Origin of the sequence: Streptomyces sp. AC512_CC834, assembly GCF_019049325.1 — a bacterium.
Lineage (GTDB): Bacteria > Actinomycetota > Actinomycetes > Streptomycetales > Streptomycetaceae > Streptomyces.
On record NZ_JAGMUO010000061.1, the window covers coordinates 1 to 57,671 of the forward strand.

At 70.4% G+C, this 57,671-nt stretch carries 51 protein-coding genes and 5 pseudogenes (1 of these 56 running past the window's edge); 40 read left to right on the forward strand and 16 right to left on the reverse strand.

Annotated features, from left to right (window positions below; genetic code table 11):
- Positions 1-84: 84 nt before the first annotated feature.
- The 4 genes and pseudogenes from KUM40_RS21625 to KUM40_RS42695 all read left to right on the forward strand — a co-directional run.
- Entirely contained in the window at positions 85-396 is a 312-nt protein-coding gene (locus KUM40_RS21625) for a hypothetical protein (protein ID WP_217167683.1), read from the forward strand.
- 140 nt (positions 397-536) lie between these two features.
- On the forward strand, positions 537-1,130 hold the full coding sequence (locus tag KUM40_RS21630; RefSeq protein ID WP_217167684.1) for an alpha/beta fold hydrolase: 594 nt from the start codon (positions 537-539) through the stop codon (positions 1,128-1,130).
- 699 nt (positions 1,131-1,829) lie between these two features.
- On the forward strand, positions 1,830-2,408 hold the full coding sequence (locus tag KUM40_RS21635; RefSeq protein WP_217167685.1) for a nuclear transport factor 2 family protein: 579 nt from the start codon (positions 1,830-1,832) through the stop codon (positions 2,406-2,408).
- A gap of 228 nt (positions 2,409-2,636) precedes the next feature.
- Positions 2,637-2,786, forward strand: a pseudogene (locus tag KUM40_RS42695) (2-oxo acid dehydrogenase subunit E2); the annotation flags it as partial.
- A gap of 64 nt (positions 2,787-2,850) precedes the next feature.
- On the opposite strand, the gene KUM40_RS21640 reads toward KUM40_RS42695, so the two are convergent.
- On the reverse strand, positions 2,851-4,437 hold the full coding sequence (locus KUM40_RS21640) for a S8 family peptidase (RefSeq protein ID WP_217167686.1): 1,587 nt from the start codon (positions 4,435-4,437) through the stop codon (positions 2,851-2,853).
- 429 nt (positions 4,438-4,866) lie between these two features.
- Complete coding sequence (locus KUM40_RS21645) at positions 4,867-5,097, reverse strand: hypothetical protein (protein WP_217167687.1); 231 nt, start codon at positions 5,095-5,097, stop codon at positions 4,867-4,869.
- A gap of 74 nt (positions 5,098-5,171) precedes the next feature.
- Between KUM40_RS21645 and KUM40_RS21650 the strand changes: the two genes are divergently transcribed.
- Positions 5,172-6,635: a helix-turn-helix transcriptional regulator gene (locus KUM40_RS21650; RefSeq protein WP_217167688.1), complete on the forward strand. Its 1,464-nt coding sequence runs from the start codon at positions 5,172-5,174 to the stop codon at positions 6,633-6,635.
- A 939-nt stretch (positions 6,636-7,574) separates the two neighbouring features.
- Complete coding sequence (locus KUM40_RS21655; RefSeq protein ID WP_308401200.1) at positions 7,575-11,099, forward strand: M28 family peptidase; 3,525 nt, start codon at positions 7,575-7,577, stop codon at positions 11,097-11,099.
- Between the two features lie 79 nt (positions 11,100-11,178).
- Here the strand turns inward: KUM40_RS21655 and KUM40_RS21660 are convergent, their stop codons facing one another.
- Complete coding sequence (locus tag KUM40_RS21660) at positions 11,179-12,939, reverse strand: sensor histidine kinase (protein WP_374227405.1); 1,761 nt, start codon at positions 12,937-12,939, stop codon at positions 11,179-11,181.
- Positions 12,920-13,645, reverse strand: coding sequence for a response regulator transcription factor (locus KUM40_RS21665; protein ID WP_217167691.1), 726 nt, complete (start codon positions 13,643-13,645; stop codon positions 12,920-12,922). Before KUM40_RS21665 ends, KUM40_RS21660 begins: the two co-directional genes overlap by 20 nt.
- Before the next feature lie 169 nt (positions 13,646-13,814).
- Between KUM40_RS21665 and KUM40_RS21670 the strand changes: the two genes are divergently transcribed.
- The 7 genes from KUM40_RS21670 to KUM40_RS21700 all read left to right on the forward strand — a co-directional run bounded on the left by KUM40_RS21670 (position 13,815) and on the right by KUM40_RS21700 (position 20,399).
- Positions 13,815-15,224 (forward strand): peptidoglycan-binding protein, encoded by a 1,410-nt coding sequence (locus tag KUM40_RS21670; protein ID WP_308401201.1) that lies wholly within the window; start codon positions 13,815-13,817, stop codon positions 15,222-15,224.
- Positions 15,221-15,961, forward strand: coding sequence for an ABC transporter ATP-binding protein (locus KUM40_RS21675; RefSeq protein ID WP_217167692.1), 741 nt, complete (start codon positions 15,221-15,223; stop codon positions 15,959-15,961). Before KUM40_RS21670 ends, KUM40_RS21675 begins: the two co-directional genes overlap by 4 nt.
- The gene (locus KUM40_RS21680) at positions 15,958-17,301 is read left to right on the forward strand and encodes an ABC transporter permease (protein WP_308401202.1); all 1,344 of its coding nucleotides are present in this window, start codon (positions 15,958-15,960) and stop codon (positions 17,299-17,301) included. The genes KUM40_RS21675 and KUM40_RS21680 overlap by 4 nt, the downstream gene beginning before the upstream one ends.
- Positions 17,302-17,318: 17 nt before the next feature.
- Complete coding sequence (locus KUM40_RS21685; protein ID WP_217167693.1) at positions 17,319-17,948, forward strand: hypothetical protein; 630 nt, start codon at positions 17,319-17,321, stop codon at positions 17,946-17,948.
- Between the two features lie 241 nt (positions 17,949-18,189).
- Positions 18,190-18,525 carry a hypothetical protein gene (locus tag KUM40_RS21690; RefSeq protein WP_217167694.1) on the forward strand — a complete coding sequence of 112 codons (336 nt, stop codon included), beginning with the start codon at positions 18,190-18,192 and terminating at the stop codon, positions 18,523-18,525.
- A gap of 166 nt (positions 18,526-18,691) precedes the next feature.
- Complete coding sequence (locus KUM40_RS21695; RefSeq protein ID WP_217167695.1) at positions 18,692-19,795, forward strand: catalase family peroxidase; 1,104 nt, start codon at positions 18,692-18,694, stop codon at positions 19,793-19,795.
- Complete coding sequence (locus tag KUM40_RS21700) at positions 19,788-20,399, forward strand: cytochrome b (RefSeq protein WP_217167696.1); 612 nt, start codon at positions 19,788-19,790, stop codon at positions 20,397-20,399. The genes KUM40_RS21695 and KUM40_RS21700 overlap by 8 nt, the downstream gene beginning before the upstream one ends.
- A 94-nt stretch (positions 20,400-20,493) precedes the next feature.
- On the opposite strand, the gene KUM40_RS21705 is transcribed toward KUM40_RS21700, so the two are convergent.
- The 3 genes and pseudogenes from KUM40_RS21705 to KUM40_RS21715 all read right to left on the reverse strand — a co-directional run bounded on the left by KUM40_RS21705 (position 20,494) and on the right by KUM40_RS21715 (position 24,528).
- Positions 20,494-21,618, reverse strand: coding sequence for a YncE family protein (locus KUM40_RS21705; RefSeq protein WP_217167697.1), 1,125 nt, complete (start codon positions 21,616-21,618; stop codon positions 20,494-20,496).
- Between the two features lie 403 nt (positions 21,619-22,021).
- A pseudogene (locus KUM40_RS21710) lies at positions 22,022-23,353 on the reverse strand (ISL3 family transposase); the annotation flags it as partial.
- A 296-nt stretch (positions 23,354-23,649) separates the two neighbouring features.
- On the reverse strand, positions 23,650-24,528 hold the full coding sequence (locus KUM40_RS21715; protein ID WP_217167698.1) for an MBL fold metallo-hydrolase: 879 nt from the start codon (positions 24,526-24,528) through the stop codon (positions 23,650-23,652).
- 254 nt (positions 24,529-24,782) lie between these two features.
- Between KUM40_RS21715 and KUM40_RS21720 the strand changes: the two genes are divergently transcribed.
- The 5 genes from KUM40_RS21720 to KUM40_RS21740 all read left to right on the forward strand — a co-directional run bounded on the left by KUM40_RS21720 (position 24,783) and on the right by KUM40_RS21740 (position 29,548).
- The gene (locus KUM40_RS21720; protein WP_217167699.1) at positions 24,783-25,520 is read left to right on the forward strand and encodes a hypothetical protein; all 738 of its coding nucleotides are present in this window, start codon (positions 24,783-24,785) and stop codon (positions 25,518-25,520) included.
- 58 nt (positions 25,521-25,578) lie between these two features.
- Positions 25,579-26,013 (forward strand): HIT family protein, encoded by a 435-nt coding sequence (locus KUM40_RS21725; protein WP_217167700.1) that lies wholly within the window; start codon positions 25,579-25,581, stop codon positions 26,011-26,013.
- A gap of 21 nt (positions 26,014-26,034) precedes the next feature.
- A complete protein-coding gene (locus tag KUM40_RS21730) occupies positions 26,035-27,690 on the forward strand; it encodes a GMC family oxidoreductase (protein WP_217167701.1) in 1,656 nt (551 codons plus the stop codon).
- 180 nt (positions 27,691-27,870) lie between these two features.
- Complete coding sequence (locus tag KUM40_RS21735) at positions 27,871-28,761, forward strand: helix-turn-helix transcriptional regulator (protein WP_217167702.1); 891 nt, start codon at positions 27,871-27,873, stop codon at positions 28,759-28,761.
- Between the two features lie 70 nt (positions 28,762-28,831).
- The gene (locus KUM40_RS21740; protein WP_217167703.1) at positions 28,832-29,548 is read left to right on the forward strand and encodes an alpha/beta fold hydrolase; all 717 of its coding nucleotides are present in this window, start codon (positions 28,832-28,834) and stop codon (positions 29,546-29,548) included.
- 46 nt (positions 29,549-29,594) lie between these two features.
- Here KUM40_RS21740 and KUM40_RS21745 read toward each other — a convergent pair whose 3' ends face one another.
- Complete coding sequence (locus tag KUM40_RS21745; RefSeq protein WP_217167704.1) at positions 29,595-30,056, reverse strand: Lrp/AsnC family transcriptional regulator; 462 nt, start codon at positions 30,054-30,056, stop codon at positions 29,595-29,597.
- A gap of 207 nt (positions 30,057-30,263) precedes the next feature.
- On the reverse strand, positions 30,264-30,737 hold the full coding sequence (locus KUM40_RS21750) for a Dps family protein (protein ID WP_217167705.1): 474 nt from the start codon (positions 30,735-30,737) through the stop codon (positions 30,264-30,266).
- 369 nt (positions 30,738-31,106) lie between these two features.
- Between KUM40_RS21750 and KUM40_RS21755 the strand changes: the two genes are divergently transcribed.
- Positions 31,107-32,561, forward strand: a complete 1,455-nt coding sequence (locus tag KUM40_RS21755; protein ID WP_217167706.1) for a pyridoxal-dependent decarboxylase — start codon at positions 31,107-31,109, stop codon at positions 32,559-32,561.
- Between the two features lie 158 nt (positions 32,562-32,719).
- On the opposite strand, the pseudogene KUM40_RS41520 reads toward KUM40_RS21755, so the two are convergent.
- Positions 32,720-33,721: pseudogene (locus tag KUM40_RS41520) on the reverse strand (hypothetical protein).
- A gap of 152 nt (positions 33,722-33,873) precedes the next feature.
- Positions 33,874-34,740: a GNAT family N-acetyltransferase gene (locus KUM40_RS21770; protein WP_217167708.1), complete on the reverse strand. Its 867-nt coding sequence runs from the start codon at positions 34,738-34,740 to the stop codon at positions 33,874-33,876.
- A 23-nt stretch (positions 34,741-34,763) separates the two neighbouring features.
- Between KUM40_RS21770 and KUM40_RS42700 the strand changes: the two are divergent.
- Positions 34,764-34,969: pseudogene (locus tag KUM40_RS42700) on the forward strand (IS5/IS1182 family transposase); the annotation flags it as partial.
- 44 nt (positions 34,970-35,013) lie between these two features.
- Here KUM40_RS42700 and KUM40_RS21780 read toward each other — a convergent pair.
- The 3 genes from KUM40_RS21780 to KUM40_RS42705 form a co-directional block, all read right to left on the reverse strand.
- Positions 35,014-35,463 (reverse strand): hypothetical protein, encoded by a 450-nt coding sequence (locus KUM40_RS21780; RefSeq protein WP_217167709.1) that lies wholly within the window; start codon positions 35,461-35,463, stop codon positions 35,014-35,016.
- A 67-nt stretch (positions 35,464-35,530) separates the two neighbouring features.
- Positions 35,531-35,812, reverse strand: a complete 282-nt coding sequence (locus KUM40_RS21785; RefSeq protein WP_374227406.1) for a hypothetical protein — start codon at positions 35,810-35,812, stop codon at positions 35,531-35,533.
- A 27-nt stretch (positions 35,813-35,839) separates the two neighbouring features.
- The gene (locus KUM40_RS42705; RefSeq protein ID WP_374227407.1) at positions 35,840-35,932 is read right to left on the reverse strand and encodes a TetR family transcriptional regulator; all 93 of its coding nucleotides are present in this window, start codon (positions 35,930-35,932) and stop codon (positions 35,840-35,842) included.
- Positions 35,933-36,211: 279 nt separating this feature from the next.
- On the opposite strand from KUM40_RS42705, the gene KUM40_RS21790 reads away from it, so the two are divergent.
- The 6 genes from KUM40_RS21790 (at position 36,212) to KUM40_RS21810 (ending at position 40,737) form a co-directional block, all read left to right on the forward strand.
- Positions 36,212-36,469, forward strand: coding sequence for a hypothetical protein (locus tag KUM40_RS21790; RefSeq protein ID WP_254395470.1), 258 nt, complete (start codon positions 36,212-36,214; stop codon positions 36,467-36,469).
- Positions 36,466-36,837: a fic family toxin-antitoxin system, toxin component gene (locus KUM40_RS21795; protein ID WP_217167710.1), complete on the forward strand. Its 372-nt coding sequence runs from the start codon at positions 36,466-36,468 to the stop codon at positions 36,835-36,837. Before KUM40_RS21790 ends, KUM40_RS21795 begins: the two co-directional genes overlap by 4 nt.
- A gap of 119 nt (positions 36,838-36,956) precedes the next feature.
- Entirely contained in the window at positions 36,957-37,694 is a 738-nt protein-coding gene (locus KUM40_RS21800; protein ID WP_217167711.1) for a tetratricopeptide repeat protein, read from the forward strand.
- 321 nt (positions 37,695-38,015) lie between these two features.
- Complete coding sequence (locus KUM40_RS41530) at positions 38,016-38,153, forward strand: hypothetical protein (protein ID WP_254395471.1); 138 nt, start codon at positions 38,016-38,018, stop codon at positions 38,151-38,153.
- Between the two features lie 173 nt (positions 38,154-38,326).
- Positions 38,327-39,499, forward strand: a complete 1,173-nt coding sequence (locus tag KUM40_RS21805; protein WP_308401203.1) for a serine hydrolase domain-containing protein — start codon at positions 38,327-38,329, stop codon at positions 39,497-39,499.
- 47 nt (positions 39,500-39,546) lie between these two features.
- The gene (locus tag KUM40_RS21810; RefSeq protein ID WP_217167713.1) at positions 39,547-40,737 is read left to right on the forward strand and encodes a serine hydrolase; all 1,191 of its coding nucleotides are present in this window, start codon (positions 39,547-39,549) and stop codon (positions 40,735-40,737) included.
- Positions 40,738-40,837: 100 nt separating this feature from the next.
- Here KUM40_RS21810 and KUM40_RS21815 read toward each other — a convergent pair whose 3' ends face one another.
- Positions 40,838-41,446 carry a DJ-1/PfpI family protein gene (locus KUM40_RS21815; protein ID WP_217167714.1) on the reverse strand — a complete coding sequence of 203 codons (609 nt, stop codon included), beginning with the start codon at positions 41,444-41,446 and terminating at the stop codon, positions 40,838-40,840.
- Positions 41,447-41,664: 218 nt separating this feature from the next.
- On the opposite strand from KUM40_RS21815, the gene KUM40_RS21820 reads away from it, so the two are divergent.
- The 9 genes and pseudogenes from KUM40_RS21820 to KUM40_RS42710 form a co-directional block, all read left to right on the forward strand.
- A complete protein-coding gene (locus KUM40_RS21820) occupies positions 41,665-42,699 on the forward strand; it encodes an ABC transporter substrate-binding protein (protein ID WP_217167715.1) in 1,035 nt (344 codons plus the stop codon).
- Between the two features lie 56 nt (positions 42,700-42,755).
- Positions 42,756-43,721 carry an iron ABC transporter permease gene (locus KUM40_RS21825; protein ID WP_217167716.1) on the forward strand — a complete coding sequence of 322 codons (966 nt, stop codon included), beginning with the start codon at positions 42,756-42,758 and terminating at the stop codon, positions 43,719-43,721.
- A 3-nt stretch (positions 43,722-43,724) separates the two neighbouring features.
- The gene (locus KUM40_RS21830; protein ID WP_217167717.1) at positions 43,725-44,507 is read left to right on the forward strand and encodes an ABC transporter ATP-binding protein; all 783 of its coding nucleotides are present in this window, start codon (positions 43,725-43,727) and stop codon (positions 44,505-44,507) included.
- A 130-nt stretch (positions 44,508-44,637) separates the two neighbouring features.
- Entirely contained in the window at positions 44,638-44,853 is a 216-nt protein-coding gene (locus tag KUM40_RS21835; protein ID WP_217167718.1) for a heavy-metal-associated domain-containing protein, read from the forward strand.
- Positions 44,854-44,961: 108 nt separating this feature from the next.
- Entirely contained in the window at positions 44,962-45,291 is a 330-nt protein-coding gene (locus KUM40_RS21840) for a hypothetical protein (RefSeq protein ID WP_217167719.1), read from the forward strand.
- Between the two features lie 4 nt (positions 45,292-45,295).
- On the forward strand, positions 45,296-45,481 hold the full coding sequence (locus KUM40_RS21845) for a hypothetical protein (protein WP_217167720.1): 186 nt from the start codon (positions 45,296-45,298) through the stop codon (positions 45,479-45,481).
- A 148-nt stretch (positions 45,482-45,629) separates the two neighbouring features.
- Complete coding sequence (locus KUM40_RS21850; protein ID WP_217167721.1) at positions 45,630-46,394, forward strand: hypothetical protein; 765 nt, start codon at positions 45,630-45,632, stop codon at positions 46,392-46,394.
- A 153-nt stretch (positions 46,395-46,547) separates the two neighbouring features.
- On the forward strand, positions 46,548-47,144 hold the full coding sequence (locus tag KUM40_RS21855) for a sigma-70 family RNA polymerase sigma factor (protein ID WP_217167722.1): 597 nt from the start codon (positions 46,548-46,550) through the stop codon (positions 47,142-47,144).
- 476 nt (positions 47,145-47,620) lie between these two features.
- Positions 47,621-47,914 (forward strand): annotated as a pseudogene (locus KUM40_RS42710) (hypothetical protein); the annotation flags it as partial.
- A 146-nt stretch (positions 47,915-48,060) separates the two neighbouring features.
- On the opposite strand, the gene KUM40_RS21865 reads toward KUM40_RS42710, so the two are convergent.
- Positions 48,061-49,275: an ROK family transcriptional regulator gene (locus KUM40_RS21865; RefSeq protein WP_217167723.1), complete on the reverse strand. Its 1,215-nt coding sequence runs from the start codon at positions 49,273-49,275 to the stop codon at positions 48,061-48,063.
- A 342-nt stretch (positions 49,276-49,617) separates the two neighbouring features.
- Between KUM40_RS21865 and KUM40_RS21870 the strand changes: the two genes are divergently transcribed.
- From KUM40_RS21870 to KUM40_RS21890, 5 genes are all read left to right on the forward strand, one after another.
- Positions 49,618-50,859 (forward strand): extracellular solute-binding protein, encoded by a 1,242-nt coding sequence (locus KUM40_RS21870; protein WP_308401204.1) that lies wholly within the window; start codon positions 49,618-49,620, stop codon positions 50,857-50,859.
- Positions 50,856-51,767, forward strand: coding sequence for a carbohydrate ABC transporter permease (locus tag KUM40_RS21875; RefSeq protein ID WP_217167725.1), 912 nt, complete (start codon positions 50,856-50,858; stop codon positions 51,765-51,767). The genes KUM40_RS21870 and KUM40_RS21875 overlap by 4 nt, the downstream gene beginning before the upstream one ends.
- On the forward strand, positions 51,767-52,651 hold the full coding sequence (locus tag KUM40_RS21880) for a carbohydrate ABC transporter permease (protein WP_217167726.1): 885 nt from the start codon (positions 51,767-51,769) through the stop codon (positions 52,649-52,651). The genes KUM40_RS21875 and KUM40_RS21880 overlap by 1 nt, the downstream gene beginning before the upstream one ends.
- Positions 52,652-52,768: 117 nt before the next feature.
- Complete coding sequence (locus KUM40_RS21885) at positions 52,769-55,756, forward strand: glycoside hydrolase family 38 C-terminal domain-containing protein (protein WP_217167744.1); 2,988 nt, start codon at positions 52,769-52,771, stop codon at positions 55,754-55,756.
- 84 nt (positions 55,757-55,840) lie between these two features.
- A protein-coding gene (locus KUM40_RS21890; protein ID WP_217167727.1) for a glycoside hydrolase family 2 protein crosses the window boundary here: on the forward strand, positions 55,841-57,671 show its 5' portion. Its footprint extends 44 nt past the window's final position; the window shows 1,831 of its 1,875 coding nt (coding positions 1-1,831); its start codon is at positions 55,841-55,843; the stop codon falls past the right edge of the window.

The window sequence follows — 57,671 nt, forward strand, 5'->3', positions numbered from 1 at the left end:
GACGCGCCACGCCGGACCGGCCACCATCCGCCTCCTCAACCTCCCGGGGGCTCCAGCCACAGCAACATGATCAACTTAAGCTAAGTGGCATTGCCTCAGGGGTCGGGGTCGTACTCCGTCGCCAAGGCCGCGGAGTGGAACATGACCAATGGCGTGCGCGTCGAACTCGCCGAACAGAAGACCCTTGTCCAAGGCGTACATCTGGGAGCCGCGGACACCGACATGATGGCGGGGATCGACGGACCCAAGATCGACCCGGCCGACGTCGCGCGAGCCAGCCTCGACGGTGTTCAGGCCGGTGCCATCGAGGTGCTGGTCGACGACCCCAGCCGCTTCGTCAAGGCCGCTCTCTCCGCCGATCCCGCGCAGCTGTACGGCGACCCTTCCGGGAACTGACCCGCGACCGGTTGTCCGCTCTCGGCGCCGACAGCCGGGTGGTGGCACCCACAAGGGGCGACAACCGACGACACCGAAAACCGGAAATCCGGAACCCAGTCGCCGGACCTGGCCTCTACTCGTCATCGGAAGGACAGATCATGGCCCGTGCATCAGTGCGTGGAATGGGAATCGAGTACATCTCTCATGGGTCGAGTGAAGGAGAGGTGGTACTGCTCGTCATGGGCGTCGGCGGGCAACTTACTCTCTGGCCGCAGGGATTGATTGATCAACTCACGGGAAAGGGGTTTCGTGTCATCGCGTACGACGCCCGTGATGTCGGACTGTCCGACAAGATGGACGAGGCCGGACTGCCGGACATACCAGCAATCACCGAAGCCGCCAAACGCGGTGGAGTCGCGCCCGTCGCTTATCATCTCGAAGACATGGCGGAGGACGCGGTCGGTCTACTGGACGCGTTGGACATACAGAAGGCCCACATCGTCGGCGGATCCATGGGGGGAATGATTGCTCAGCTCATCGCGTCCGACCACCCCGAGCACGTCCTGTCCCTGACTTCCATCATGTCGACCACCGCCAATCCCGGGCTTCCCGAGACGTCGCCAGAGCTCACACGGCAGATGACGAAGGTCCCGCCCACCCTCACGAAGACCTGCAGGGGTGGCTGGACCATTCTGTTGCCAATGCCAGGCTCACACAATCGCCCGCCTACCCGGCGGACGAACAACAGTTGAGGGAGCGGTTCAAAAGCGAATTCGAACGTTGTTACTATCCGGTCGGATTCGATCGCCACTATGCGGCGATACTGGCGGCGCCCGATCGTCGCCCCAAACTCGGGAGGATCACCGCACCGGCGTTGGTCATACACGGTGCGGACGACCCACTGGTTCCCCTGGCTTGCGGTCATGATACAGCGAGCAATATTCCCGGTGCTGAGTTTTTGATCATCCCAGGGATGGGACACGATTTCCCGCCTCAACTGTTCGGCGTCATCGCAGATGCGGTCGAAGGGGTGACCCGTCGGGCGCGGAGGTGAAAGGCGCGGCTGATCCCCGGGAGTGGACGCTGGGTTGCACGCGACGAGCGACAGCGCACGTGGCGTGATCAGTGACGAGACGAGGCTTCTGGTCGTTGCGGTGGTGTTCTCCACGCACCACGCTTCGTCCGAGGAGCCTCGCCTGGTCCCGTATCGAGCCACGCTCGATGTTCCTCGTATCACGGCCAGGGGCGGAGTCCGGGCCTGGATCGACGAGGGCGCCAGGGAGCGGGCGGAAAGGTCCGTGACAGCGGCAGGATCGCCGGTGAAGAAAATCTAACACTGCCAAATCTTCTCTTCGTTGAATAGCGTGATCAGCAGCAGGAGGGGAACGACCGCATCCGCGCGAGCACGCGCTCCTCCGGTTTCGCTTGCATCTTCGAAGGGGAGGCCCGTCATGCCCACATCGCACATCCGGCGCAGCACGGCTGCGGTACTTGCCGTGGCCGCGGTCGCCACCACGGCCCTGGTCGGCCAGGCGGTGGCGAGCGAGGACCGGCCCGCCACGGACCCCACCGCGGCCACGGCGCCGGTGCCGGCGGCCGCGGCCGACGCGGCGGCCCGGTCCGGGCGCGTTCCCCGTATCGCGGCGGCGTGGCACTCCGCGTGGACGGGTGACGACCCGAACGCCCTGGCCGATCTGTTCACGAAGAACGGCACCCTTGTCGACCTGTCGGTGCCCTACACCTCGGAGGGGCGCGAGGAGATCGCGGAGTTCAAGGCGATCACCGAGCGGCTCATCCCCGACGCGGACCTCGAGATCACGGACGCGTTCCGCAGCGGCGACCGCGTACTGATCCGGACCGACTACTCCGGAACTCTCCCGGGGGCGACCACGTCGTTCAAGGTGCAGATGGCCACGGTCCTCGAACTCCGGCACGGAAAGATCGCCGTCAACACCGACTACTACGACCGGGCCACGATGCTTCGCCAGTCCGGGCTGCCCGCCGACTGGCGGCCGCCGGCCCAGCCCTGACCCGGCAACCGCCCGCCCCTGCTCGTCAGCGCACCCGCCGAAGGGCTCGGTGTTCCCGACGGGCCCTCTTTCGGCGTCGCCGTCGGCGACCGGATTCACCAGCGACTCCTGAGCAGGAGAGTCGGCGGGGACACCGTCGCAATCCGGCCGTTGGTGCTGAGCGCCGTTCTGGCCGCGGCCTTGACCCTGATCACCGCGTGTCTTCGGCGGCGGTGCCGACGGTGAGGCCTGGCCCGGCGGAGATTCCGACGACCTCACGGCCTACGGAATCACCGGGAACACGGCGGCACCGTGACCGTCATCAACGTCGGGGTCCTCGGCGTCGACACCGGTACCCCGACCCTCACTCCGGGCGAGTCCGCCCTCGCGGCGGGCGGGCCGGATCACCGCCCGGAGCCGTCCGCGAGGGCGAGGCGTGCTGTTGACATGCGTCGGGCGGGCGTCAGAACTGGAGTGCCCAGGCGTCGATCCGCCCGCTGTCCCACCGCGCGTTGTCGCTCACTCGCAGGTTCCATGTGCCGTTCGCGTTCTCCGAGGAGGCGTCCACGGAGTACGTCGTGCTGATGCCGTTCGCACTGCCGCCGGTGCCGTACGGCTTCAGCGTGTACGCCGTGCCGTCCGGTGCGACCAGTTGGACCCGGAGGTCGCCGATGTAGGTGTGGTCGATGTCCACCTCGACCGACAGGGACGAGGGCGCGTTGCCGGGGACGCCGGAGACGGTCACCGGGGACTCGATGGTGGAGTTGTCGCCGACGGCGTAGTCAGCGGTGTTCTCGAAGCGGTCGCCGGTCGGCGGAGGTGTGTCGTCGCCCTCGGCGACGTGCAGCAGGCGGTTGGGCGAGCCGTTGCCCGGGTTCGAGACGACACCGCTGATGGCGGCGGACCTCAGCGCGGAGCCGACCTGGGCCGGGGTGGCGTCGGGGTGGTCGGCCAGGTAGAGGGCGGCGGCTCCGGCGACGTGCGGGCTCGCCATGGAGGTACCGGAGATGGTGTTGCTGGCCGAGTCGCTGCTGTTCCAGGCCGAGGTGATGGACGAGCCCGGCGCGAACAGGTCGAGGACCGAACCGTAGTTGGAGTAGGAGGCGCGGCGGTCACTCGACGTGGTGGCGCCGACCGTGAGCGCCTCCGCCACCCGGGCCGGGGAGTTGTTGGAGGCGTTCTCGGAATCGTTGCCGGCCGCGACGGCGAAGGTGACGCCGGAGGCGATGGCGCCCCGGACGGCCTCGTCCAGGACGCTGTCGGCGCCGCCGCCGAGAGACATGTTGGCGACGGCCGGCTTGACGGCGTTGCGGGCGACCCAGTCGATGCCGGCCACGACCTGGGCGGTGGTGCCGGAGCCGGAGTTGTTGAGCACCCGGACTCCGACGATCTTCGCCTGCTTGGCGACGCCGTAGGAACTGCCCGCGACGGTGCCGGAGACGTGGGTGCCGTGGCCGTGGCCGTCCTGGGCGGTGTTGTCGTCGTCGACGGCGTCGTAGCCGTAGGAGGCGCGGCCGCCGAAGTCGTTGTGGGTGATGCGGACGCCGGTGTCGATGACGTACGCCGTCACGCCCTGTCCGGCGCTGTTCGGGTAGGTGTACGAGTCGTCCAGCGGGAGGTTCTGCTGGTCGAGGCGGTCCAGGCCCCAGGAGGGCGGGTTGGGCTGGGTGCCGGTGACGTGGAAGGTGCGGTTCTGGACGACGGAGGCGACGACCGGGTCGGCGGCGAGACGTTTCGCCTCGGTCTCGGAGGCGTCGACCGCGTAGCCGTTGAGGGCCTTGGTGTAGGTGCGCTCGATGTCCGCGCCGTACTTCTCGGCCACGGCACGTCCCTCGGCGGAACCGGACCTGGCCTCGTCGGCCTTCAGGGTCACGATGTAGCTGCCGGCGACCGCGTTCGCCGCGTCCTCGTACTGGACGCGGCCCTGCGGGGCGGCACCTGCGGGTAACGCCGATACGAGGCTCGCGGCGAGGGCCGCTGTTGCCGCGGCGCTGACGACTGCCAGTCTTCGCCGGGTGATGCGATGGGGGCGGTGGCAGGGCACAGGCATGTGAAAGTCCCTCCTCAGTCGGTGGTGTGGTGGGGCGGGCACGCCGAGCAGGCCGGTCCCGGACCGCAACCCCGGTCTCTTCGGGCATGGCCATGTCATCTCGGACCGTGTTCGTGTCCGCCCGTCGAAAGATTGAGGGTTCCAGAGGAATCGCACAAGAGCCCTGCGTGAAACTCGGCGGATTCCGGGTCCCGGGCTCAAGGCCGGACGGCGTCGTGTGAGGACGCGCCTGCCGCCGTCACGGCTTCGGCGCAGGCGCCGGCGACCAGGGCAATGACAGCGGCGACGGCCGATGCGACGGCCCGGTCCGAGCACATTGCCCGCACCGCCGCGGCGTGGCACTCCGTGTGGACGGCTCGGTGATCGCCTTGAACCCCGCGATCTCCTCGCGCCCTTCCGGGGTGGCTCGTACCCACGCGGATCCCGAGATCACGGACGCCCTCCGCAGCCGTGACCGCAGCCGGTGTCGGCGGCGATCTCGCCGTGCCGGACTTCGAGGACGGCGGCCATCTGCGCCTGGAGCGGTTCGGACGCCCCCGGGGGAGCACGACGGCCGGGCCACGAGGCTTCACCGGTCCGGGCTGCCCGCCGGCCGGAGGCCGCCGACGCGGCCCTGACGCGGCAACTGCGGTCGTCCCGCCCGTTCTCGTCGGCGGACACCTCCACACTCTCGGCACACACCCGTACCATCACTGCGCAACCGCGTAACGCTGAGCGGCGTGACAGGAGTGGCGATGTCGGTCCAGGACGCGAGTGCCGGGAAGACCGAAGCGGTGGGAGGGAAGCGTGCCGCGGGAGACGGGGTTCCGGCGCCGTGGGCGGAGTTCGGGGCGCAGTTGCGGTACTGCCGTCGTCGTGCGGGACTGACGCAGCGTCAGCTCGGTCATCTGGTCGGCTATCACCACAGCCTGATCAGCAAGTGGGAGAGCGGCACCCGGGAACCGACCGCCCGGGCGGTGGCCGGCTTGGAGCGCACGCTGGGTGCCGAGAGCGCGCTGTCCCCGCTGGCCGGATCCGCCGGCGAGGCGGTACCCCCGCCGTTCGCCCCGTCGGGCGCCGGGTTCTCCGGGCCGCTGCCGGGCGGCGGCGGGCGGCGCCTGCTCGTACCGGACGGGGCGGCGGACCACTGGCCGGAGCGGCTCGCGCCGGGTGGATGCCCACTGCACGCCGACGACCACGCGTGCGCCGTACCGCCGTTCGGCGATCTGGCACTGTTGCCGGAGCGGCTGCGGGCGGCCCGCGAGGCGGCGGTGCCGGCCGCGGCGGTGCCGGACCTGGTCCACCTGGTCCTCGCCCTGCTGGACCGGTGCGAGCACAGCGTGCTGCGCTCGACGTCGACCACCGTGCTCGGCGCGGTCGAGCATGTGCTGCGCGCGTTGGCCGCCTGGGCGGAATCGGTCAACGCCGCGGGGTGCCCGCCGCCGGTGATGGCCCGGACCGCGGCGCGCTACGCCCAGCTCGCAGGCCGGCTGCGGATGCAGCGGGGGCAAGGTGCGCTGGCGATGGCATGGGTGTCCCACGGACTTCGGTGGGCCGAGGCGGCCGGGGACACGACCACGCGCGTGACACTGACGACCGACCTGTGCACACTGGCGCGGCTGGACGGCGACGGCCCCTCCGCGCTCGGCTACGCGCGGGCCCTGGCAGGTCTCGGTGCCCGCGGCGGATGGATCGCGACCCTCGCGCACATGTACCTGGCGCGCGGTTACGCGGCGACCGGCGACGGCGCGGAATGCAGGCGCAGGGCCTCTCTCAGCCGCAGCGGACTGGACAGCCTGGGCGGGCGTGATCTGGCTCAGGCGCCCTGGCTGGCGGAGGGACAGGGGCAACTGCGGGTCGAGTCGGCCGTCGCGGGCGGACTGCGGGACCTGGCGGTGCTGACGGGCGACCGCGCCACGGCACGCGGCGCGGCCCGTGCCGCCGTGCTCGCGTTGGAGCAGGTGCCGGCCGGGATGCTCCCCACCCGGCTGCTGCTGACCCTGCGCCTGGCCGACTGCCACGTGGGAGCGGGTGAACTGGACGCGGCACTGGAACTGGCCGGTCCCGTGGTGGAGCAGGCGGTGGCGGCGCGACGGCGGACCGTCTCGCAGGAGCTGGCGGGGCTGCACGACCACCTGGCCACAACCTGGGGCGGCCTGCGCGAGGTGCGCGACTTCCAGGAGCGGTTGCGGGCGGCGCGGGCGGACGCCGGGGCCTGAACACTGGTCCGAACCTTCGGCGGCCACCGGCCGCGAACGGGCTCCAGCGGCCTCACGGCCCGGTGACGGCCGTACCGGGCCTGTCCGCGCAGGCACCAGTCGGGTACGCCCGGCCAGGAGCCCGTATTCGTCCGCGGGGGTGATGTGGCACGCGGCGGGCAGGACGTCGCAGTCCAGGCCCGGCGTGGCGCTCCACGCGCGCGGATCGGCGGGTGCGTGGGGGTCGGCCGTCGAGACGGCCACGCGCGGCCACTCGGCCGACACGGCGGTGAGGAGCCCACAGTCGATCCGCCCGGCCTCGAACTCCTGGTTGCCGTTGGTCTCGGTGAACGCCCGGTCACCGAGCGGGGACGTCGGCAGCACCCGGCTGACGCGCAGTTCCGCGGGCAGAGCCTGTGCGGCGCGCGCAGGCACAGGGCACAGCTCAGGGAGTGACACGCCGGACGCGCTCCCGGTCGCCGAGCTGGGCCGGCTCCGCGTGCGGGAGTTCGGTCCACTCGCCCACCGACGGCCGCTCGGGCGCGGGAATCTGCGGACAGAGCATCTGCTCGGCCGTGCACCATGACGAAACGTCGTCGGGGCGACGGCAGGCCGGGCGTCTCAGCCGTCCGTCTCCTTGGCAGGCCCTGATCCCCTGGTTCTCGGTGAACCGGTACGGACACCGTACGAACCCGTCGAGCGAGGAAGCCCTCGACGTCCCAACCGGTCCCAGGCGTACCCCCCGTTCACCTGCTTCACCGTCCCCCGACCGCATACCGGTCTGTGTTTGCCGCCGTTTGACAACGGTCCGTCCCGCGGGCGAACTCTGTTGACCCTCGGCACGACCGGTGTGAGTGTTCTGGCCGCCCAGGCATGAGCATGACGAATTCGCCGAACTCGCGTTCCGACGCTCCCGCCCGGGTGTTCGACCCGGAACCCCCACCTTTCCGAGGAGCACTCGTGAAACGAAGACTCGCCGTGGCGGGCCTCTCCCTGGCCATGGCCCTGGGGACAGTGGCACTGCCCGCCGCCACCACCGCCCAGGCGGCCGGAACGGCCACCGCGAACGCCGGCGCCGCGGAACCGAAACCCGTGGACCGGGCCGTCGCCGCCGCCGACAGGGTCACCGCCAGCGGATTCGACTCGCTCGCCAAGGGACCCGACGAGCGTTACGACCGCCGCATGGTCACCCCCTGGGTCAAGGGGCTGTACTCGATCGCCTACGAGCGCACCTACCGAGGCCTGCCCGTGGTCGGCGGCGACGCCGTCGTCCTGGCCGACGGCAACGGCGACGTACGCGCCGTGCGCTCCGCCACCGACGTCCGGATATCCGTAGACACCACGCCACGGATCAAGGCCGACGCGGCCGAGCGCACCAGCCGCGCCCGGCTGAAGAAGGCCGACGGGACCGAGCCGCCGCGACTGGTCGTGAAGGCCGGCGACGACACGGCACGCCTCACCTGGGAGACCGTGGTCACCGGCACCACCGGGGACGGCACACCCAGCCGGCTGCACGTCTTCGTCGACGCCCGCACCGGCAAGGTCGTCGACTCCTACGACGACGTACGCGCCGGCCACGCCGACAGCCAGTGGAACGGGCCCAGCCCGCTGTCCATCGACACCAGCCGGTCCGGCGGCACCTACCGGCTCAGCGACCCGACGCGGCCCGGACTGAGCTGCGCCGACTACAGCACCGGCCGCGTCTTCACCGGCCCCGACGACAACTGGGGCAACGGCGACGCGAGCAGCAGGGAGACCGGCTGCGCCGACGTGATGTACGCGGCGCAGAAGGAGTCCGACATGCTCCGCGACTGGCTCGGTCGCGACGGGCACGACGGCAACGGCGGCAGCTGGCCGGCCAAGGTCGGACTGAACGCCGTCAACGCCTACTGGAACGGCTCCAGCGTCGCCATCGGCCACAACCAGCAGAACGAGTGGATCGGCTCGATGGACGTCGTCGGCCACGAGTACGGGCACGGCATCGACCAGTTCACCCCGGGCGGCTCGCGCCACGAGAACGGCCTGGGCGAGGCCACCGGCGACATCTTCGGCGCCCTCACCGAGGCGTACGCCAACCAGCCGGCACCGTACGACACCCCCGGCGACTACGAGGTCGGCGAGACCATCGACCTGGTCGGCAACGGACCGATCCGCTACATGTACGAACCGTCCAAGCTCGACGACCCCAACTGCTACTCGGCCTCCATCCCGGACACCGAGGTGCACGCGGCCGCGGGACCGATGAACCACTGGTTCTACCTGCTCTCCGAGGGAAGCAACCCCGGTAACGGCAAGCCGGACAGCCCGACCTGCAACAACAGCAGCGTCACCGGCGTCGGTGTCCAGAACGCGGGCAAGATCTTCTACGGCGGCATGCTGCTGAAGACCAGCGGCATGACCCACAAGCGCTACCGCACCGCGACGCTGACCGCCGCCAAGAACCTCGACCCCACCTGCGACCTCTTCAACAAGACGAAGGCCGCCTGGAACGCGGTCAGGGTCCCCGCGCAGTCCGCGGACCCGACCTGCACCGGCAGCCCGGCCTCCGACTTCTCCATGGCCCTCAGCCCCGCCTCGGGCAGCGTCGAGCCGGGCCAGTCGGTCACGGCGACCGTCTCCACGACCGTCACCAGCGGCAGCGCCCAGTCCGTCGAACTCTCGTCGACCGGTGTGCCGGCCGGTGTCCAGGTCTCCTTCACCCCGTCGTCGGTCACCGCCGGCAACAGCGCGACCATGAAGGTGACCGCCGCCGACTCCGTCGCGCAGGGCACGTACACCCTCACCGTCAAGGGTGACGGCAGCGCGGCCGACCACACCGCGCAGTACACCCTGACCATCGGCGGGGGAGGAAACCCCGGCGGTGAGGCCCCCGACATCGACGTCGCCAAGGTGAAGGCGCACCTGGAGCAGTTCCAGTCGATCGCGGACCGCAACGGCGGCAACCGCCGCTCGACCGGCTCCGGTTACGACCAGTCGGTCGCCTACGTGAAGGGCAAGCTCCAGGCAGCGGGCTTCGACGTGGTCGAGCAGCCCTGCACCTCCGGCTGCACCAGCGGCGCCGGCCCCAACCTGGTCGCCGAGTGGCCCAAGGGCGACGCCGGCAACGTCTACATGTTCGGCGCCCACCTCGACGGCGTGTCCGCCGGTCCCGGCATGAACGACAACGGTTCCGGTTCGGCGGCGCTGCTGGAGACGGCGCTGGAACTGGCGCGGCAGAACCCGACCATGCTGAACCGGGTTCGTTTCGCCTGGTGGACGGACGAGGAGCAGGGCCTCAACGGTTCCGACTTCTACGCGCGCTCACTCAGCTCCACGGAGCGCTCGAAGATCAAGGCGTACTACAACTTCGACATGGTCGCCTCTCCCAACGGCGGCTACTTCATCAACCACATCGACACCGCCGCCGCCGCGCCGATGAAGGAGTACTGGGACTCCCTGAACCTGGCGCCGGAGGAGAACACCGAGGGCGCGGGCCGCAGCGACGACTACTCGTTCGAGCGCTATGGCATCGCCACCTCCGGCTACGCGATGGGCGCGAGCTACCGCAAGACGTCCGCGCAGGCCGCCAAGTGGGGCGGTACGGCGGGCCGGGCCTACGACCCCTGCTACCACTCCTCCTGCGACACCATCGACAACATCAACCTGACCGGCCTCAACCGCGCCTCCGACGGCATCGCCTACACCCTGTGGGAGCAGGCGGTCGGCGGCGAGGCACCGGCGGACGACTTCTCCATGGGCGTCTCGCCCACCTCGGGCAGCGTCGCGCCGGGCGGCGACATCAAGACCACCGTGTCCACCGCCACCACCGACGGCTCCTCGCAGACCGTACGGCTGTCGGTGCCGAACGCGCCCGCCGGTGTCTCGGCGGAGTTCGCTCCGTCGTCCGTCACCTCGGGCGAGCGCGCCACCATGAGGGTCACCGCCGCGGCCTCGACGGACCCCGGCACCTACACCCTCACCGTCACCGGCACCGGTACGTCGGCCACGCACACCACGACGTACACGCTGACCGTGACCGGCGACGGCGACGACTGCGACACCGGCCAGAAGATCGTCAACGGCGGCTTCGAGGACGGCACGTCGCCGTGGACCGGTGACACCCGGACCATCGGCGCCTTTGACGGTCAGTCCGCGCACAGCGGCACCCGGTACAGCTGGCTGGGCGGCTGGGGCAAGACCAGCAACGAGACGATCAGCCAGAAGGTGACCGTCCCCGAGGGCTGTGACACGGTCGAGCTGGGCTACTACCTGCACATCGACACGGACGAGAGGACGAACACCCGGTACGACACCCTGCGGGTGCAGGTCGACGGCACCACCGTCAGCACCAAGTCCAACGCCGACGCCGCCGGCGGCTATGTCCGGCAGTCGCTCGACCTGAGCGCCTACGCCGGCAGGCAGGTCACGGTGACCTTCGAGTCCACCGAGGACGCGTACCTGCAGACGAGCTTCGTCATCGACGACGCGACGCTGCAGGGCAGCTGACCACTGCCCGACGAGCGCGGGGCCCGGACCGGGAAGCAAGGGGGCGGTCCGGGCCCCGTCCGCGTGCCCGGGCGCGAGGTCACGGCTGCGGCAGCCGTACGGTGAACACCGAACCGCGCCCGGGGGTGCTCGCCACCGAGACCGACCCGCCGTGCGCCTCCGTCAGCTTGCGGACGATGGCCAGGCCGAGCCCGCTTCCGCCGGTCTGCCTGCTGCGGGACTTGTCCGCCCGCCAGAAGCGGTCGAAGACGTGGTCCAGGTCCGCCGGATCGATCCCGGACCCGGAGTCGGCGACCTCCACGACGAGGTCACCGCCCTCCCTGCGGGAGCGCGCGACGACCCGACCACCGCTCGGTGTGTGCCTGATCGCGTTGGACACCAGGTTGCCGACCACCTGTCGCAGCCGCACCCGGTCGGCGTACGCCTCGAGTTCCCCGGCCGCCTCGATCCGCAGCGCCGTGCCGGCCGGGCCGGCGGCGCCCCGGTGGGCCGACATCACCTGCTCGAGCAGGTCTCGTACGTACAGCGGTTCACGGTGCAGTACGAGACTCCGGGCGTCCGCGGCCGCGAGGTCGCGCAGATCGTCGATGACGTGCTGCAACAGCACCGCCTCCTCCAGCAGGAGCGCGACCAGGTCCTGGTCCACCGGGGTGAGGCCGTCCTGCCCGGCCTCCAGCCAGCCGCGCATGTTGGTCAGCGGCGTGCGCAGCTCGTGCGCCACGTCGCCGACCAGGGACTTGCGTTGCCGTTCGAGCAGCTCCCTGCGGTCGGCGAGATCGTTGAACGCCGCGGACAGCCGGCCGATCTCGTCCCGCGTCGTCACCGGGACGCGCACACTCACGTCGGCGGGGTGCTCGGCCGCCCCGATCAGTGCGCGCAGCGGACGCACCATCCTGCGGCCCACCAGGGTGGTCACGGCGGCGGCGACGGCGAGCACGAGGGCGGCGGCCCCGGCGATGCGCGTCGTGTTCGCCGGGGAGAGGTGGAAGCCCGAGGTGTCCTGGCTGTTGTGGTCGCCGACGAACAGCAGCACGGGAGGGGAGACGTAGGAGACGAGTTGCTCGCGCCGGGCCTCGGTGACGCACTCCTGGGCCGCGTGGGCGGAGTTCTCCGGTCCCTTTCCGAGGAAGGCCCAGGTGAAGTCCGCCCAGACCCTGAGGCCGTCACGGCCCTGCTGTTTCATGCACCGCGTGGCCAGCTCGTTCACCTGGTCCAGTGGCACCCGCTCCGATCGCAGAGGCATCCTCAGGCCGAGTGCGTCGCAGACGAGGCTTCCCTTCGGATCGAAGGCGGGCCGTATCGTGGTGCGTCCGCTCGGCAGGGTGGCGACCTCGGCGGTGACGTCCATGCCACGCAGGCACCGGGCGACCTGGTCCGCGCTGTGCCGGAGCTTCTCCCGGTCCTTGGCCGACAGCAGGAACGGGCCCACGGCGCGCGGATCGATCGGGCCGGCGTCGGACAGCACCGGGTCCAGCCGCAGCGGATCGACCAGCGCCGTCGGCCGGTACGGCAGCCGGACACCCTGCTCGGAGCCGGCGACCCGGGTGCGCGCCGGCGTGGTCACCGTGATCGGCCGGCCGGTCCGCGCCGCGAGGTCGCCGACCAGGTCCTGCACGCCGCCCCAGTCGGTGTGCGTCGCGGCGTAGCCGATCAGGGCGTCGTAGACACGGGTGTCGTCCTTCAGCGACTGCCCCTGCTGGATGCGGATCGCCCGTGTCGTGCCGGCCACGGCGAGCCAGGCCGTGGCGGCCACGGCACAGACGGCGACCAGCAGCGAGGCGGTCAGCAGGCGGGCGAACAGGCCGCCGCGCGGCCACACCCTAACGCGGCGCAAGCCCACCCTCCCCGCGGACACGGCCCGGTGTCAGCTTGTAGCCGATCCCGTAGACGGTGATCAGGAACTCCGGGCGGCGCGGGTCCGGTTCCAGCTTCTTGCGCAGATGCATCACGTACATGTCGATGGTCCGTTCCGACACCGAGGTGTCCCAGCCCCCGGTCCGGTCGAGGAGCTGCCGGCGGGTGAACACCCGGCCCGGCTCGGCGGCCAGGGTCGTCAGCACCGTCAACTCGCCGCGGGTGCAGGCGACCTGGCGGCCCGACGGGCCCACCACCTCGTGGTGGAGCGGATCCACCGTGAGGGGACCCACCCGCAGGACGCCGTCGTCAGGCTCCGGTGCCGAGCGTTTCACCCGGCGCAGCAGCGTACGGATCCGGGCCATCAGCTCGCGTGGGCTGTAGGGCTTGGTCATGTAGTCGTCGGCGCCGAGGTCGAGACCGAGCAGCAGGTCGTCCTCACCGGTCCGCGCCGTCAGCATCAGGACCGGCACGTCCGACTCCGGGCGCAGGATCCGGCACACGTCGTGGCCGTCGACCCTCGGCATCATCACGTCCAGCACCAGCAGGTCGGGCCGCAGCCGGCGCGCGGCGTCGATCGCCGCCCGTCCGTCGTGCACGACCGTCGCGTCGTGCCCCTCCGACCGCAGGTACATGCGCAGTACCTGTGCCTGTCGTTCGTCGTCCTCGGCGACCAGGATGTGTGCGCTCATGGCGGTGACTATAGGACGGCGCCCGGCGGGGCCGGGACGCTGACAATCTCGCTACAACTCGCTGAAACCAGCTTGATGCCGGTGTGAGACCTTCTGCTCCCATGACGCGAGTGACAGTGCACGCCGCCGGGGACGCGGGCGCCTCCCACCGGGCCGGGGAGCCCGGCCGGTGACCGGCGGGCAAACGGAGCCGGTACCGGTCGTGGAGCCCCTGCCGGACGTGGACGCGTCGGCCGTGGAGTCCGCGCGGAGCGGGGCGCACGCCGCCCCGCGCAGGCGCCGGAGGCGCATCCGCACCGCCGTGGCCCTGACCGTGCTGACGCTGACGGGCGCGGGTGTCGCCGTCGCGGCGCCCTGGAAGTCCGGGTCAGGTGCGGCCCAGGCCGAGCCGGAGCCGAAGACCGGCACGGCCAAGGTCGTGCGCACCGACCTGACCGACACCCGGATCCTTGACGGCACCCTCGGGTACGGCACCCCGCGCACGCTCAACGGTGTCGGGAACGGCACGGTGACCTGGCTCGCGTCGTCCGGCACCACGGTCTCCCGGGGCGAGACGCTGTACCGCGTCGACGACCGGCCCGTGCCCGCCCTTTACGGCAACGTCCCGATGTACCGGCGACTCGAGACCCCGAACACCGTGGGACGCGACGTCCGCGTGATCGCCGACAACCTGCGGGCCCTGGGCTACGACATCGGCCGTCAGCCCGGACCGGGGGAGACCGTCACCGGCCCGGTTCCCCCGACCGGCACCGAGCGATCGCGCGGCACCGGACCGTCGGGCACGGAGCAGGACACGGGATCGGGAGAGGGTACGCCCGGGAAGGGAGCGCGGCCCTCGTCCGGACCGTCCGCATCCGGTGCCCCGCAGCCCGGTACGGGGTCCGGCGAGGACACGGGCACCGGCACGCCCTCCGAACAGAGGCCCGTCACCGGCCCCATCAAGATCCGCTCCGAGGACGGCGTACTCACCCGCTCACTGATCGACGCGGTCAAACGCTGGCAGACCTCCCTCGGCGTCCCGGCCACCGGTGTCATCCAGCCCGGTGACGTGGCGGTGCTCGCGGACGCCGTCCGGGTCCAGGGCGCCGAGGTCCAGACCGGTGACCCGGCGGACGGGCCCCTGCTGCGGATCACTCCCACCACCAAAGCGGTCACGGTCGACGTCAACGCCTCCGAGGTCGGCTCCGTGAAACGAGGAGACGCCGTGACGGTACGGCTGCCCGGCGGTGAGAGCGCCGCCGCCGAGGTGGCCGCCATCGGCAGCGAGGCGAAGACGCCGTCGTCCGGGCAGGGGCTGCCCGGGGAGCTGCGCGTGACCGTGACGGTCGCGTTCAAGGACCCCGGCCAGGTGAGCGGCCTCAACTCGGCTCCCGTCCAGGTCGAGTTCGGCTCAGAGTCACGCAGCAACGTGCTCGCCGTTCCCCTCACCGCACTGCTCGCACTGCGGGAGGGCGGCTACGGGCTGCAACTCGCCGGCGGCCGGCTGGTCGCCGTGGAGACGGGGCTGATCGCCAAGGGGATGGTGGAGGTCAGCGGTGACCGGATCACCGAGGGCGCCCGGGTGGTGACCGCGTCATGACGGCGGTGCTGTCGGTCCGGGACGCGGTGGTCGAGTACCCCGGCGGGGTGAAGGCGCTCGCCGGGGTGTCCCTGGAGATCCAGGCCGGCGAGTTCCTGGCCGTCGTCGGGCCGTCCGGCTCGGGCAAGTCCACCCTGCTGAACGTCATGGGCACCCTCGACCAGCCGAGCAGCGGCGCCGTCGTCATCGCAGGACACGACGTCACCACCCTGCCCGACCGGCAACTGTCCGCGCTGCGCGGCCGCTGGCTCGGCTTCGTCTTCCAGCAGTTCCACCTGACCGACGGCCTCTCCGCCACCGAGAGCGTGGCCACCGGCCTGCTCTACGCCGGAGTACCGCGCAAACGCCGAGGGCCCATGGCGCGCGCCGCCCTGGAACGCGTCGGCCTGGGCCACCGTGTCGATCACCGGCCGCATCAGCTCTCCGGCGGCGAACGCCAGCGCGTCGCCATCGCCCGCGCCCTGGTCCACGAACCCGCACTGGTCCTCGCCGACGAGCCGACCGGGGCGCTGGACACCGCCAACGGCGTCGCGGTGCTCGAACTGCTCACCCGGCTCAACGAGGAGGGAACCACCATCGCGCTCATCACCCACGACCGGGACATCGCCGCGAGTCTGCCCCGGCAGGTGGAGATCCAGGACGGGCGCATCGTCGCCGACAGAAGCGAGGCCCGGCCGGGCAGCCGGTCCGGTGCCCTCACCTCCGACACGCGCGGCGCCCTCGGGAGCGCGGGGTGACGGCCGGCCGACGGCGCCGCTCCGCGGCCGGGCGGCAGGAGTCCGCGGCCGGGGGACGCACCGCCGCACCACACGCGGCCACCGCCCCGAAGAACCGGCCCGAGACCCCCTGGACCCGCCCGGTCAGGCTCTCCCCGGCCGACCTGCTCCGCCTCGGTCTGGTCGGCGTGCTGTCCCGGCGGATGCGGGCGGTGCTGTCCGCCGTCGGCATCTCCATCGGCATCGCCACGATGATCGTGGTCACCGGCATCCCGGCCTCCAGCCAGAAGGCCCTCGACGCGGAACTGACCGCACTGGGCACCGACCGGCTGCAGGCGGTCGCGGACCGGGACGCGGCGCAGGACGGCACCCCGGTCTCCTTCCCCGAAACGTCGGCCGCGATGGTGGACCGTATCGGTGCCGTCAAGGCCGTCAAGGCCGTCAAGGCCGTCAAGGCCGTCACCGCCGTGGCCAACACTCACACGTCCGTGCGGCGTTCGGACAAGCTCGGCCCGCTCGACGGGTCCGGCCTGACAGTACTGGCCGCCCGGCCCGACCTCCTCGACGTCGTCAACGCCACGGTCGGCTCGGGCCAGTACCTCACCGAGGTCACCGAACGGTTCCCCACCGTCGTCCTCGGCTCGGACTCCGCGACCCGCCTGGGCTTCTCCGAGGTGCGTCCCGGCGAGCCGCCGCTCGTCCTCCTCGGCGACCAGTGGTTCGGCGTGACCGGGATCCTGCACCCCGTGCCGCTGGCTCCGGACATCGACCGGGCCGTCCTGGTCGGCTGGGACGCCGCACGCCGGCACCTCGGCTTCGACGGCCGTCCCACGCAGTTGTTCATCCAGGCGGACGAGGAGCACATCGCGGACGTACGCGCGGTGCTCCCCGCCACCGTCAACCCCGAGTCCCCGAGCGTCGTCCTGGTCAGCCGCCCCTCCGACGTCCTGGCGGCCAAGCGCTCCGCCGAGGCCACCTTCTCCGGGCTGTTCGTCGGCCTGGCCGGCCTTGCGCTGCTGGTCGGCGGCATCGGTGTCGCCAACACGATGGTGATCTCCGTGCTCGAACGCCGCCGCGAGATCGGACTGCGCCGGGCCCTGGGCGCCAACCGGGGGCAGATCCGGGGACAGTTCCTGACCGAGTCGGTCGTGCTCTCCGGCCTGGGCGGACTGACCGGGGTCGTCGTCGGTGTCCTCGCGACCCTCGGCTACGCGGCCTTCCGGGACTGGCCGGCCGTGATTCCGCCGGAGGCGGTGACCGGCGGGTTCGCCGGCGCGGCGCTCATCGGCGTCGTGGCCGGCGTGTACCCGGCAGTCCGCGCCTCCCGGCTGTCGCCCACCGTGGCGCTGGCCACCACCTGAACAAGGAGTCGACCATCATGCGTGTTGCCGAGCAGACCGTCCCCGGGCTCTACCGGGCGGGTCTCGCCCGCCGTCTCGCCGTGGCTGCCGCGCTGGCCTCGCTGACGTGGCTCACCGCCTGTGGCGGGGGAAGCGGCGACTCGCAGTCGTCCGGCGAAGCCGGTGACGACAACGGCGTCGCGAGCGTGACCGGCAAAGACGAGAATCCGAAGAAGGAGGCGGCGAAGGTCGAACGCCCCCTCATCCGCCCCGACACGTCGGCGGAGGAAGAGGAGAGGCTCTTTCAGATCTACACCGGCTGCCTGGAGCAGCACGGTTACAAGAAGCTCGAGGGCTACAGCGGCCGAGTGGGTGACCCCGACAAGCCGGACCCGGCGACGCTCTCGAGGAATGAGGCGAAGTTCGCACCGGCGCGGAAGGCGTGTGCCGCCAAGGAACCGGAGGAACTCTGGCAGCGGGCCTACCGGGAGGATCCCGAGTACCAGGACAAGTTCGGCACGTGGCTGAAGTGCATGCGGTCCCACGGCCTCGAGGTCGCGCCCTCACCCGACGATCCCGGCACCTTCGCGTTCGAGGACGGCCTTCCGCCGGCCAACGAGGCGAAGTGGGTCGACAAGTGCGAGGCCGAAGCGTTCACCGGCAAGTAGTCATGTCCGGTTGGCCCACGGGAAACAAGGAGTTGACCACCATGCGTGATGGTAAGGGGGCAGCCCTCGGGTCGGCGAAGCCGGTGACGACAAGGGCGTCGGGAGCGTGACCGGCAAAGACGAGAAGCCGAGGAAGGAGGCGGCGAAGGTCGAACGTCCCCTCATCCGCCCCGACACGTCGGAGGAGGAGGAGTGGAGGCTGGGGCAGGTCTACCTCGACTGACTGGCACAGGGCCTCAAGATGGTCAAGAACCACGGAGGCGAGTACGACGACACCTACAAGGGGATCGACGGCCGGCTCGAGAAGGACCAGGCGAAGATCTCGGCCGCGCGGAAGACCTGCGCCGCCAAGGAGCCGGAGACGCTTCCCCAGCGGGCCGCCGGGGAGGACCTCGAGTACCAGGACAAGTACCAGGACAAGTACGACAAGTGGCTGGAGTGCATGCGGTCCCACGGCATCAAGGTCGAGGCCGCCCCGGACGATCCCGGCAGCTTCGGCTTCACTGAGGGCCTTCCTGCGGCGGACAAGGAGAAGTGGGTCAAGAAGTGCGAGTCCGAGGCCTTCGTCGCCAAGTAGGCACGACGCGCGGACCGGACGACCCTCAGTCATCCCGTCGCAGACCTCGTCCTCCAGGAAGACCGGCGAATCCTTCAACACCGCGGCACCTTGCCGCGTATCCCCCAACAACGCCATTGTTCGGCGCCCCACGCGCCGCAGGACGGATAGCTGAAGGAGAGGTCTCTTGGAGAATGAGGGTTTGCAGCCACCCGCGGCACCCGCTCGTGAGCTGCGCCGCAGGACCGCGCTGCTCGGTATCGGGGCGGTGGCCGGGATCGGCGCGGTGGACGTCGGAGCGTTCGCGTACGTGAGTGGGCGGGTGACGCCGGACAGGCTGACACCGGGCCGGCTGGCGGACGGGTTCGAGACGGTGTTCGGCAAGCATCCGGGGTTCAGACGCAACCACGCCAAGGGAGTCAGTGTCGCCGGGGAGTTCGTCGCGGGCGGTGCGGGAGCCGCGGTGTCGGAGGCCGTGGTGTTCGAGGAGGGCAGGCGGACTCCGGTGACGGGCAGGTTCTCGCTGTCCGGGGGAGTGCCGGACGTCGCCGACGCCACCAAGACCGTACGGGGCATGGCGCTGCGGTTCGACCTCCCCGACGGCGAGCAGTGGCGCACCGCGATGGTCAACCTGCCGGTGTTCCAGGACCGCACCCCACAGGGCTTCTACGACCGGATGCTCGCTTTCAGGGCGGTGCCGGACACCGGCGAACCGGATCCGGAGAAGAAGGCCGCGTTCCTGGCCGAGCACCCCGAGACGGTGCGCGCGATGAAACTGGCCAAGAAGCACCCGCCCACCTCGGGCTTCGCGGACAGTACGTTCAACAGTCTCAACGCCTTCCACTTCACCAACAGTTCGGGCAGCAGCGTCCCGGTCCGCTGGTCGATGGTCGCCCTCCAGCCGGTGCGCGCGGCGGCCAAGGGGCCGATCGGCAGGAACGAGCTGTTCGAGACCCTGATCGGGGCGCTCACCGACGGGCCGCTGCGATGGCGGCTGATGCTCACCATCGGCAGCCCGGAGGACCCCGTCGACGACGCCACCACCCCCTGGCCCGACAGCCGGCGCAAACTGGACGCGGGCGTCCTGACCCTCACGGCGGTCCACACCGGGGCGTCGGGCAACGCGCGGGACATCAACTTCGACCCCACGGTGCTGCCACGCGGCATCAAGGCGTCCAGTGATCCACTGCTGAGCGCCCGCTCGTCCGTGTACGCGCAGTCCTTCGCGCGGCGCACCGGGGAGCCGGACAGGACGGGTACGGTCAAGGTGGCTGGGAAGCGCGATGACTGATGCCGCGGCAGGGGCTCCCGCGGTCCCCGAGGTTCCCGTCCCGCAGGATCCGGCCGCGGCCGGCGCACCGGAGCGGTTCACGCTCTTCTCCCGCTGGCTGCACTGGGTGATGGCCGTCCTCGTCGTGGCCATGCTCTTCATCGGCGCGGGCATGGTGGCCTCCCTGGCCGACTACCGCTTCCTGGTGTCGGTGCACAAACCCCTGGGCATGGCCGTTCTCCTCCTCGCGGTGATCCGGCTGGTGAACAGGTTCACCCATCGTGCGCCCCCGCACCCCCGGTCGATGGGCCGGGGCGAACGCAGGGCGGCCCTGGCGTCCGAGTGCCTGATGTACGGCCTGATGGTGTCCCAGCCGCTGGTCGGCTGGGCCATGGTGTCGGCGTCCGACACACCGTTCGTCGTGGCCGGCGTGCACATACCTCCCATCGCGCCGGCGGACCCGTCGCTCTACTCCGGCCTGCACGAGACCCACCTGGTGCTCGGCTACGCGCTGTTCATCCTCTTCACCCTGCACATGCTGGCCGTTCTGGTCCACGCCCTGGTGCTGCGGGACGGGCTTCTCGGCCGGATGGCCCTGTGGAGGACCTCCCGCAAAAGCGGGTGAGAGCGGGTCGCACCGTGTGGGATCACGACTGCGGGGCGACGGCCCGCCGGCCGAGCCGGCGGGCCGTCGCGCGGGACCGGTGATCCCGACGGGGTCAGCTCTCGCCGAGGAGGTCGATCACCTCACGGCTCTGCACGTCGATCTTTGCGATGGTCAGGTCCTTGTTGAGCACCCAGGCGGTCTGCGAGTCGGCGCTGAAGCTGATCGCCTGGCGGGGACCCTTCAGGTCGCCCTTCGGGCCGCTCTTCACGGTGCCGATCACGGAGTTGTCCTCCGTCTTCACGGCGGTCAGCGTGTTGTCCGCCATGTTCCCGGAGAGCAGGACCGACCCGTTGGGGGAGAGCGCGGCACCGTAGGGCTTGTCGCCCACGTGGACGCTGGTCCTCTCGCCGGAGACCAGGTTGATGACGGAGATCTCGTCGGACTCGCTGTTGGCCGCGTACAGCCGGTCGCCGGCGCGGTTGACGGACACCGCGCGCAGGCCCTTGAAGTCGCCGATCGTTTCCGGATCGGCGTCCTTGTTCTTGAGGTCGACGATCGAGACCTCGCCCTCGCCGTAGTTGGTGACGTACAGCTTGTCACCCGCGTACGAGAGCTTGGTGCCCTGCCGCGGCTCGTGGAAGCCGGTGAGGACGTCCGTCGGCCTGTTGTTCTCGAGGTCGACGATCGTGACGGTGTCCGCCGCCGCGTTGTTGGCGTACAGCCACTTGCCGTCCCTGCTCTGCGCGGTGCCGAACACACCGGCGCCGAGCGGCAGACGCTCCTTGACGTGGAAGCCGAACATGGAGATGCGGTCCACGACACCGCGCGCGCTGTCGGACACGGTGAAGCTCTTGCTGTCCGGCGCGAACAGGATGTTGCGCGGGCTGACGTAGCCCTTGATCTCGGCGACCTTGCGACCGCTCGGCACGTGGATCACGACGAGGTGGTCCGAGTAGGAGTTCGTCGCCACGGCGAACTGCTCGTTGGGGCTGACCGCCAGGGTGTTGTTGGTGGCGTCGACGGTGGGGTCTTGGTCCTTGGGATCGTCGGGGTTCTCGGTCTCGATCTTGCTGGTGTAGGCGCCGAAGTCCACCACGGTGGTGGTGAACCCCTTCGACGACGACTTCTTCTCCGGCGCGTCCGCGCTGGCCGTGGTCACCGCCGCGCCGGACAGGGCGAGCGCGGCGAGCGCGGTGGTGGCGATCATCGTCCGGCGCGTGGTCCTGAGGCGTTTCACCTGGGCTGTCTCCTTGATCTGGGTGTCCCCCGTCGCGCATGACCGGTCCCGGGCGCTTTTGGCGCCGGAGTCGTCAAAGGACAGGTTCGCGTGCTCTGTCGGCTCTGCAACTGTTGTCATGAAGTGATACGCGGTGGTGTCCCGTGGTGTTGAAGGAGAAGTGGATCAATTCGGGTCCGCCACCTCTACGCGTCCCGGTACGGCTCGTCGCCGGCGCAGTCCTCGAAGTCCATGTGGTGCCAGGCGTCTTCGCCGGTGAAGTCGGTGCGGCTCAGCCCAGTCACTCGACGGTTCAGACAGTCGGCCGACTTCGCAGCGGCACGACGACCTCTCGGCCGGTGGCCTTCCCACCGAGCCGGAAGAACTTCACCTGGCCCTCATTGTGCGTGTGCTCGAGCCAACCATCCGCTTCCAGCTCGCGACGAGCGCGCGAGAAGTGCGGGGCAGGTACGTCTATCCGTTCGGCGAGCTCAGCCGCGAGTTCGGCGAAGTCCCTGATGCAGGCGGCCAGTTGAGTCATCTCATGGCAGGCGGCGGTGAGCCGGGCCAGAAGATCGCGATACTCGGCCTTGAGGTTGTCGGGCCGGGTGAGCAGCATCCGAGCGAGGCGGCGCGGGGAGATGTGGCTGCGGTCGGGATCCGCACGGCCCTGGTTGATGTACTTGTGCAGGAGGTTCAGGCAGCCGGTGAACCCGAGGGCCTTGATCTCTTCGAAGAGGTGCCGGACGGGGACGCCGGGTTCCTCGGCCCGGCGTTTGCGCAGGTGCTCGCGGTAAGGCTCGACGAGGCTGGCGCGGTACTTGGGGACGCGGAGCATGTGCTCGGGCCGGTCGGCTCGCGCGTAGCGTTTGACGGTGTTCAGGGCCAGTTCCAGGCGGCGGGCGCATTCGAGCAGGCCCACGCCCTGATCGGGCAGGCCGTGGGCCTGGTGCCAGCGTTCCAGGGTCGTCTGCGCGCGGGGTCCCTCGTAGATGGGCGCGTCCAGCACGGCGGCCCAGCAGGTGCTGTGCGCCTTGACCTCGCTCAAGACGGCTTCGCACAAGTTGTGCCACAGATGCCACCGATCACCGGCCTGCGTCGCACGGGGCAGGGCACGGCGGATGGCCTCGGCGTAGGTCGCGGAGCCGTCGCGGCACACGACGTCGATGCCCGGATGCTCACGTAGCCACGCCTCCAGGGTGACTGCCGTGCGGTCGGGCAGCACGTCGATCCGCTCATGCGTCTCGCATCGATGATCACGGTGGCGTAGCGGTGCCGCCGGCGCAGAGCGAAGTCGTCGACGCCGATCACACGGGGCGTCCGCCCTACGGGCAGCGGGATGCGCAACAGGGCACGCAGAGCCGTGTGACGCGAGACGCCCCGCCGCGGGCATCGCCGGCAAACGTGCCCCCGCCCGGCCCGCCAACTCCTTGACCACGGCCTTGACTTGCCTGGTCAGGCGGGTGGTGCGTCGCTGGTATCGGTCCAGGACTCCGGGCACCTGCTCGCGGAACGTATGTCGGCAGCCGCGAGTGGGGCACACCAGACGCCGCACCCGCACACGGACCACCACCCGTCGGCTGTCGACCGGTACGTCAGCCACAGTCCGCCAGTGGTAGCCGGGCACGCGCCCCGACGACGCCCCGCACACCGGGCAGACCGCCGTGTCCTGCGGCGTTCGTGCCCGCACCACGATCCGCTCGCCCTCGTCGGCGACATCCGCGACGACCAGCGGGGACAGGCCCGAAAACACCATCTGGACAAGCTCGTTGACATCTTTCACGTGACTATCAACGAACCTCACGACTCTCCGTCACCACCGAATGTGAGACAGAGCCGAACGTTTTACAGTCCCCCTCATGGACCACGGCGGCCAGACACGCGACGGCGAACTCCGACTCGAGCGCCTCCTCGAATCCATCCCCTGGGCCCACCGCTCCTGAACACCCGCCGACCATGCCCACCAGGTACCGCGGTGCCGGCGGCCCCGTGCCTCCGGCACCCGCGCACCGCGCCGCCGCGCGGAGCCGTCGTCCGGGTCGAGACGTGCGACTAGGCCAACGGTTCCCAGGCGAAGGCGTCCCCGGCACGCCGCACCCGGCCGAAGGGGACGTCGGCGAAGTGGATGCCGAATCCGACGATGCCCTCGTCGGCGAGCCGGCCGAGCACCTCGCGCCGGAGTCCGGCCGACACGTCGGGCGCCGGTTCGCCCACGATCGCCCAGTCCGGGTGCGCGACCTGCGCCGGGGAGTGCAGGACGTCGGCGAACGCGAGCAGGCGGTCGTCGCCGGAGGTCACCTCGTATCCCATTTGCCCGGCCGTGTGACCGGGCAGCGCTACGGCGCGCACTCCAGGGAACACCTCGTCCCCGTCCGAGACGGCACGCACCCGCGGAGCGAGTGCGTCCGCGACCTGCTCCGTCACTCCGAACGTCGTGTGGCGGTCCTCCCACTCCCGGTGCGAGACGAGGTACGCCGCGTGCCCGAAGGCGGGGTGGGAGCCGCCCGGCTCCGGGTGCGCGGCCCAGCCCAGGTGCTCGACGTGGAGGTGGGTGATCGCAACCGCCTCGATCTCGTGCGGACTGCGTCCGAGCGTGGCGAGGCTCTCCAGGAGCGAACCGCCGTACATCGACGCCATGCCGTGTTCCATCATGGAAACCGGCTCGGTGAACGGCCCGTAGCCGGCGTCGACCAGCATGGCTCGCTCACCATGTTCGATCAGCAGACCGCCGGCGCTGATCGTCAACCAGCCGGACGGGTCCAAGTACTGGCCGTTCCGTGCCCATGTCTCGTCCGACGTCGCCGGGAAGAGGCTGCGCGGAACCATCTTGACCGCTCCGTCCGGCACGTAACTCACGCTCAGCTCGCCCACCCGCAGCGAACGGATGCGTGCCGGCCGACGCAGCCGATCCTCGGTGTCCAGGTTCCTCACCACTGCTCCTCTTCTCAATCGGCTACCCTCCATAAGACTACTAGTCCCGCTGCTAGGGGTGTTATGCCCTCTGTGTGAACTCGCCCGCATCGAGCTGCCTGTCAAATGTCGTGCACTGCCTGACTTTTGCTGAATCTCCCACGTCTCGGATCGGCGTGTGGCATGGAGAGTGGCCGCTGTCTATGAGACTAATAGTTGAACGAGGTGGTGACTTTCCGTGCACGGATGGGGTACCTGCCACCTATGCTTCGGTCATGAAGGACAACAGCGACACGCCCCGGACGGGGGCCGACGGCGACGCAGCCACGGAGGACGAGGCGCCGCACGAGCCGCACCAGGCCGACGGGGAGCTGACCGCCACCGCGTACGCGGTCCTTGGAATCCTGTTCGTCAACGGTGAGATGCTCTCGGCGGGCGAGATCAAGCAACGGACGGCCTTCGCCCTGCGGTTCTTCTACTCGGCGCCGGCCGTCAGCCACATCCGCCGCGAACTGCGGCGGCTCCTTGCTCTGGGCCTGGTCCAGGACAGTGAGGTGTCACTGGGCGGATCGCGCCATGCTCAGGTGTTCCACATCACCCCGGCGGGCGAGAGCGCGCTCGGGCAATGGGTCGTCGAAGGGGACGACGACACCGTGACGGTCAAGGACCCCGTACTGCTCCGTGTCTTCCTCGGCCGCGGGGCGCCGCTGCCGAAGCTCCTCGCCCTCGTCGACGCCCGCCTGCGACGGGTGGACGAGGACATCCGCGATGTGGTCTGGGGGCACCGCCGCGCCGCGGAGATGGGGCTAATCCCGCACGAGGGCCGCAGGCACACCATGGCGGTGTCGCAGTACACCTTGCGAGCCCTGTACTTTGAGCAGGGCAACCTCCGCCAACTCCGCGACACCCTCGCGGGCTTCGACGACGAGGCCTTCCAGCGGGACGCCAGGTGGCCGCGTGAGGAACTTCCCTTCCGTCCCTCGGACTTCATCCGTGACCCGGGGCGGCAATAGGACTGGCCCGCATCCTCTGCGGAGGAGCCGTCCGCCGTATGTGAAAGGAACTTCAACCGTGCCCACTGTGTTCTCCCGCATCATCGCCGGTGAGCTGCCCGGACGCTTTGTCTGGCAGGATCCCGAGGTCACCGCGTTCCTCACCGTCGCCCCCTTGCGGCCCGGCCACACCCTCGTCGTCCCCCGGCGCGAGATCGACCGGTGGACGGATGCCGACGGCCCGCTTCTGGCGCGGTGCATGGAGGTCGCCCAGGCCGTCGGGCAAGGAGTGCAGCGGGCCTGGGACGCCCCGCGGGCCGGCCTCGTCGTCGCGGGCTTCGAGGTGCCGCACCTGCACATCCATGTCGCTCCGGTCTGGGACATGTCCGACTTCGATTTCACCAAGGCCAAGCCGGAGGAGGACCAGTCCGCACTGGACGACGCCGCGGAGAAGCTGCGTGCCGTCCTGCTCGAACTCGGTTATGAACAGGCCCGGGACACCGACCGCGGCTGATACTCCAAGGAGACGCTGAACATGAGCAGCCACCCCGGACGTGCCGACGCCGCGGCGACCCCGACCCCGACCCCGGCCCCAACCTCGACCACGGCCGCGACCACACACCGGCTCGCCCTCGCCGACCACCTGGACGACGGTGCCACGTGCGACTACATCGTGTGCGGCGCCGGTTCGTCGGGTTCCGTTCTCGCGGGCAGGCTCGCGGCCGATCCGGCCGTCACGGTACTGCTCGTCGAGAGCGGCGGCAGTGACGACGACGAGCGTGTCCGCAATCCCGACCTGTGGCCGGCCAACCTCGGCACCGAGCGCACCTGGGACCATGTCACGGAGCCGAACCACCATCTGAACGGACGCCGGCTCGCCTATGCCACCGGCCGCGGACTGGGCGGGGGAGGCGCCGTCAACGCGGGTGTGTGGGCCCGCGGCCACCGCACCGACTGGGACTCCTACGCCGAGGCCACGGGCGATCCCACGTGGGGCTACGCGCACGTACTGGAGCACTACCGCGGCATCGAGGACTGGCAGGGCGCGCCCGACCCCGAGCGCCGGGGCACCGGCGGGCCGATGCGGATACGGCCGTCGCAGGACGTGCATCCGCTCTTCACCGCCTTCCTCGACGGCGCAGAGGCCACCGGCATCCCCCGGTTCGGCAGTGCCAACGGCGCCTTGATGGAGGCGAACTCCGGTGGCGCCGTGCGGGACGAGAACATCCACGACGGCGTGCGCCAGACCCCCTTCCGCCGCTACGTCGCAGACCGTGTGGGGCAGCCGAACCTGACGGTACTGCCGCACACGACGGTCTCCCGCGTCCTGGTCTCCGCAGGCCGGGCCCACGGCGTCGAGATCGTGCGCGACGGCAGGCCGCTGCGCGTCAACGCGTCGCAGGAGGTGGTGCTGTCCCTGGGCGCGCTGAGCACCCCGGCCGTGCTGATGCGGTCCGGGATCGGGGACGAACGCGAACTGCGGGACCTGGGCATCGCGGTGGTCCAGCACCTGCCCGGTGTCGGCCGCAACCTCGACGACCACATACGCCTGCCCTGCATGTGGGAGGCGACGGACGTACCACTGCCGGTGCCCACGCGAAGCCAGGCCGTCTGCTTCTGGGAGGACGAAACACGGCCGGGCGCACCGGAGTTCGTCATGTACCTCTCGCCTGCGCCGTCCGTCTCCGCCGAGAGCGCGGCCCAGTACCCGCCGCCGGAGCGGTGTTTCACCCTGATGCCTGCCATGCGCCCTCGCGCCGGCAGCCGCGGCCGGGTCCGCCTGGCGAGCACGGACCCGATGGCCGGACCGCGCATCGAGACGAACTTCCTCGCCGACCCCGACGACGTGCGCTCGGCCCTGTCCGCCGTGGCCATGGCCCGGGAGATCGGCAATTCCGCGGCGCTGCGCCCGTTCGTCGAGCGGGAGGTCTCCCCGGCGTCGTCGGTGACGGACACGGTGGAGGAGTTCGTGCGCGACGCCGTGGAAACCTTCTGGCACCAGTGCGGTACGTCCCGGATGGGACGGGACGAGGGAGCCGTCGTGGACGGGAGGCTCAAGGTGTACGGCATCGAGGGCCTGCGCGTCGCCGATGCCTCGGTGCTGCCCCATGTGACGGTCGCCAACACCGTGGCCCCTTCCATGGTGGTCGGTGAGCGGGCGGCCGAGATCCTCGCGGCCGAGCGGGGCTGATGAGGGGCCGGTCCGCAGGACGGGCCGATCGGGCGGCGTCGTCGCGGGCAGCGGCGCCGGCCCCGTCCTGCCCGCCGTACTGGAGGGTTGTCCGTGAGATCCACCCGTGACGACCATCGGGGGACCGACTGGGCCACCCTCCCGCCGTGGAGTCCTCAACGGCCGTGCGAATCTGGGCAGATGGACCGTGAGTACCCCGCCAGTGCGTCGCTGGCGGAGTTCCTCCGCTCCGCCCGGTCGCGCCTCACCCCGCAGAAGGCGGGGCTCGACGACGTCGGCCCGGGCCGACGCCGTGTGTCCGGACTACGCCGGGAGGAACTCGCCGGGCTGGCAGGTGTGAGCGTGGACTACTGCACCCGCCTCGAACAGGGCCGCAGCCGCAGCGCCTCAGCAGAGGTCCTCGACGCGCTCGCCACCGCCCTGCAGCTGGACGACGCCGAGCGCGGCCACCTGCATACCCTCGCCGGGCCACAGCCGGTCCGGCCCCGCCGTCCCCGCCCCCAGCGAGTGCACCGTGCCACCCGGGACCTGCTGGACACCCTCCAGCAGGCCGGCCGCCCGGGCTTCGTCCTGGGACGACGCCTTGACGTGCTGGCCCACAACGAGCTCGCAGGACGCCTGATCACGGACTTTCAGGCGCTCCCCACGGCCGAACGGAACCAGGCCCGCTTCGTCTTCCTCGACCCGCACGCGCGCGAACTGTACCGGGACTGGTCTCGCGTCGCCGCCGACACCGCCGCCATGCTCCGCCTCGACGCGGGCCGCCACCCGGACGATCCCGCCCTGAGCAGCCTGGTCGGTGAGTTGTCCATACGCAGCAGGGACTTCAGCCGGTTCTGGGCGGACGCCGAGGTCCACCGGCGTGCGACCGGCACCAGGGCCTACCACCACCCCCTCATGGGCGAGGTCACCGTCACCTGCCAGGCCCTCAATCCCGTGGACGACCCGGACCAGACCCTCTTCGTCTACGGCACCGAGCACGGGAGCCCGTCCGAGACCTCCCTGCGCCTGCTGGCCCAATGGACCGACACCGGCGGCGTCGCGACGCAAGCCCCCGGAGCCCACGACTGACACGTGAGGTGCGGCTCCAAGCCATACCCGGCGTTCGCATTCGCCACACCGTCAAGGAAGAGGAAACTTCATGTCCCTGTACGTGCTCGTTCACGGTGCTTGGCACGGCGGTGCCTGCTGGGACCGGACAGTCCCGCTGCTGGAGTCCGCCGGGCACCAGGTGCACGCCCCGTCCTTGACCGGTCTCGGGGACCGTGCGCACCTGCTCGGCCCCGAAGTGGGGCTCGACACACATGTCGAAGACGTCGTCGGGCTCATCCTCGCCGAAGACCTCACCGAGGTGATCCTGGTGGGGCACAGCTACGCGGGGATGATCGTGTCGGCGGTAACCGATCGTGTCCCCGAGCGAATCTCCCATGCGGTCTACGTCGAAGCGTTGGTGCCTGCGGACGGCGAGAGCGCGGCCGACGTGCTCCCGGTCTACCAGGTCGAGTTCATGATCCAGCTCGCGGAGAGGTCCGGCGACGGCTGGCGTATCCCCCCGCTGCCCGAACTACCGCCTCCTGCGGGCTTGTTCGGGGTCACCGACCCGGACGACGTGGCATGGTTGCGCGGCACTCTGTCCGACCAGCCGATGCGAACCCTTCAGCAGCCGGTCCGCCTGGTGAACCCGGCGGCCGACAGGGTTCCTCGCACACACATCCACTGTGCCGGAGGGGAGCGGCGTGCCGTTCCCCCGCTCCAGCCCAACGGAGAACCCGCGGTGGTGTGGGAGCTGGACACGGGCCACGACTGCATGATCACCGACCCGGAGGGCCTTACCGCACTGATACTCAGGATTCCGTGACGGACGGGCGGTGACTGGGCGGACGCGCACCCGACGGGACCACTGGTCACCGTGACCGGATGGGAATCTCGGGGGTGCTCTTGATCGTCTTCATGGTGAACTGCGAGTGGGTGCGTGCCACCCCGGGCAGGTCGGTGAGGTGCGCCATGTAGAAGCGCTCGTAGGCATCGAGGTCGGGCACGGCGATCCACAGCAGGTAGTCGGGCTGGCCGAACATCCGCAGGCAGTTCGCAACTTCGTCGAGTTCGCCGACCGCGGCCTCGAACGCCTCGATGGTGGCTCTGTCCTGCACGGCCATCTCGACGTGCAGCAGCACCTGGAACCCGCGGCCGACGGCGGCCGGCTCGACCGTCGCGCGGTAGCCGGTGATCACACCACTGTTCTCCAGTTGCCTCACCCGGCGCAGACACGGTGAGGGAGACAGGCCTACGAGATCGGCCAGCTCGGTGTTGGCGAGACGCCCGTTCTCCATCAAGTGCGCGAGAATTGCGCGATCGGTCTTGTCCATGGCACAGAATACCAACGGGGGAATGGCGATTTTCCCGCTCGCGTCATTGATTCGGGAGTACGTCACGGAAAACGCAAAACCCCACGACGTGGCATGGCAACCGGCCGGACCTGGACCCGCCAGTGACCCCGGCTGCGAGGCGGTCTTCGCCCGACAGCAGGAGCGCAGGGTGATGGCCGCCTCGCGTGAACGCCCGCCCGCTGCTGGTCAGACCCGGTTCTCGGCCTGGAACATCCAGCTCTGGTGCTCCAGATCCGCCGTGAGTCCGATGAGGAGGTCCTCGGTGACGACATCCACCGGGCCGACCTCGATGATGCGCTTACGCAGCCTCTCGGTCACCGCGGAGAGTGCGTGCACCAAGGACGCGACGGCATCACTGTCCTTGGTCCAGCCTGACGGAAAGGAGGGCACGCCGCTGGTTGCCGCTATGGTCGCGGCCCGTCCGTTCGGGCTGACGCCCAAGGCGGCCGCGCGTTCGGCCACCGTGTCCGCGTGGTTCCGAGCGATGGTGGCGGCCTCGTCGAGCTGGACGTGAACCGAGCGGAAGCGCGGGCCGCACAGGTTCCAGTGGGCCTGCTGGGCCACCAGGGACAGGTCGAGAAGGTCGGCCAGAGTCGCCTGCAGCGCCGCACCCGCGGTCTCGCGGTCGCGCTCCGGCAGAGAGTTGTTGATGACTGGCATGGGAGAGCCGTCCTTTCGTGGGTGGTGCCGGTGTCCTGTTCGTGGACATCGGCGAATGCCGTTCACAGAAACGTGCCGAGGCTCGTCTCGGTGGGGCGTCGTGAGCCCGAGGCCAGGAACGGCGGGAGCCCCCCCGTGGGTTCAGCTCGTCCGGTACGTGATTGCGGATCAGACATGCGAGAGACGCGGCGGCCCGGGGCTCCGGCCAAGAGGTCAGCGGATGCGCGAAAGTTGCTCGATCTGTCCTATCCATGGCACAGAGTGCCAATGCAACAGGCTTGACAGGGCACATTTACCATCCTGTGCGGCGGCTTCACGGCTACCTTGGCCAGAGACGGCCAGGACACCACGAAGCCCACGGAGACGCTGATGCCCGAAAAGCCGCTGCTCGGACTGACCCGGGACGAGCGCGAGGCCGCCGGCCGGCTGCTGAACGCCTTCTTCCACGACTACGAGGAGTCCGTCGCCCGGCGCCCGCTCGTTCCCGAGGTGGACCGGGAGGTTCTCTCCGGCCTGCTGGAAACGCCGTTCCCCGACCAGGGCATCGGCGTCGAAGGGGTCTTCCACGAGATCAAGGAGAAGATCCTCCCCAACTCGACCACCGTGGCCCACCCGAGGTTCCTCGCCTACGTGCAGGGCCCGCCCAACGGAATCGCCCCCTACGCCGAGGCAATCGCCGCGACCATCAACCAGAACTGCAACTTCTGGCAGCTCTCGCCGGCCGCGAGCGTGGTGGAGCGCTCCGTCATCAGGTGGCTGGGCGGGCTCTTCGGGTACGGCGACGAGGCGGGCGGGATCCTCACCGGCGGCGGCTCGATCGCCACCCTCAACGCCCTCACCACCGCCCTGCACGTCCGGCGTCCGCACTTTCGCGAGCAGGGCCTGCAGACGACCGGACCCCGGCTGGTCGTGTACACCTCCGTGGAAGCGCACTGCTCCGTCGACAAGGCGGCGGCGATCCTGGGCATCGGCCTGGACAACGTCCGGCACATCCCCACCGACGACCAGTACCGCATGCGTGTCGACCTGCTGGAGGAGACCGTCCGCGCCGACCGGGCGGCCGGGCTGGAGCCGTTCTGCGTCGTCGCCACCCCGGGAACGGTCACCAGCGGCTCCATCGACCCGATCGACGCCGTCGCGGACGTGTGCGCACGCGAGGACCTGTGGCTGCACCTCGACGGGGCCTACGGTGCGCTGTTCGTCCTGTCCGAACGCAAGCGCGCGGCATTCGAGGCGTGCCACCGCGCGGACTCCATCGCCCTCGACCCGCACAAGCTGCTGTTCGCCCCCCTGGAGGCGGGCTGCCTGCTGGTCCGCGACCGCGCCCAACTGGCGCGGGCCTACGCGTTCTCCGCCTCGTACATCGCCGCGGACGAAGACCCCCTGATGGTCGACTACATGGACTACGGCCCCCAGCTGTCCCGCAGCTTCAAGGCACTCAAGATATGGAGCGCCCTGCAGACCTTCGGTGTGGACACCTTCCGGGCCGTGACCGACCACGTGCTCGACCTCGCCCAATACCTCGCCGACCTCGTCGAAGCCGCTCCGGACCTGGAACTCATGGCGTCCCCGTCACTGACCGCCGTCTGCCTGCGGATCAAGGGGGCCACCGAGGCCGACCACACGGCCGTACTCGCCGAGCTGATCGAGGACGGCACCGCCCTCCTCGGCCCCGCGAGGCTCGCCGGCCGCCACGGCATCCGGGCCTGCGTCACCAACTACCGCACCACCCGCGACGACATCGAACTGATCGTCACCCGCCTGTCCGACATCGCCCGCGCCGGTCACGGAAAGGACATCGGCACCCCGGAGATGGCCCGGTGAACGACACACGCCGGTCCACGTAAGCCACCCGGCAACCACACTGTCCGCCCCTGCCCCGGCCCACGGGCTGCGGAGGCATGGAGGAGGGTGCACCCCGCATGACCTCTGTGGCATGTCGACACGGAATGGCCTCCGACCGGGGCTACGCGATACGAGGATCAGGCCGACGCGGAGCGGCGTGCCGTCCGTGCCAGAGCACGCCGCGCGCGGGCGCCTGCTGGAGCCTGCTGCCGAGCCGGCCCGTGCCGAGCTCGCCTCCGCGCTCGGCAGCGCGCCGAGCGCGGAGGCCGAGGAGAAGGCCCGAGTTCTGTTGGAGCGCCTGGGCGGCACCCGCCCCGGGCCGCCCCGTACGCCTTGGGTGTCCCGCCCTCGCCGAGGACTCCGTACTCCAGGGTGAACCAGTACACGTCGCTGATCATCTGGAGGACGTCCTTGCTCTCGACGCGCATCGCCGCATCGCCGATCAGCCAGTAGACGTCGGCGAAGGCCGGCGAGGCCAGGGGGATCCCGTGGCCGAAGACGTCATGGATGATGGCCGGTTCGGGGGTGAACATCGGTACGGCCGGGTGGCGGACGAACTGCACGGCGTGGAAGTAGCCGTCGGCCATCGACCCCAGGAACCTCTTGTTGGCGACCACACCGCCCGCGAGGGTGAAGTCGAAGCCCGTCAACCTCCGCAAGTGCAGCCCGACCTCGGCATGCTGCGGGATGTGGTCCGCCGGAACGGGTGCCTGTTCACGGGCGTCGAGGGCGGCACAGCAGGCATGCTCACGTTGGGCGTCCCAGAGCCGCCGGTGGACGGTCCGTCAGGTCCGCTGCTCGGCCTCGGTGTAGTTCACTCGTGGTGAGGGGTCACCGACCCGGTGTCCGCGGGCCAGCGAGGCGATGGCCCGACGCCGCAGCAGGTAGCCGGGGTCACTGAGGCCAGGGTGCTTGGCGGCCGCGTCGAGGCGGCCGTCGGTCGCGATCGGCGTACGCACGTGAATCTCTCTCACGAACCCGATTGTTTCGGTCGGCGCGCGGCCGGAGCGCCCGGACACACCTGCCCTGGCGGTGCATCGTCCACGGCCCGCTCGGATCGCCCAACCGTCCCGTTCACCCGCCCCGGTCGAAGCATCCTGCCGCGGCCCGCTCACCGCCCGGCCCGCCGCGCCCACCACCTCCCGGCGTCGGCGGCCTACGCGGCCATCGACCTTAACACCTGACCACCCACCACAGCCCGAGCAGGGGGGATGACCCGTGGGCCGAGCCGCAGCGTCGGCCGTGTCGTGCGTTAGCGCCGATCACGCCCTCGCCCGGCCTGTGGTGCGCTTCAGGAGAACTCGTACCCGGCGAAGTCGGCGACGTGGACATACCCAATGCGCTGGTAGAGGGAGTTGCTGGTGGGGTTGTCCGGGTCCGTGAACAGGACGACGTCCGTCGCGCCCGCGGCCAGCGCGGCTCTGCTCGCCTCGACCGTCACGGCGCCCGCGTAGCCGCGGCCCCGGAGGCGGGCCGGGGTGTAGACGGGGTCGATCCGGACCATGCCGCCGACGACCGAGGTCGCGGCTGCCATCGAGACGGGTATGCCGTCCGGGGTCTCCCAGAAGGTGAAGTGCCGGTCGCCGAAGCGTGAGTCGTCCCAGGAGCCGGCGTCGATCAGGTCGATGGAGGACTGCTCCCCGACGTCAACGCAGAACTCACGGCACCAGCGCACGACGCGTTCGCGGTCTGTCCCGTCCACGAGACGCCCCCGGCCCTCCGGGTGCGGCTGCGGCGGGGTGAGTGTGCCGAGACGGTAGAGACGCGTCCGCCAGAAGAGTGCCGGCGCCGCGCCCGTGTGCCGCTGCCAGGAGTCGGCGAATGCGGTGGCGGTGTCGTGGTCCGCGATGACGTTGGCGGGCGAGTGGCCGAGGGCCGTCAGATGGGCGGCGAGGGCGTCGGTCTGCTCGACGGAAAGGGGAGTGAGGCCCAGCCGGCCGCGCGAAGTGAGATAGAAGACCGCGCGGACCTCGCCTCCGGCCTCCAGTCGCCCGAAGACGGCGGTGACCGGGCCGTATGCGTCCGGCCTGCGTATCCGCAGCTTTTCGATGTCCGTCAGCGGCGTGTTGTGCAGGGCGGGGCGCGAGCGCAGGAAGCCCCCGGCTCGGGCGAGGAAGTCGTCAACGTCTTGGGTGAGGTGCCAGTCATCCGGGAGCATGCTTCATGATCCCGGATCTCGGCGTCGATTCCACGACCTGCCGCGCTCATCAGCACGCGGCTGGTGCCTCCACCTGTGCCCCCAGGATCCCGGGTCGGCGCAGAAGCCCGGTACGTCATCGTTCCGATGAGGCCCTGGGACGCTCGCGAGGCGGGGACTCACAAGCAAGATCCACCTTGCTGAGGAAGGCAGGTGCAGCCCGCTCGGCTTTGTCATCACGCCCGGCCGGTGAGGGGACGCCCTGACGTCCCAGGATGAGCTGTCGAACTGGGTCTACCAGGGTGGGCGGGTGTCGCGGCGTGCTTCTGGCGTCTGCTCGGGCAGAGCCGTGTTCTGGTCGGTGCGCAGCAGCATGCCCGGGTCGGGTTCGAAGTCCTCATTCGACGGTGCCGGCTGGTGGAAACGCTCGGTGCGCGCAATGGTGACTTCCACCAGTCGGCCCTCCTGGAACATCCACAGCCCGAAGCAGTCGTCGTCCTGGTCGCGAAGTAGAACCTGGACTGTATGCGGATGCGGCCACGGCAGCGATTCCAGGTGCCTGAGCAGGCCCTTGCGGGCGCGCATCCTCTCCAACTCCAGGGCCCACCCGAACTCATAGCCCCAGTGCCCCGCTATCGGGACGAAGCGACCTCGCCACGTACGGTCAGGGTCGTCCCGGGTCAGTGGCTCCATCACCTCGTCCGACCAGCGAGCGAGCACGATGACCTCGGCGTCTCTACTCATGCCGGAGTATCGCCGCATCCGCCTGAGCCACTGCAACCCAATTCCTCAACCGGCGTAGCAGGGCCTGTCAGATCGTGGTCGGCGGCGCGTTTTTCAGGAGGATCTCTGCTGCCGTCCGCGCGTACCGGCCGTAGTTCGACTCGCCCAGCACCATGGCGCGGCTGGCGGCGCCGTCCGCGAGGGTCACGAGTTGCTCGGCGCGGACGGCGGGCTCGCGGCAGCCCGGTTCCGCTACCAGGTCGGTCACCAGCCGCACCATCAGCAGTTTCTGTTCGTGGGCGTAGGAGTGGACCGCGTTCCGGGGGTCGGGGAACTCGGCGGCGGCGTCGATGAACGGGCATCCGCGCACGGGATCCGTGCCGGTCGGGGGCGGGTTTCACCGCCGACCTTGCGGGAGCGCCGCGATCTGCTCCATGCCGGTCGCGTTGATCCCCTGGGCCGCGAACAGTTCGGCCGCGGCGGCCAGGATGTGCTCCCGCCCTCCGCGCCCCGGCCCAGGCGACGACCAGCCCCTCCGGTCACGGACCTATCGCCGAGATCGCCTGGGTGGTGGGGACCCCGTGGCAGAAAAGAGGCATCGCCGGCGAAGCGGCCCGAGGACTCGGCGACTGGCTCAGCCCCTGGCCCCGCCGCAGCCGGGACCCGCGAGCCCCTGAGCTCCCGAGCCCCTGAGCCCCTGAGCCCCGTCTCCTGCGCGTCCGCCGCTCCGGCCTCCACCCGACTGCTACCACCCTGCTACCATAGCTGCATGGGTTCCGCGAAGAAGCAGACGCAGGTCCGGTTGGACGAGAACGCCCTGGAGGCCGGGAAGGCAGCCGCGCGCGCCCGCGGGCTGGACTTCAACAAGTACGTCGAGCGGCTCATCGTCGAGGACACCACCGGCGCCCGGGCCGCCGGCATGGCAGCGGCCCAGCGGCTCATCGACGAGCACGGCTCGTTCCTCGACGACCTGGAGCAGCAGCTCGACGCCCCGTACGCCGCCTCTCAGCCGGGCGTCGCCGCGTGATCCTGCACGTCGACGAATCCTGGATCCTCGAAGTAGCAGAACGGGCCGGCCACCGCGACCCGGCCGCCGACGACTACGGCGTGCCCATCGCCGCCGTTGCCCGCCACCGCGGCGAACTGCTCGACACCCCCGTCTACGACGGCGCCAACGCCCGCGCCGCCGCCCTCGTCCACACCCTGGGCCGCTGCCGCTGGCTGGAACGCTCCAACCTCACCGTCGCCTGCGCCGCCGCCGTCATGTACCTCGAAGCGAGCAACATCCCGGTCAGCCCCACCCGCGAGCAGCTCACCGCGCTCGCCCACGAACTCAACAACCCGCGCTGCACCGCCACACGCATCGCCTCCTTCCTGCGCACCTGGAAGCCCTGACCCCCACGCCGCCGACGGCACGGAACAGGCGGGGTGCGGCGGTGTTGGAGGACAGCACCGCGAAAGTCGGGTGGTCGGACGGGTGGTCGTCGGCGCGGCGTTGGGACGGACTGACAGCGATGACGACGCGGCGTAACCTGTGCGCAGCAGGGAGCACGGACACCGATGCCGCACGGCTGGAGCACCTCTGGCGGCAGCTGACGGAGACCGCCAACCACACGGCGTACGCCGCGCTGGAGATCAGGGAACGGCTGCGCCACCTGCGCGACCACCTGGAGCGCGCGGCCTCGCTGTCCCTGGCGGCGTGGCAGGGCCTCGGCTCCGCCGAGCATGCCGCGGCCACCCTGAGCCACTTCGCCGAGCTGTGCCACCACGCCGGCCACCTCCTGGGCGCGGTCCGGCTGTACGCGAAGGCCGTCACCGCTTACGAGGAACTGGAGCGGCCGAAAGACCTGGCACGCACCCTGGTCAACCTGTCCGCGGCCTACACGGCGCTCGGCGAACACGTCCCGGCCGTAGAGGCGTTGAAGCGCGCTCCTGGTCTCTTCGTCGGCGAGGGGGACCGGTCGGCCGAGTCCCAGGCCCGCGCCCTGCTCGCCCACGGGCTGCTGACCCTCGGCCGGGAGCCGGAGGCGATCGACGCCGCCACCCGGGCGGAGGAAGCGGCGGCGGCCGCGGACGACGACGCCGGTCGAGCGTCCGCCGCGCTGGCCCTCGCACTGGCCCTCGGCCGCTCCGGGCGGCGCGGCCACGCGGAACGCGCGGCACAGCGGGCCCTGCAGGCCGCCAGGCGTACCAGGAGACCGGACCTGTACCACTCCATACGCAACAGACTCCGCAGCGAGGATCTGGTGTAGCGCCCGCAGGGTCACCGACACGCGCAGGTGCGGGCTGCCGACCGCCGGATGCCCGGGGCCGATCCGAGGACGGACAGAGCGTCGACCACCGGGTGGCGACCGCGCCCAGGGCGCCGAGGCCCCCGAGGAGGCCGCCGGTGTCGATCACCGTGAAGCCGGTGCGCAGCGGCTGCGGAGTGCTGTCGTAGCTGTCGTAGACCGGCTACCCGGGCGGGTTCGGCCCCTCGGACAGCGGCCGGACAACCACTCTGGGCCTGGGAGGCCGGCGTGCGGATTCCCCAATGGAGTCGTTTACGGGGTGGAGGGGTCACATCGGGCTTCGTGCACTTCTGGAGCGGTGCGGCCGGCACCGACCTCATCGGCCGCTCGAAGACCGCCTTCGGCTGGACGGACGCGTACGAGGCACAGTTGCGCCAGGCCCGGGCGGACTACCCCGGCCTGCCCTACCGCGCCGCCTGACCCGGCCTGACCGGAGGGGGAGCCGGAGCCACCGGCGCCCCCTCCGGCACACCCCACCCGGCACGGTAGTGCCTGCCCTACCGTGCCGAGTGGGGTGTGCGGGATCGAAGCGTGGTGGGCTTCCGGGGGAGGCTGACGCATGTCAGCAGGAGCGTCCAGCAGGGAGTTTCCCCGTGTCTCAGCATCGTGCCTCCAGGCCCCGATTCCGTCGCCGGTCGGCCATCGCGGTTTCCGCGCTCGCGGTCCTCGGCGGGGTCGTGGCGGTGGGCCTGCCCTCGGCGAGCGCCGACCAGCCCGCCGCAAGGCCGAACGCGAAGGTTCAGCGGAGTCTGGACGACCTGGTACGCGACAACGGCTTCCCCGCCGCTCTCGCCTCGGTGCGCGACGAGAAGGGGCACACCCGCAACTACACCGCCGGCGTGGGTGACCGGGCGAAGAAGAGGTCCAAGGTCCCGGTCGACGGACAGATCCGGATCGCCAGTACCACCAAGCTGTACACGTCCACCGTGGTCCTTCAGCTGGTGGGCGAGGGCAGGATCGGCCTGGACACGACGGTGGAGACCTACCTGCCGGGCCTGGTGCGCGGTGACGGCATCGACGGCCGGAACATCACCGTGCGCCAGCTCCTCCAGCACACCAGTGGGCTGCCCAACTACACGGAGACCATGCCGAAGCTGTCCGAGTGGCAGCACACCTTCGTCGACGACTACGACCTGCTCGACATGGCCTTCAAGGCGAAGGCGTCGTTCCCTCCGGGCAAGGGCTGGGAGTACAGCAACACCAACTACACCCTCGCGGGCCTCATCGTGCAGAAGGTCACCGGCCGCCCCATCGGCGAGGAGATCACCGACCGGATCATCGAGCCCCTCCGTCTGCGCCACACCTACTGGCCCGGCGAGGGCGAGCAGACCATCCGGGAACGCCACCCGCACGGCTACGGGTTCGACACGCCCGGCGGCCCGCTCTTCGACGCCACCGAGCTGGACCCCTCCTGGGGCGGAGCGGCCGGGCAGCTCATCGCCCGGCCCAGCGACGTCAACCGCTTCCTGACCGCGCTGATGGACGGCAAGCTCCTCAAGCCCGCCCAGCTCGAGGAGATGCGAACCACGGTCGAGACCAAGGGCCTGCACGACGGCTGGCGTTACGGCCTCGGCATCGTCGAGATGTCACTGAGCTGCGGCGGTGTCGCCTGGGGCCACGGCGGCGACTTCGACGGCTACGAGAACCGCAACGGAGTCACCGACGAGGGCCGGTCGGCCACCGTCGCCGTCACCGCCCTGCCCTCCACCCTCGAGGCCGCCGAAGCCGTCAACTCCGCCCTCGACACCGCCCTGTGCACGCGCTGACCCGACCCCGCTCACCGAACGCTTCCGCTTCCCGCAAGGAGACACCCATGTCCAACCGACGTCACACGCTGATCGCCCTGAGCGGGGTCGCCGCGGCACTCGCTTTGTCCGTGCCCGCAGCCAACGCACTGACCAGCGACGCGACCGCCACCCCCGCCGCGCACAGCCAGGACGCGTTCAAGGGCCGGACCGACGCCGCCGTCCGCAAGAGCCTGCGGTCACTGGTGAAGGAGGACGGCTTCCCCGGCGCGCTCGCTTCCCTGAGCGACCCCGGCGGCCGCGCCCGCAACTACACCGCCGGAGTCGGCAACCTCAAGACCAGGTCCAAGGTCCCCACCGACGGCCAGGTCCGCATCGCCAGCAACACCAAGATGTTCACCGCGACCGTCGTCCTCCAGCTGGTGGGCGAGGGCAGGATCGACCTCGACGCGCCGATCGAGACGTACCTGCCGGGCCTGGTCCGCGGCGACGGCATCGACGGACACGACATCACCGTGCGCCAGCTGCTCCAGCACACCAGCGGACTGCCCGACTACGACGAAGAGGTCGTCAAGGACTACCTGACCAAGCAGCAGCACCGCTACTTCGAACCCCACGAGCTCATCGAGTTCGGCCTCAACAAGAAGGCCCTGTTCGCCCCCGGCACCGGCTGGAGCTACAGCAACACCAACTACATCCTCGCCGGTCTCCTCGTCCAGAAGGTCACCGGCCGCCCCGTCGGCGAGGAGATCACCCACCGGATCATCAAGCCTCTCGGCCTGCGCCACACCTACTGGCCCGGCGTCGGCGACCAGACCATCAAGGGACGCCACCCCCACGGCTACTTCGCCACCGCCCCCAACACCCCCTACACCGACGTCACCGAGCAGGACCCCTCCGCCGGCTGGGCCGCGGGAGGACTCATCGCCACCCCCAGCGACCTCAACCGCTTCCTCACCGCGCTCCTCGACGGCAAGCTCCTCGAGCCGGAACAGCTCAAGGAGATGCAGACCACCGTCGACGCCCCCGACTTCGACACCGTCGGTGACGCCCACTACGGCCTCGGCATCGCCACCGTCAAGCTCAGCTGCGGCGGCTACGCCTGGACCCACGGCGGCAACGCCCCGGGCTACACCACCCGCAACGCCGTGACCAAGGACGGCCGGGCGGCCACCATCGCCGTCACCGCGCTGCCCACCACCCTCCCCGCCGCGCAGCACATCGAGGCCGCCCTCGACACCGCCCTCTGCACCCGCTGACCCGGCCCCGCGACGGCACGGACCCCACCCCGCGACGGACCACTGTGACAAGTGCCGGACGCGGGGTGGGGCAAGCCCGGCTCCAGCGGGCAGGCGGGGTCTACTCCGAGGCGCCGGATTCGGAATCCCACGGATACTCCAGTACGTGAGCCACTTCCCGGGCCCTCGCGGTTCCCTCGACGCGCTCGACGAGGTGAAGCGACATGTCGATACCGGCGGACACGCCGGCGCTGGTCACGATGTGCCCGGCATCGACCCACCGCTGCCCGGTGCGCACCTCGACGTCGGGGAACTGGGCGAGGTCGTCGAGGACGCTCCAGTGACTGGTGGCGGGCAGCCCGGCGAGGAGCCCGGCCGCCCCGAGGACCAGGGCACCGTTGCAGACGGACGCCAGGAGCGTGCCCGTGTCCGCGAAGGACCGCATCCGTGCCAGATGTGCCTGGTCGTGCCGGAGGTGGTCGATCCCGGAACCACCGGGATGGATGAGGAGATCCGGCCTCGGGTCGTCGTCGACACCGCCGTCGGGCGTGACGGCCAGTCCCAGGCTGCACCGCACGGGCTTCCCGTCGAGGCTCGCGGTGCGGACGACCACCTCACGGTCGGTCAGCTCCTGCCAGAAGCGGAGGGTCTCCCATGGACCGAAGGCGTCCAGCTCCTCGACGCCTTCGAACAACAGCACGGTGACTCGATACGGAACGGTGTCGGACATGGCTGGTCGGCCTCTCTGGGAAACATGCGCGGGATGGCGAACAAGTTAGCGTGCCGCTTGGCTGTCGGCGTGGTATCGGCCTGGTGACGATGACGACATCGACGAGAACGCGAAGCCCGGGAACTGGTGGCCCTCCCGCCGCGACTACTGCACCGAAACCACTCGGCCCAAAGCCACTCGGCCCATGAGTGAGTGCGGCGCGCACCACAAGGAGTCCCATGTCGATGAACCGGCCGGCCGCGGCCACCCTGGCCGCGGCGCTCTGTCTGCTCACGGCGGCATGCGGCTCCTCGTCCGACGGCACGGCGAGCGGCGGCACCACCGAGGCCGCCGGATCGACGTCCGGCTACCCGGTCACCCTCGACAACTGCGGCCGGAAGCTGACCTTCGACAAGGCCCCCGAGCGGGTCGTCGTGATGAACGGCGCGTCCGTCGCCGAGGTCTCCACGCTGCTCGCCCTCGGTCTCGAGGACAGGATCGTCGCCAACCAGCAGAGTTACGGCAGGTCCGAGGTGCCCGGCCGGGCCGCCGCCATCAAGGAGCTGCCCACCGGCGGCATCACGCTCAACGGGGCCGGTGACATCCCCCGCGAGGCCATGCTCGGCCTGCGTCCCGACCTCGTCCTGTCCGTCACCTCGTACGGCTTCGAACAGAAGAACGGCTTCGCCACCCGCGAGCAGCTCCAGCAGGTGGGCGCCAACAGCTACATCTCCCCGCAGGGCTGCGACGACGACCCCTCGAAGATGACCGTCGCCGACAGCTACCAACTGCTGCGCGACATGGGGAAGATCTTCCACGTCGGCGACCGGGCCGAGAAACTGATCGCCGAGTCCGAGAAGAACATCGCCGCGGTCACCGGGAAGGCCGAGACGGACAAGCCCCCGAAGGTCATGGTGCTCTTCGCCAGCCCGTCGGGCAAAACCGACTTCAGTCTGGTCTTCGCCCAGGGCATCGTCAACGACATCCTCGCCAGGGCCGGCGGCGCCAACGCCTTCGAGGACACCGCCGAGACGCTCTTCGCCAACGTGAGCAAGGAGAAGGCGGCCACCACCGACGTCGACGCCCTCGTCGTGATCGACGCCGGCGGCACCGACGCGTCGGCGTACGCCAAGAAACTGCTCAAGGAGTTCCCCCAGTGGCCGGCCGCCAAGAACAACACGTACGTGACACTGTCCGACTCGATGTACCTCGGCCCCAGCAACGACCTGGCCGTGAAGAAGATCGCCGAGGTGCTGCGTCCGGCCGCCGGCTGAGCCGGCTCACGCTGCCACTGGCGTTCACCCTCCTGCCCGTCGCCCTGGTCGCCACCATGATCGTGGCGATCGGCGTCGGCGCGGTCAACGTGCCGGCCGGCGAGGTGTGGGACATCGTCGTCCACCACGTCACGGGTGCCGGAGCGGCATCCCCGGACCCCGCGCTCGACCAGATCGTGTGGAACTTCCGCGCCCCGCGCGTGGTCCTGGCGGCACTGGCCGGCGCGGGCCTGTCCGTGTCCGGCGCCGTACTGCAGAGTGCCGTCTCCAACCCCCTGGCCGACCCCACCGTGCTGGGCTTCTCCTACGGCGCCACACTCGGCGCCGTCCTGGCCATCACCCTGGGCGGCTCGGTGGCCGCCGCCGGTATCGGCGTCTCGACGGCGGCCTTCGTGGGGGCGATGGCCGCCGGCGCCCTGGTCTTCGCCCTCGGACAGCGGCGCGGACGCATGGCCCCGACCCGGCTGGTGCTGGCCGGCGTGGCCGTCGGCTATGTCTTCCTGTCGGCGACCAGCTTCGTACAGCTCCACGCCTCCCCGAACGAACTGCGTACGGTCCTGTTCTGGACGCTGGGCAGCGTCGCGGGCGCCCAGTGGGACCAACTTCCCACGGTCGCCGTCGTGGTGATCGCCACGACCGTCCTGCTGACCCTGTTCGGCCGCCGGCTCAACGTCCTGCTGGCCGGCGACGAGTCCGCCACCGCGCTCGGCCTCGACGTCAACCGGCTCCGTCTCGTCCTGCTGGTGCTCAGCGCCCTGCTGACCGGCACGGTCATCGCGGTCGCCGGCGGCATCGGCTTCGTCGGCCTGATGATCCCGCACCTGGTCCGGCTGAGCACCGGCGCCGACCACCGCCGCCTGCTGCCCCTGACCGCCCTGCTGGGCGCGGTCTACCTGGTCCTCGTCGACCTCCTCTCCCGCACCCTCGACCGCCCCAACGAACTGCCCCTGGGCATCCTCACCGCACTCCTCGGCGCACCGTTCTTCCTCTGGCTGCTGCGCCGCAACAAGGCCATGGACTGACGCATGCACCTCACTGTCGAACGGCTCCGTATCACCCTGGACGGCAACCCCATCCTGCGTGACGTGAGCCTCGGAGCCCGCACGGGCGACATCGTCGGACTCGTCGGGCCCAACGGCAGCGGCAAGTCGACCCTGCTGCGTACCGTCTACCGCTCGCTGCGCCCCGCGAGCGGCGTCGTGCGGGTCGGCGACGACGACGTGTGGACGCTGTCCGCCCGTGCCGCCGCCCGCCGTACCGCCGCGGTGCTCCAGGACTCCGGCGGCAACACCACCGGCCTGACCGTCACCGAGATCGTCGCCCTGGGCCGCAGCCCGCACCACGGCCTGCTCGGACGCGACGGAGTCGAGGACCACCGGGCCGTCGAGGACGCCATCGACCACTGCGGTGTACGGCCCTACGCGGCACACGACTATGCCTCCCTGTCCGGCGGGGAACGCCAACGTGTCCTGCTGGCACGGGCGCTGGCCCAGGGCCCGCGGCTGCTGGTCCTGGACGAACTCACCAACCACCTCGACATCCGGGCCCGCTTCGAGCTGCTCGACCTCATCCGCGCCACCGGGATCACCACACTGGCGGTCCTGCACGACCTCGACCTGGCCGCCCGGCTCTGCGACCACCTCGTCGTCCTGCACGAGGGGACGGTGGTGACCGCGGGAGAGGTCCTCCAGGTGCTGACCCCTCGGGTCCTCTGGGAGGTCTTCGGCGTCCGGGCGAGCACCGACCGGCACGACGACGGCGTCATCCGCATCACCTACGCCGCCCGGCCGCTTGCCCTGGAGGGGTGACCCGCACGACAGCCGGGAACCACCCCCGGGTGCTTCACGACTCACTGAGGGACGGCCCCGGAAGAACACGGGAGCCGACGTACGCGTACAGAGGCGTACCCACGTCTCGGAGCACATCAGGAGTCGCACCATGGCACGCAAGCAATACCTCGTCACCGGCATGAGCTGTGAGCACTGCGCCGCGAGCATCACCGAGGAGGTCTCCCAGGTGTCCGGAGTCACCGGGGTGGACGTCGACGTCGCCGCCGCAACGGTCGCGGTCGACGGCACCGGCCTGGACGACGCGCGCCTGTGTGCGGCGATCGTGGAGGCGGGGTACGAGGTCAGGGCACTGGTCCTGGCCTGACAGACGCCGAGTACGCGATCAGGGGGCGGGCCGATGGAATGCGGGAAGCTCCTGCCGCCGTCGTCCTGGTGGTCCCGAATCGGCCAGCCTCTGCGCGTTCAGATTCTCATGTACGACGGTGTGGAGGAGCAGGACTCCATCGGACTCCGAGGCGCTCCCGGGCACGCCGTGCAGGTGGGCGGTGACATCGAGACGACACTGGTGCGGCCGTCGGCGCCCGGCAAGGTGACGTGCTTCTTCCCCACCGGCGTCGGCGTTCTGAACGTGCCGGGCGGCGGCGATCGGCTGATCATGGATCAGGACGTCCTGCGCGACCTCCGACGGGCACAGGAGGCAGGTGTCGTCGTCGCCGGTGTCTGCACCGGAGTGATGGTGCTGTCGGCGGCGGGACCGACCAAGGGCCGTCCGTGCAGGACGCGCGCGGCGTCGACGACGTGAACCTGTGACCGCGGGCGGCGTCACCAGCGGGATCGACCTGGCGCTCCGGTTGACCACCCGCGAGTGCGGGGCGTCCGCCGCCGGCGTGGAGTCCATCAGGGAGTACGAGCAGCGCGGTGTCGTATGGCGAGCGCCCGACCGCCGTCGCGCCGCCTCGAAGGCCGTGCCGGAGGCGGACACCGGGGCCTGACGGTCCGGTTCGGCGGCGCAGCGTCCGTGGGACGGCCGGGCCCCGCGGCCGGTGCGGGCGCGGAAGCACGTCGCGGCGGGTGCCGGTCGCGACGTACCCGGGCACCTGGGTGTCCGGCTCCGCCAGGCGGGTGCCAGGATGAGCTGTCATGTCTGCTGGCGGAATGTTGCGTACGCTGCGGGCCGCGGTGTTCGCGGCCGTCTGTGTCGTGCTCGCCGCCGTCGGCCACGTGCTGATGTCCGGGACCGGACTGCCCTGGTGGGTCCTGCTGTCCGGCCTCACCGCGGTCGGTGCCGTGGGCTGGTCCTTCGGCGGCCGGGAGCGGCGGCTGCCCACGGTGGCCGCTCTGACCGTGGCCGCGCAGACGGTCCTGCACATCGGCTTCACCCTTGCGCAGTGGGCGGCCCAGCCGTCCGCTGCGGCGCAGGGCACGCAGAGCGTGCAGCAGTGGGCGAGGTATCTGCTCTGCGGGGCCGAACCCACCCCCGCCCAGGCGGCCCGGGCCTACGACATCGCGCAGCGAGCCGGTCTGACGCAACACCTGCACCACACGTCCGGCCACGACACCGCAGCCGTGGCCTCCACGACGGGTACGCCGGGCGCATCGGGGATGTCCCACGTGGGGCACATGACGGACACCACGTCCTGGGGCATGCTCGCCGCCCACCTGCTGGCCGCCGTCCTGTGCGGACTGTGGCTCGCCCAGGGGGAACGCGCGGCCTTCGCACTGGTACGCGCCTGCGCCGACCGCGCGTTCGTGCCGCTGCTGCTGGTGCTCACCGTCCTCGTGCCGCTGTCGCGTCCGCCCGCCTTGGGGCGGCCCGCCCGGCAGACTCGCCGGCTTCTGCGGCAGCGCCTGCTCGTCCACACCCTCGCCACCCGCGGCCCTCCCGGGGAGACCGCTGTCGCCTGACAGCCGGTTCACCGTCGTCGCCTCCCTGCGCCGGCGGTCTCCCGTGCGCGCGTCCGCGCGGACGGGTCTCCCACCTGTGCGGCGGGCCCACGGCCCCCGGGCCCCTCCCCGCCACCGCCGTACGGGATCTTGCCGAGGAAGGACCACGGGACCATGAGCCCTGCCCTGCCCGCCGTGACCGACGAGACGGTCACCGCATGGGCGCTCGCCGCCGCCGGCGGCGACAGCGAAGCGGTCGACCGCTTCGTGCGCGCCCTCCAGCGCGACGTACTGCGCTATGTGGCGTACCTCGCCGACGACGCACAGGCCGCCGACGACCTCGCCCAGGACACGTTCCTACGGGCGCTGACCTCCCTGCACCGGTTCGAGGGCCGTTCCTCGGCCCGCGTGTGGCTGCTCTCGATCGCCCGCCGGGCGGTCGCCGACAGCCTGCGGGGGGCCGCCCGCCGTCCGAAGACGGCCAACACCCCCGACTGGGAGGACATGGTCGAACGCGCCCAGCCGAGCGGACTGCCGGGCTTCGACGACGGAGTCGCCCTGATGCACCTGGTCGATGCCCTGCCCCGCGACCGGCGTGAGGCCTTCCTGCTCACGCAGGTGTACGGCCTGCCGTACGCGGACGCCGCGAAGGTGGCCCGGTGCCCGGTCGGCACCATCCGCTCCCGCGTCGCCCGGGCCCGGCTGAACCTGGCCGAGATGATGGCCGACGAGCCCGGCACCACCCGCCGGTACGAACCGGCCGCGGCCTGACGGACCGGCACGTCCGAGTCCGCGTGCCCGCCCGGGCACGCGGGCCGCACACCGCCATGGCGGCATCTCCCCGTACGCATCACGCTCACCGATCCTGCTGACGAGGTAAGCGCTTTGATCGCACAGGAGTAGTTCGACCCGGTCCAGGTTCTGGCCCGGGCACTGGTGGACGCGGTATCCGAAGGCCGGGTGTCCGGCGGGAGGCTGAACATCAGTCCTCCGCCGGCCCGCACCGGCTGTCCGCCGATGGTGAGGTCTTCCCGGGCCACGCGCACGATCACGTTGTCGGCGATGGCGGGGTAGAGCTGGTCGGGGTGGCGCAGCAGGGTCAGGGTACTCAGGGCGGTCGTGCCCGCGGTGGTCTCGTGACCGGCCACCAGCAGTGCCATCGCCATGGGGACGGCTTCCTCGAGAAGGGCAAGTCCGAGCTGTTGCTCGCCGGACTCGACGACAATTGCCGTGAGTTGGCCGGACGTATGCGTCAAGCGGCACAGTCGGCGCCCGGCTCCGATCCGTGGACGGCTCTGCGGGCCACCGTCGACACATACTGCCGATTCGCCACGCGGCAGCGGCAGCGCCACCGGCTCATGTTCCACATCGGGCCGACGCCGGCAGAGCCGCGGCCGGCCGGAGCGCACCCGGGAATCCACGTGATGGCTGTCCGGCGCGAGGCCGTCCACGGATACCTGACCGACCCGTCCGCGGGTCCCGAAGGGAACCCGGGCGCCTCCTCACTGACGGCGGAGGAGATGACACGGCTGTTGTGGAGCGGCCTGCACGGACCGTTCGGCATCCGGTGGATCACCACGCACGACGAGCCGGCCCAACAACCCCTGGCCCCACTGCAGAGCGCCCTGCTCGTCTCCCTGTTCGGCCGCTGCCGACCCTCGCCCGGATCCGGCGTCATGACGGGGCCTCAACCCATCATCAGCGCGGACGCGCGAGGCGCGAGGAAGTGGTCCATCACCAGTTCGGCGGCGCCGACGGCGGCCACCTGGTCGCCCACGGCGGATCCCTGCACCATGACCCGCTCGCGCGCCACCAGTTCGCGACCGACGAGGTCGGGTACGACCGGGAGGAACTCCGGGCTGAGCCGGCTCCACAGCGGTCCGCCGATCACGACCCGCGGCACGTCCAGCAGGTTCACCAGCACGCCGAGGCCGACCGCGACCCGGCGTGCCGCGCGTCGCAGGATGCGGGAGGCGACGGCGTCGCCCGCGGACGCGAGGTCGCACAGCGTGGAGCAGGCGTCGTCGACGGCGACGTAGTCGTTCAGGTTCGGCAGCGGCATCAGGCCCACTCGGGCGGCCTGGAGCACGAGCGCCTCCGGAACGCAGGCGGCGGCCAGGCCGCCGCGGCGGCCGCTCCACTCCAGCTGTTCGGCATCGGGGTCGACGAGCAGGTCACCGACCTCGCCGATGTTGTTCGTGGAGCCGCGGACGACGTGGTTGTCCAGCACGACCGAGGCGCCCACACCCGATCCCAGGTAGAGGAAGACGAAGGTGTTCGACCTCTCCTCGGAAGAGCGGAGCTCCGCCGTGGCAGCGGCCGTGACGTCCTTGTCGAGGAGGACGGGCAGCCCGGTCGCTTCGTGGAGGTCCGCGCGGAGTCGGACGTTGCGCCAGTTGGGCAGCTGGGGCGGGTCGAGCAGGAGACCGGCGTCGACGTCGAGCGGTCCCGGGGCCGCGATGCCCAGCCCGAGCACCTGGGCTCTGTCAATGCCCGCCTCGGTGATCAGACCGTCGACTGCGTCGGCGATGAAGGTGGTCGTCTCCGACGGGTTCGTGGCCTGCGGCGTGCGTTCCTGGCGTCCCAACCGCACCTGGCCGTCGAGATCGAGGAGTACGACAGTCAGTCGGGCGGGGTCGATGTGCACACCGACCGAGTACGCTCCGTCCGGCTCGATGACCAACGGGATGCTCGGGCGGCCCCGGGCGTTGCCCTCCGGCGCGCTTTCACGGATCAGCCGGTCGTCGATCAGTCGACGGGTGATGTTGGAGATGGTCTGGGAGCTCAGACCGGACTCGCGCTGCAGGTCGGCTCGGCTGACCCCGGGCGACCGGCGGACCACGTCCAGCACCACCGCCTGGTTGTAGTCCGCCAGCCGGAGCTGGTTGCTCCCTCGCCGCATGCAAACCTCCGCACGTCCGTCGAGGACCGGCGATCAACACAGACCTCGAGTTATTTAATCAAGTGGATCGATGATAGATGTCGGCGAGGTGGTCCCGTCCAGCCCGTCCAGGTGTCACGCAACCTGCCCAAGTGCTGCACAGAAACCCTTGACGAAGTACAAGTCGGGTACTTACGATCGCTCGAACTTTACCCTATCCGATGGATAAAAGCATGGGGCGGAACCACAGTCAGGAGAGGTGACGCAATGGGGCGCAACCGTGTCCTTGCCAGTGCCGCGGCCGGAATGCTGCTGGGAGGGGCACTGACGGCCTGCTCGAGCTCAGGGGGAGAGGAGGGCCCGGTGACCATCAAACTGCTGGAGTACCAGGAGGCCCGTGCCGAGGTCGTCAAGGACCTCATCCCCGCGTTCGAGAAGGCGATGGCCAAGCAGGGGCGGGAGGTCGAGGTCGAGCTGGTCACCGACCCACTCACCGACGAGCAGTTCCGGACCAAGATCACGCAAGAGCTGCACTCCGGCTCCGCGCCGGACGTCATGGACATGGGCGGCAGCTACGTAACCGGTCTGGCCGGAGCCGGCTATCTGCTGAACCTCGACGACCACCTGGACGAGTGGGACGGCTGGGACCAGTACTACCCCTCGGTGAAGGACGGCGCCCGACAGCCCGACGGCAGCTTCTACTCCGTCCCGCACGAAGCGAGCATCCAGAGCCTCTTCTACCGCAAGGACGTGCTCAAGAGGTTGGGCGTCGACACCTCGCAGCCGCGTACGTGGGACGAGCTGATCGGCAGGCTGAAACAGGTCCGTGCCAAGACCGGTGAGGCTCCCCTCGTCATTCCCGCCGGCACCGCCTGGGGCGGCGGGTCGTGGTCGGAGGGCTTCCTGCCCGTCATGGCCGGTACCGGCAGCACCTTCTACGACGCCAAGTCCAAGAAGTGGGACCTCGAGAGCGAAGGGCTGTCGGCCACCTTCGACCTGTACGACAACCTCGTCGACGCCGACCTGCTCCCGGTCCGGGACCTGCAGAACCCGAATCCCTGGGAGGCGACGAAGTACGAGAAGTTCGTCGAGGGCACGCTCCCGGTCGCGGCCCAGGGCAGCTGGGGATGGAAGTACGACTGGGGTCCCGAAGGCGCGGCGCCGATCGAGGACGTGCGCGAGAAGGTCGGCACCTGGGACTACCCGGCTCTGGTCGCGGGCACAAAACCCTACTCGGTCGGCGGTGGCGGCTTCGGCTACAGCGTCAACGCCGACAGCCCCCACGCCGACGCGGCCGTCGAGCTGGTGAAGTGGCTCAGTTCCGGGACGGCCCTGGCCGAGCAACTGGCCGCGGTGGGGGCGATCGCACCGCGCAAGGACCTGGCCGACACCGCCCCGTACAAGGACGAGCCGTCACTGATCGAGGCGGAGCGCAAGCTGAAGACCAGTGTGCAGCCACCGCGGGGCGACGGCGAGGACCAGGTGTCCCAGGCGGTCCAGAGCGCGACGGAGAAGATACTGTCCGGCGACGCGGACGGCCCCGAGGCCGCGGACGCCTTCGCGGACGAGGCCAAGGAGTTGCTCGGCGACCGGGCGGCGCGATGACCGCGGTCGAGGCCCCCGCCGGGCGAGCGGGCCGGCGACGGCGCGCGCGCTGGGCACTGCCCCTGTTCCTGGGGCCCTCGGTCGTCCTGATCGCGGTCTTCGTCATCGCCCCCGCCGGCTACGGCCTCTATCTCGCCCTCACCAACACGCAGTTGACCGGCTTCGCCGCCCGTGACCCGCAGTTCGTGGGGCTGGACAACTTCCGAAACCTGCTCGGCTCCAAGGACTTCCTCTCCTCGCTGGGCCGCACCGGTGAGTTCGTGTTCTGGTCGGCCATCGTCGGGCAGACGGTACTCGGCATGCTCGCCGCACTGCTGCTGCGCCAGAAATGGCTTCGCGGCAAGGGCGTGTTCGGGGCGCTGGTGCTGCTGCCGATGGTGGTCCCGGAGGTCGTCGCGTCGCTGACCTGGGCGAGCGTCCTGTCCTCCGACGAGGACGGCACCTTCAACCGGCTGCTCTCACTGTTCGGCAGCGGGGCGGCGGCTCCGCTGCAGGACTCGCCGCTGACGTCGATCGTCATCATCAATGTGTGGCGCGGTATCGCCTTTGCCATGATCATGTTCCAGGCCGCCCTCGAGGACGTCCCCGACGAGCTGATCGAGGCCTCGCGGATGGACGGTGCGAGCGCGCTCCAGGTCTTCCGGTACATCACCCTGCCACTGATCCGCGGTCCGGTCTTCCTCTACCTGCTGCTCACCACCATCACGACGGTCGGCGTCTTCGGCCTGGTCTACTTCCTGACCCAGGGGGGTCCCGGACAGGAGACGGAGCTGGCCTCCATCTACGTCTTCCAACGTGCCTTCCAGTACTCGCAGATCGGCTTGGGCAGTGCCGCCTCGGTGATCCTTCTCGTCCTGCTGACGGTCCTGGGCCTGACCTACGCCCGGCTGTCCAAGGTGGAGGTCTGATGACGGCCACGACAACGGTCGAACCCCGCAAGTCCGCCGAACCCGCCGGCCCGCGTCGCCGTACGCCGACGCGGACGCGAGTGCAACACGCGTTGCAGTACGTCCTGATGGTGCTGCTGGCGCTGTTCTGCGTCGTACCGTTCGCGTGGGTCGTGTTCACGGCGGTGGACGCCGACGGAGGACCCACAGTCGGTCTTCCGGCGTTCACGCTGGACAACTTCGTCCGGTTCTTCACGGACGGCGACACGCCCCGACTGTTCCTGAACAGTGTCATCGTGTCGTTCGCGGCGACCGCCCTGAACCTGGCCTGTGGCGTCTTCGGTGCCTACGGGCTGTCCCGCTACCGGTTCCGCGGGCGGCGGACCTTCATGTTCGCGATCCTGCTGATCCGGGTGATCCCGCCGCCGGCGACGATCGTGGCCCTGTACCTGCTGATGGTCAAGATGCACCTGGACGACAGCTACCTGGGTCTGATCCTGGTGGAGGCCGCGTCGGCGCTGCCGATCACCCTGTGGCTGCTGAAGGGGACGATCGACGCCGTTCCGTTCGAGCTGGAGGAGGCGGCCTGGCTGGACGGGTGCACGCGGTTCAGCGCCGTCCGCCGGATCGTCCTGCCGTTGGTCGGGCCCGGGATGGGCGCCGCGGCGATGCTGACGTTCATGGCCGTGTGGGGGGACTTCCTCACGCCGCTGGTGTTGTTGCAGTCGCCGGATCTGTATCCACTCTCCATCGGTCTGTTCCGCGCGTTCACCGCCTTCAACCAGGTCGACTGGGGTGTGCTCGCCGCGAGTTCCGTCGTCTACACGGTGCCACCGGCCGTGCTCTACGTCTTCCTGCGACGGCATCTGATGCATTCGAACCTCAGCGGCGCCATCAAGAGCTGACGGCTCCCGAACGCCGTCCTGCCCGAAAACACCGTCCAGCAGTAAGTATGAGGAGACGCTCTCTTGGTTGACGACAACCCGAACGGCCGGGTGCAGCTCGACGCCACCGCGCTGGCGATGCTTCGGGTTCGGCGCTTCACCAGGTTCCGGATCCGGCCCGCCGTCTACCGCGACAGCTGTCCGACCACGATCACCGCGTGGACGGTCGGAGGTGAGCCCGTGCCGTTCGCCGCCGCCGTCACGCAGACGTACCGGCCCTTCGCGCCCGGTCAGCCGTGGGGACGGCCCTGGGACACCACCTGGTTCGACGTCCGCGGCGAGGTGCCCGAGGACTGGGCCGCGTCGGGGGCCGAACTCGTCGTCGATCTCGGCTTCACCGGCGATCAGCCGGGTTTCCAGGCCGAGGCGATGGTCTACCGGCCGGACGGTGAGATCATCAAGGCGATCGAGCCCTACAACTCCTGGGTCGCGCTGCCCGATCCCGGGCCCTTCCGGCTGCTGATCGAGGCGGCCGCGAACCCCATCGTCCAGGTGCCCTACGAGTACGAACCCACGGCGATGGGCGACAGGGCGACCGCCGGGGACGAACCGCTGTACCGGCTCACCGACCTGTCGGTCGCCGCCCGCGACCAGGAGGTGTGGGAACTGCTCCAGGACGTGACCGCTCTCGACGGGTTGGTCGACGTGCTTCCGGAGCAGGGAGCGCGGCGGGCGGAGATCGTGCACGCCCTGGAGCGGATGGTCGACGTCATGGACCCCGAAGACGTGGCCGGCACCGCCGCGCGTGGACGGGAGGTCCTCGCACCGGTGCTGGCCGGCCGCGCGGCGGACAGCTCGCTGATCGTGTCCGCGGTCGGGCACGCCCACATCGACTGCGCATGGCTGTGGCCGACGCGGGAGACGGTACGGAAGGTGGCGCGGACGTTCGCCAACGTGCTGGATCTCGGCGAACGCCACCCGGAGTTCGTGTTCGCCGCGTCGTCGGCGCAGCAGTACGCCTGGCTCAAGGACACCCAGCCGCGCCTGTTCGAACGGGTCCGCCGGGCGGTGGCCGACGGTGTCATCCGCCCCGTCGGCGGCATGTGGGTCGAGTCGGACACCAACATGCCCGGCGGTGAGGCACTGGTCCGCCAGTTCGTGCTCGGCAAGCGCTTCTTCGCCGAGGAGTTCGGCGTGGACAGCGAGGAGGTGTGGCTGCCCGACTCGTTCGGATACACCGCGGCCATGCCGCAGATCGCCCGGGCCGCGGGCGCCCGGTACTTCCTCACCCAGAAGCCGTCCTGGAACGAGATCAACCCGATGCCCCACTCCAGCTTCCACTGGGAGGGCATCGACGGATCCCGGGTCTTCACCCACTTCCCGCCGGCCGAGACCTACAACTCCGATCTCGGCGCCGCCGACCTCGCCCGCACCGAACGGACCTTCCGGCAGAAGGGCAAGGCACGACACGTCCTCGGGCTGTACGGATGGGGCGACGGCGGTGGCGGCCCCACCCGGGAGATGCTGGCCGCGGCCGAACGCAAGCGCGACCTCGACGGATCCCCACGGGTGCGGATGGACGATCCCGGCAGCTTCTTCCGCACCGCCGAGGCGGAACTGCCCGCACCGCCGGTGTGGGTGGGCGAGATGTATCTCGAACTGCACCGCGGCACACTGATCTCCCAGGCGCGGAGCAAGCGCGGCAACCGCCGCAGCGAAGCCCTGCTCCGCGAGGCCGAGCTGTGGGCGGCGACCGCGGCCGTGCGCCGGGGAGCCCGGTACCCGTACGACGAGCTGCGGCGGATCTGGGAGACGGTGCTGCTGCTGCAGTTCCACGACATCCTGCCGGGCACCTCCATCGCCTGGGTCCACCAGGAGGCCGAGGCGGAGTACGAGCGGGTGGCGAACGAGCTGACGACCATGATCACGACCGCCCTCGACGCACTGCGCGGTGATGCCGCAGCCCGCGCGGACACGGCCGGCACCCTGGTCGCCGCCAACGCCGGCCCGTACGCGCGGCGCGGCGTACCGGCCATGGGTCTCGGACCGGCGACAGAGGCCCCGGCGGCCGTGCCGCGTCACCAAAACGACCGGATCGTGCTCGACGACGGGACGCTGCACGTGGAGATCGATCGCCGCGGCACACTCGTGTCCGTCCGCGATCTGCACGCGGACCGGGAACTGCTGCCCTCCGGTGTCGCGGGCGGTGTCCTCCAGCTCTTCCGCGACACCCCGCGGGAGTGGGACGCCTGGGACATCAACGACGAGGACAAGCGCAGTGGCAGTGACCTCGTCGAGCCGGCGTCGATCGACATCGTCGACGACGCGGTGGTGGTGCGGCACGAGCGCGGACAGACGGTGATCACCACGTCCGTCCGGCTGTCCGAGGGCCGGATCGACTACGCCTTCGACATCGACTGGCACGAGTCGCAGAAGCTGCTCAAACTCGCCTTCCCGCTGGACATCCGCACCGACCGGGCCACCTCGGAGATCCAGTTCGGCCATCTGCACCGGCCGGTCCACCAGAACACCTCCTGGGACGCCGCCCGGTTCGAGACCGTCGCGCACCGGTGGATCCACGTCGGCGAGCCCGGCTACGGCGTCGCCATCGCCAACGACGTGGTCTACGGCCATGACATCCGAGGCGGGCAGGCGCCCGACGGCCGGCCCATGACAACGGCCCGTCTCTCGCTCCTGCGCGCGCCGCGCTACCCGGACCCGAACGCGGACCAGGGGCGACACACGTTCTCCGTCAGCGTGCGCCCCGGCGGGATACCCGACGCGGTCGCGGACGGCTACGCCCTGCAGCTTCCGCCGCGCACGGCGCCGGGCACCGCCGTCGAGCCGCTGCTCGAGGTGAGCGATCGAGCCGTCGTCGTGGAGAGCGTCAAACTCGCCGAGGACCGCTCCGGAGATCTCGTCGTGCGCCTGTACGAGGCCCACGGCAACCGCTCCCGCGCGACCGTGCGGACCGCGTTCTCCTGGAGCGAGGCCGTCGCCACCGACCTGCTGGAGCGTGCCGTGGACAGTGCGGCGGTCCGCGCGGCGGCACCCGGCACCGAGGTCGCGCTCGAACTGCGCCCGTTCGAACTGCTCACCCTTAGATTCCGCGACCCCGTGGTCTGACAGCCCTGTCGGCCACCCCGCCGAAGAACATCCCACCGGCTCTGAGCGGCACGCGGCGACGCGTCCGACGGAAAGGCTGTCCCCATGTCGATCGATCGATCCGAGCCGCCCCGGCCGGAGTATCCGCGACCGCAGTTCCGGCGCGATCGCTGGCTGAACCTCAACGGCAGCTGGGAGTTCGAGATCGACCGGTCCGACACCGGCCGGGAGCGCGGGCTGGCCGAGCGAGGACTGGCCGGCGAGATCCTGGTGCCCTTCGCCCCCGAATCGAGGCTCTCCGGCGTCGAGGAGCAGGACTTCATGCGGGCGGTCTGGTACCGCCGCCTGATCACCGTGCCACGGGACTGGGCGGGCCACCGGGTGCTGCTGCACTTCGGTGCGGTCGACCACGACGCGACCGTCTGGGTGAACGGCGTCGAGGTCGGGCGGCACCGGGGCGGGTTCTCCGGCTTCGGGTTCGACATCACCGACGCCGCCCCCGCCGGGGTGCCGGTGCCGCTCGTGGTGCGGGCCCGGGACGAGCCGGAGGCTCCGCAGGCCAGAGGCAAGCAGTCGGTGGCGTACGCGCCGAGCGGGCCCAAGTACGGGCGTACGACCGGCATCTGGCAGACCGTCTGGATGGAACCGGTGCCACCGACCGCCATCCGCCGCCCCCGCATCACACCCAACCTCGCGGCCGGAGCCCTCGACGTTCAGGTGCCGCTCTCGGCGAACCTGCCCGGCGGCGCGGTTCATCTCCGGGTCCGCGACGAATCCGGCGAGGTGGTGCGCGGCAGCGTCCGCGCCGACCTGGACCTCGCGCCGCGGCTGAGCCTGGTGCTGCCACCGGAGCGGATCCGGACCTGGTCGCCGTCGGACCCGCATTTGTACGGCCTCGACATCGAGTTGCGGGACGCGGACGGACGGGTCGTCGACACGGTCGAGTCGTACGCGGGCCTGCGCGGCGTCGCGGTCACCGGCAAACAGATCAGGATCAACGGCGAGGTCGTCTTCCAACGACTGGTACTGGACCAGGGCTACTACCCGGACGGGCTGATGACCGCGCCCAGCGACGCCGACCTGGTCCAAGACATCCGACTCGGCCAGGCGGCCGGCTTCAACGGTGCGCGGCTGCACCAGAAGGTCTTCGAGGAGCGCTACCTCTACCACGCCGACCGCCTGGGCTACCTGGTGTGGGGCGAGTTCGGCGACTGGGGCTGCAACACCGAGGAGGGTCGGTCCACCAACCAGCGTCCGGACGCGTCGTACGTCCAGGAATGGCTGGAGGTGCTGGAACGGGACCACTCCCACCCGTCGATCATCGGCTGGTGCCCGATGAACGAGACCTGGCAGGCCTACGGCGACAGGATCACCGCGCTGGACGACGTGATGCGCGGGATGTTCCTGGCCACGAAGGCCCACGACACCTCCCGGCCGGTGCTCGACACCTCCGGCTACGCGCACCGGATCGTCGAGTCCGACGTGTTCGACAGCCACGACTACGAACAGGACCCGGACACGTTCGCCGCCAACCACGCCGCCCTCCACGACGGCGAGCCCTACGTGAACCGGTCGGACGACACCGGCGAATCCTGGTCCGTCGGCTATCGCGGCCAGCCCTTCTTCGTCAGCGAGTTCGGCGGCATCTGGTGGAATCCGGCCGAGGCCGACCGGCCGCAGTCGGACGCCACCTCCTGGGGGTACGGCAACCGGGTGCACGGCGTCGAGGAGTTCCACACCCGGTTCGAGGGACTCGTCGCGGCGCTGCTCGACCACCCGGACATGTTCGGATACTGCTACACACAGCTGACCGACGTCTTCCAGGAACAGAACGGCGTCTACGGATTCGACCGGTCGGAGAAGTTCGAGACCCGGCGCATCCGCTCGGCGCAGCACCGGCCCGCGGCGATCGAAGCCGCCGCACGGGAGCAGGACG

Bases quoted from the DNA above. Each gene is read 5' to 3' on its own strand.
- KUM40_RS21630 (WP_217167684.1), top strand. From the start codon at position 537: ATGGCCCGTGCATCAGTGCGTGGAATGGGAATCGAGTACATCTCTCAT.
- KUM40_RS21635 (WP_217167685.1), top strand. From the start codon at position 1,830: ATGCCCACATCGCACATCCGGCGCAGCACGGCTGCGGTACTTGCCGTG.
- KUM40_RS21640 (WP_217167686.1), bottom strand. From the start codon at position 4,437: ATGCCTGTGCCCTGCCACCGCCCCCATCGCATCACCCGGCGAAGACTG.
- KUM40_RS21650 (WP_217167688.1), top strand. From the start codon at position 5,172: ATGTCGGTCCAGGACGCGAGTGCCGGGAAGACCGAAGCGGTGGGAGGG.
- KUM40_RS21665 (WP_217167691.1), bottom strand. From the start codon at position 13,645: ATGAGCGCACACATCCTGGTCGCCGAGGACGACGAACGACAGGCACAG.
- KUM40_RS21675 (WP_217167692.1), top strand. From the start codon at position 15,221: ATGACGGCGGTGCTGTCGGTCCGGGACGCGGTGGTCGAGTACCCCGGC.
- KUM40_RS21685 (WP_217167693.1), top strand. From the start codon at position 17,319: ATGCGTGTTGCCGAGCAGACCGTCCCCGGGCTCTACCGGGCGGGTCTC.
- KUM40_RS21690 (WP_217167694.1), top strand. From the start codon at position 18,190: ATGGTCAAGAACCACGGAGGCGAGTACGACGACACCTACAAGGGGATC.
- KUM40_RS21700 (WP_217167696.1), top strand. From the start codon at position 19,788: ATGACTGATGCCGCGGCAGGGGCTCCCGCGGTCCCCGAGGTTCCCGTC.
- KUM40_RS21720 (WP_217167699.1), top strand. From the start codon at position 24,783: ATGAAGGACAACAGCGACACGCCCCGGACGGGGGCCGACGGCGACGCA.
- KUM40_RS21730 (WP_217167701.1), top strand. From the start codon at position 26,035: ATGAGCAGCCACCCCGGACGTGCCGACGCCGCGGCGACCCCGACCCCG.
- KUM40_RS21735 (WP_217167702.1), top strand. From the start codon at position 27,871: ATGGACCGTGAGTACCCCGCCAGTGCGTCGCTGGCGGAGTTCCTCCGC.
- KUM40_RS21740 (WP_217167703.1), top strand. From the start codon at position 28,832: ATGTCCCTGTACGTGCTCGTTCACGGTGCTTGGCACGGCGGTGCCTGC.
- KUM40_RS21745 (WP_217167704.1), bottom strand. From the start codon at position 30,056: ATGGACAAGACCGATCGCGCAATTCTCGCGCACTTGATGGAGAACGGG.
- KUM40_RS21750 (WP_217167705.1), bottom strand. From the start codon at position 30,737: ATGCCAGTCATCAACAACTCTCTGCCGGAGCGCGACCGCGAGACCGCG.
- KUM40_RS21755 (WP_217167706.1), top strand. From the start codon at position 31,107: ATGCCCGAAAAGCCGCTGCTCGGACTGACCCGGGACGAGCGCGAGGCC.
- KUM40_RS21770 (WP_217167708.1), bottom strand. From the start codon at position 34,740: ATGCTCCCGGATGACTGGCACCTCACCCAAGACGTTGACGACTTCCTC.
- KUM40_RS21780 (WP_217167709.1), bottom strand. From the start codon at position 35,463: ATGAGTAGAGACGCCGAGGTCATCGTGCTCGCTCGCTGGTCGGACGAG.
- KUM40_RS21790 (WP_254395470.1), top strand. From the start codon at position 36,212: ATGGGTTCCGCGAAGAAGCAGACGCAGGTCCGGTTGGACGAGAACGCC.
- KUM40_RS21800 (WP_217167711.1), top strand. From the start codon at position 36,957: ATGACGACGCGGCGTAACCTGTGCGCAGCAGGGAGCACGGACACCGAT.
- KUM40_RS21810 (WP_217167713.1), top strand. From the start codon at position 39,547: ATGTCCAACCGACGTCACACGCTGATCGCCCTGAGCGGGGTCGCCGCG.
- KUM40_RS21815 (WP_217167714.1), bottom strand. From the start codon at position 41,446: ATGTCCGACACCGTTCCGTATCGAGTCACCGTGCTGTTGTTCGAAGGC.
- KUM40_RS21820 (WP_217167715.1), top strand. From the start codon at position 41,665: ATGTCGATGAACCGGCCGGCCGCGGCCACCCTGGCCGCGGCGCTCTGT.
- KUM40_RS21825 (WP_217167716.1), top strand. From the start codon at position 42,756: ATGATCGTGGCGATCGGCGTCGGCGCGGTCAACGTGCCGGCCGGCGAG.
- KUM40_RS21830 (WP_217167717.1), top strand. From the start codon at position 43,725: ATGCACCTCACTGTCGAACGGCTCCGTATCACCCTGGACGGCAACCCC.
- KUM40_RS21835 (WP_217167718.1), top strand. From the start codon at position 44,638: ATGGCACGCAAGCAATACCTCGTCACCGGCATGAGCTGTGAGCACTGC.
- KUM40_RS21840 (WP_217167719.1), top strand. From the start codon at position 44,962: ATGTACGACGGTGTGGAGGAGCAGGACTCCATCGGACTCCGAGGCGCT.
- KUM40_RS21850 (WP_217167721.1), top strand. From the start codon at position 45,630: ATGTCTGCTGGCGGAATGTTGCGTACGCTGCGGGCCGCGGTGTTCGCG.
- KUM40_RS21855 (WP_217167722.1), top strand. From the start codon at position 46,548: ATGAGCCCTGCCCTGCCCGCCGTGACCGACGAGACGGTCACCGCATGG.
- KUM40_RS21865 (WP_217167723.1), bottom strand. From the start codon at position 49,275: ATGCGGCGAGGGAGCAACCAGCTCCGGCTGGCGGACTACAACCAGGCG.
- KUM40_RS21875 (WP_217167725.1), top strand. From the start codon at position 50,856: ATGACCGCGGTCGAGGCCCCCGCCGGGCGAGCGGGCCGGCGACGGCGC.
- KUM40_RS21880 (WP_217167726.1), top strand. From the start codon at position 51,767: ATGACGGCCACGACAACGGTCGAACCCCGCAAGTCCGCCGAACCCGCC.
- KUM40_RS21885 (WP_217167744.1), top strand. From the start codon at position 52,769: ATGCTTCGGGTTCGGCGCTTCACCAGGTTCCGGATCCGGCCCGCCGTC.